This window comes from Actinomadura vinacea, assembly GCF_039532545.1.
Taxonomy (GTDB): Bacteria; Actinomycetota; Actinomycetes; order Streptosporangiales; family Streptosporangiaceae; genus Spirillospora; species Spirillospora vinacea.
This window is the reverse complement of record NZ_BAAARW010000020.1, coordinates 55,239-112,909: the sequence shown is the minus strand read 5'-3', so window position 1 is coordinate 112,909 and position 57,671 is coordinate 55,239. Positions and strand designations below refer to the sequence as shown.

Below are 57,671 nucleotides of genomic sequence, written 5' to 3'. Positions count from 1 at the left end.
CTGCCTCGTGGTCGGAGAGGGCGACGAGGCGACCGGGTCCATGGAGCGCTATGAGGACGCGCTGCGCGACGCGCCGGCGACCGCGCCCGGCGTGGCGGTCGACCTCCAGGCCCCCGCGTTCATCATGTACACGTCCGGCACCACGGGACGGCCCAAGGGCGCGGTGCTCACGCACTACAACCTCCTCGTCCAGACCATGAGCAGGATCGCCCACTTCGGCCTGCCGGCCGACTGCCGGTGCTGGCTGATCAACACCCCGCTCTTCCACATCGGCGGCCTGGCGGCGCTGCTGTCGAGCATCCTGCTCGGCGCCCGGACGGTGCTCACCAGGTCCGGCCGCTTCGACCCGGTCGAGACCCTGGACCTGCTCGAACGCGAGCGCGTCGGCTACGTCTTCCTCGTCCCCGCCCAGTGGCAGGCGATCGTGGACGTCCCGGGCATCCAGGGCAGAGACCTGTCCGCCCTCCGGATCATCTCGTGGGGCGCGGCGCCCGCGACGAAGGCCCTGCTGCACAGGATGATCGAGACGTTTCCGGGCGCGCGGCTGCTCAGCGTGTTCGGGCAGACCGAGAGCAGCGCGGTGTCGACCGTGCTGCTCGGCGAGGACGCGCTGCGCAAGATCGGGTCGGTGGGGACCCCGCTGCTCAACACCGAGGTCCGCATCGTGGACGAGCACATGGACGACGTGCCGTGCGGCGAGGTCGGCGAGATCGTCTACCGCGGGCCGTCCATCATGAGCGGCTACTGGAACAAGCCCGCCGAGACCGCCGCGGCCTTCACCGGCGGCTGGTTCCACTCCGGTGATCTCGTCCGCCAGGACGAGGACGGCTACATCTACGTCGTCGACCGGCTGAAGGACATGATCATCTCTGGCGGCGAGAACATCTATTCCGCCGAGGTGGAGGAGGCCGTCGCCGCCCACCCCAAGGTGGCCGAGGTCGCCGTGGTGGGCATGCCGCACGAGCGGTGGGGCGAGACGCCGCTGGCCGTCGTGGTCCCCGCCGCCGCGTCCGATCCGCCGACGGCCGAGGAGATGGAGCGGTGGTGCAAGTCGCGGCTGGCGTCGTACAAGGTGCCGCGGCACCTCGCCGTGGTCGCGGAACTGCCGCGCAACGTGAGCGGGAAGGTCCGCAAGAACGAGCTGCGCGAAAGCGCCCGCTCGCTTGCGGGAGACCGCTGACGAGCGTGCTCACGCGCGGGCATCGGCCCGCGCCAGGGCGATGAACGCGCGACCGGCCGGGGAGAGCGCGGCCGAGTCGTAGACCAGCCCGTGGGCCCGCTCGATCCGCGGGTCGAGGGAGCGCACCACGGCCCCCCGGGCCGCGGCGGCCTCGGCCATCGACCGCTCCAGGAACGTGGCGCCCACCCCGGCCAGGACGAACGGCAGCCGGGCCTCGCGGTGCTCCACCACGACGGACGGGCTCACGGCACGGCCCGCCGCGGCGATCGCCTGCTCGATCTCGCCGACCGCCAGGGAACTGCCCCGGGGCACGGTCACCTGCGGGATGTCCGGCAGCCTCGACAGCGGCAACGGGTCGTCCGCGGGCGCCGCCGAGCCGGGCGGAAGGACGAGCCAGTACTCCTGCACGCCCAGCTCGCAGACGTCCAGGCCCGAAGAGTCCACCGTCGGCAGATGGCAGGCCACGATCTCGCAGTGGCCCTCCCTGATCAGGGACGTCGCCATGGCCTCGTCACGCAGGTCGCCTATGCGGATGGAGACCCTCGGGAACTCCCTGCGGAAGGCGCCGACCAGTCGTGCCACCGGATCCGCCGACAACGCGGGCATGGCGAAGATGTCCAGCCGCCCGCGAGGCCGCCCGGCCGCGTCGAGGAGCGAGCCCTCCGCGGCGACGACATCGCGCAGGACGCGGCGCGCGGGCCCCACCAGGCTGTGGCCGGCCGAGGTGAGCACCATGCCGCGGCCGATGCGGTGGAACAACTGCACGCCGAGCTCACGTTCGAGCCCCTGGATCGCCTGCGACACGGTGGGCTGGGCGACGTCGAGCATGGTCGCCGCCGCGTTGATGCCGTTGTGGTCGACGACCGCGAGGAAGTACTTGAACTGGTGCAGGTCCACGAGGCCGAATGTATCCTCGGCGCCGGAACCGGCCGTCAGCGCGGTGCCATGCGGAGGGCGCCGTCGAGCCGGATCGTCTCTCCGTTGAGATAGCCGTTCTCCAGGATCTGGCACGCCAGCCTCGCGAACTCGTCGGGACGGCCGAGCCGGGCCGGGTTGGGCACGCCGGCCTCGAGCGAGGCCCGCACGTCCTCCCGCAGCCGCGCCAGCAGGGGAGTGTCCATGATCCCCGGTGCGATCGTGCACACCCGGATCGACCTGCCGGCCAGGTCACGGGCCGCCGTCAGGGTCATCCCGACGATGCCCGCCTTCGCGGCGGTGTACGGGATCTGGCCGATCTGGCCCTCATAGGCGGCGACCGACGCGGTCAGCACGATGGCGCCGCGTTCGCCGTCGATCTCGTCCCGGCGGGCGATGCGGGCGGCCCCGAGGCGTAGGGCGTTGAACGAGCCGATCAGGTTGAGCCTGATCACCCACTCGAAGTCCTCCAGGGAACCGGGGGCGCCGTCCTTGTCCAGCAGTCTGAGCCTGCGGCCGGCGCCCGCGCAGTGCACCAGGCCCCGAAGCCCCCCGAACGCGTCCGCCGCGTCGAGCGCCGCCGCGAACTGGTCGGCGTCGGTGACGTCCGCGGCGACGAACCGGGCGTCGCCGCCAAGTTCTTTGGCGGCGTCCGCGCCGGCGGAGGCGGGCAGGTCGATGAGGGTGACCCTGCCGCCCGCCTCGACCACCCGGCGGGCCGCCGCCAGCCCGAGACCGGACGCGCCTCCGGTGACGGCAATGGACGTTCCTTCCAAACGCATGTGCGCGGTTCCTCTCAGTGGTCCCGTCCCGGACAGGGCGGGGAAATGATCGTCACAGCAGTTCGAGGATGGTCGCGTTCGCCATGCCACCCGCTTCGCACATGGTCTGCAGGCCGTACCGGATGCCCTGGTCCTTCATATGGTGCACCAGCCGGGTCATCAGGACGGCGCCCGAACCGCCCAGCGGGTGCCCGACGGCGATCGCGCCGCCCAGCGGGTTGAGCCGATCGCCGGCGGCTCCGGTCTCCGCCTGCCAGGCCAGCGGGACCGGAGCGAAGGCCTCGTTCACCTCGAATGCTCCGATGTCGTCGATGCGCAGCCCGGATTTCTTGAGCACCTTGGCCGTCGCCTCGATCGGCGCGGTCAGCATGATGACGGGATCGTCGCCGGCCAGCGCGGCGGTGTGCACGCGGGCGACCGGCCGCAGGCCACGTGCGCGGGCGGTCTCGCCCGAGGTGATGAGCAGTGCGCCCGCGCCGTCGGAGATCTGCGAGGCGTTGCCGGCGGTGACGACGCCGTCCTCGCGGAAGGCGCTCTTCAGCTTGGCCAGCGTCTCCACCGACGATCCGCGGCGGATGCCCTCGTCGTTCCGCAGGCCCCCCGCCACCGGAGCGAGTTGCCCGTCGAGCGCGCCGGAGTCGACGGCCGCCGCGGCCCTGGCGTGCGACCGGGCCGAGTACTCGTCGAGCCGCCGCCGGGAAAGGCCCCACCGCTCGGCCATCATCTCCGCGCCGACACCCTGATCGAAGCCGTCCACGCCGTAGCGCTCGAGCACCTCGCCCGGGTACGGACGGCCGTCCCGCCCGGCCGATCCCATGGGCACGCGGCTCATCGACTCGACACCACCGGCGATCACGAAGTCGTAGTGTCCGGCGATCACTCCCGCGGCGGCGAAGTGCACCGCCTGCTGGCTGGAGCCGCATCGGCGGTCCACCGAGGTGCCGGGCACCGATTCGGGCCATCCCGCCGCCAGCACGGCGACCCGGCCGATGTTGCCGGACTGGTCGCCGGCCTGGCTGACGCACCCCCAGATGACGTCGTCGATCTCCGCCGGTTCCACTCCGGTGCGTTCGACCAGTGCGGTCAGGACGTGCGCTGAAAGGATCGCCGGGTGAATGGCGGCCAGGGCCCCATCGCGCTTTCCGATGGGGGTGCGAACCGCGTCGACGATGACCGCGTCCCTCACGCGCTTCTCCTCAGATGCTGGGTATGGAGCCGGATCGGCGTTCGGAAGAGGCCTGCCGAAGCCATTCGAACCAATCACGCCGCATCAGATCGAGACAAAGTCCTGATCGTGATCGGAGATATCACCCATACCTATGTGAGTGTCGGCCGCATCGTGGACCCGCCAGAACGGGCGCCGCTCAGGCGTGATCTCGTCACGCTGGCACGACAGAGGCGCCCGGCCGGCAGCCGGGCGTTCAGGCCCGGGGCGTCGGTGCGGCGAGCTCGGCCAGGTGGTGCAGCGAGTTGGTGAGATGCTCGGGGCCGAACGGCGGGAACTGGAGGTACTCCCGGATGGACTGCGGCACCGCCGACCAGTCGTAGGTGAGCGTGACCTCGGTCTCGGACGGACCGAGCGGCGCAAGGTCGTAACGCCAGATCCAGCCGCCGAACTCCAGGTGGCCGTCGTCCTTCTCCTGCCCCGTCAGCCAGCCGATGGCGCGTGGCGGGTCGAGCACCTGGACCTTGTTGGCCACCTGGTAGTCACCGTCTGGATGGTTGGGGTGATACATGTCCATCCGGAAAATCTGTCCCACTTCGGTCAGCGGCGCCTTGTCGGCAGGTTCCTGAACCCAGCCGGTGCCGTCGATCGCGGAATGGGTCGTCGGGTCCGCCAGCACCGCGAACACCCTCGCGGCGGGCACGGCGACGGTCAGGGTGGCGCTCACGTTCTCCTGGTCCACGGCGTGCACACTCCTGTCATCTCGGACCTCCCGCAGGCGCGGAAGGGGGACGTTCCCAACATGCAGACGACGCGGCGAGGCGGAACTCATCGGTAGTGAGGGCGGAAACCCGCACCCCGTGCCACCAACGGCGGCCTTGCAAGGGTCAAGTTTCGAAGACCAGGGAGGCGGTCTCACTGGCTTCCCAACGGAGCCCACCGGGTTCCGTTCACAGCATGTGGCCATCGGCTCGTCACTGATCACCCCTGGAGAACCGCGCCCAGGAGTCATGCGCCCCGGCGGGAGCCAGCCGGGGTGAAGGCGACCGGCAGGGCGGCGAGGCGGCGGATCCAGAGCGACGGGACCCATTCCAGTTCATCGGGCTTCACCGACAGTTCGACGTCGGGCAGCCGGTCGAGGAGCACCTCGACCGACGTCTTGGCGATGATCTCGGCGAGTTCGGGGACTGGGAAGGGACATCCGTGCTCGCCGTGCCCGAACGACAAATGGGCGCGGTTGTCGGCGCCATGGCCGGGTGAGATGGGCCGCACCTGAGGGTCGGCGTTGGCCGCGGAGTATCCCATCACCACCATCTCTCCGGCGCGGATGGTATGGCCACCGAGTTCACATGCGTGCGCGGCGAAGCGGCCGATGACGTTCTGTTGCGGGGTGTCCTCCCAGAGCACCTGGTTGAGCGCCTGGGCGACACTGCCGCGACCGCCCTGGAGCGTCATCGCGAACCGCTCGTCGACCAGCATCAGCCGCAGGGTGTTGCCGATCCAGTTGCTCGTGGGCAGGTGCGCGGCGGCGAGGAGGAGCACGATGTCGTGGACCACTTCGTCGACGGTCAGACCGGCGGGATGCGCCAGCATCCGGGAGGAGATGTCCGGCCCCTTGTACACCTTCTTGTGCTCCACCAGTGTCCGCAGACGTTCATTGAGCCGCTGGAACGCCGGGATCGCGTTCTCGTCGGAGCCCGCCGAATCGGCGATGTCCTTGATCAGAGCGGGCACCTCGGCCTCGGGCAGGCCGAGGAGCCGGGCGAAGACCAGCGGCGGGATGGGGTCGGCATACCGGTCCAGCAGGTCGGCCTCGCCGTCTCCGGCGAACCCGTCGATCAGCCCGTCGGTGACCTCCTCGCTGAGGATGGCCAGCTCGGTGCGGTCGATCGCGTCCAGCGCGTCGCTGACCGCACCGGCCCGCCGCTGGTGCTCGGCCCCCTCGGTCATCCACATCGCCGGCGACCAGGCGACGTACGGCATCAGCGGCCAGTCCTCGGGGACCGTGTCCCAGGCATTCCAGCGCCGGGTGTCTCGGGCGAACAGGTCGGGATTGCTCGCGACATGCTTGAGCTCCCGGTAGCCGATCACGAACCAGGCCGGGAAGTCGCCCTCGAGCAGGACGGGGACGACCGGGCCGTACTCGCGCCGCAGCCGCTGGTAGAGCTCCAACGGCCGTTCGTTGAACTCCTCCCCGTACAGGCGCACGGCGTCCTGGTCGCCCGCGGGCCGGACGTTCTCCTCGGTCACTGCGCGGCCTCCTGGAACATGGCTGGGTCGTGGAGTCTGACGAGGTGCCGGACGAGCGTGATCAGTACGTTTTTGCTGGACTCCCGGTGCCGGGCGTCGCACTCGACCAGCGGGATGTCCGGGTCCAGGGACAGCGCGTCGCGCACCTTGACGAGCGAGGGCCGCGGGCCGGGCCCCTCGAACCGGTTGACGGCCACCACGAACGGCATCTTGTGATGCTCCAGGCGGTCGAGGGGGTAGAAGGAGTCCTCCAGGCGGCGCGTGTCCACCAGGACCACCGCGCCCAGGCTCCCCGAGAACAGCTGGTCCCAGATGAACCAGAACCGCTCCTGACCGGGCGCCCCGAACAGGTAGAGCACCCTGTGGTCGTCCAGGGAGATCCGGCCGAAGTCGAACGCGACCGTCGTGGTCCGCTTCTCCATGACCCGGCTGGCGTCGTCGACCCCGACGCTCGCCTTGGTCATGACCTCCTCGGTGCTCAGCGGGCGGATCTCGCTGACCGAGCCGACCAGGGTGGTCTTCCCGACACCGAACCCCCCCACGATCACGATCTTCAGCGCGTCCCGGGCGGTGCGGCGCAACGGGACGGCGCCCGGCGGTCTGGCACCGGCGGCCTGGTCAGAGACTTTGGAGTCCAACGAGCACCTGCTTCAACGTATCCATGTCGGCCACGTGGGTCGTGGCGGCGGCCGAGGACGGATGGCGGACGGTGATGTGGCCGGTGTCGCGCAGGTCGAGCAGCAGTATCTTCACCACGCTCACCGGGAGCCCGAGATGGGAGGACAGCTCGACGACCGCCACCGGCTCGTGGCGGCACAGCCGCAGGATCGTGACGTGCTCGGACTGCATGCCAGGGCCGGGGTCGCTCTCGGCGAGGATCAGGCCGACCAGGTCGAGGCCGTCGTCGTCCACCCGGCTGCGACCGCCGGTCACGGTGTAGAGCCGGTCGGGATCCTCCCGGTCCAGGGCGCGCGGGTTCATGTCGCCGTGCCGTGGGCCGCCGTGCGCGGCGCCGCGGTCAGGTACCCGCCGATCTGCTCCACCAGCTCGTTCATGCTGTGGCCGACCAGGCCGACGTCGGCGTCCTCGGAGGCCAGGACGGCCAGGTGCGCCCCCTCCCCGGCCGGGATGATGAGCAGCACCCCGCCGGAGAACTCCACCATCGACTGGCCGGCACCGATGCCGTCGCCGAACTCGTGGGAAGCGGTCAGGGACAGGCTCTGGATTCCCGAGGCGATGGCCGCCAGCTGGTCGGCCCTGTCGTCGTCCAGCCGGCGCGTGTGGCAGATCCGCAGACCGTCCCTGGACAGCACCAGGACGTGCTGGATTCCCGGAGCCCGGTCCATCAGGGCCGTCAGAAGCCAATCGAGTCGATGGTCATCGGTGTTCATCAAGATCACGGGGCGCGACCGGCGGGCGGTGCACCCCTGCCTCCTTCACATCAGTCGTTCCTCCGGCCGGGCTCAGGCCCCGGTACGCCACCCGTCCCCGACTCGGGGGACGGCAGGGCCGCAGGCCTTACCGGTCGAGGTCAGCCGCGGACGTGCCGCCGCCGTCGTCATGGGTACCGCCCTCGGTGCCGCCGTCGCCTCCCGGCGCCGGCTCGGCACCGGCCTCACGGGCGCGGCCCGCCGCGGACTGGCGGAACGCGGCGAACCGCACCCCCGGCTCACGGGGCTTGGGGGCGGGCCCGGACGGCCGCTCGATCGTCGCGGCCAGGGTCGCGCCGCGGCGGCGTTTGGGCAGGTACGCCTCGTCCGCGCTGTCGCCCGGCGCGTCGGGCGCGCGAGCGTCCTCCGCGCCCGTACGAACGGCGCCGCCGACGGCCGTGCGGGCGCGGCTACGCGAGGAGGAGGCGAACGACGAGACGGTGCCGGCCCCGGGCGGCGTCTCCAGGGCGGTCTCGTCGGAGGCGGAGCGGGTTATGAGCCGCCGCGGAATCAGCACGACCACCCCGATGCCCCCGCGCGAGGACGGGCGGAAGCTGACCGTCAGATGGTGCTTGCCGGCCAGCCGCCCCACCACCGCCAGGCCCAGCCGGGTCCCGGGGAGCGTCGTCAGGTCCGCCGACTCGGACATCAGCCGCTCCGCCCGCTGGCGTTCGCGCTGCCGCATGCCCAGACCGCTGTCCTCGATCGTGACCACGACCCCGGCGTCCTCCTCCTCGGCGTAGACGTGCACGGCGGTCCCGTGCGGCGAGAAGTTGGCGGCGTTGTCCATCAGCTCGGCCAGCGCGTGCATCACGCCCTCGGCGGCGAACCCGGCGACGGCGGCGTTGCTCGTCGAGTGGTATTGGACGCGCTGGTAGGAGGCGATGCGCCCCATCGCGCCGCGGATGATGCTCTCCAGCACGATGGGCTTGGTCCAGCGGCGACCCGAGCGGCCCCCGCTGAGCAGCGCGATGCTGTCGGCCAAGCGGCCCATCTGCGAGACGTGGTGGTCCAGGTTCAGCAGGTCGCCGAAGAACTCGTCCTCGTGGTACTGGTTCTCGAGCTCGCGAAGCTGGGCGAGCATGCGCGTCGTCTGCGCCTGGATCCGGGCCGCGACGCTCGCCGCCGCCGTCATGGCGGCGGCCCGGTTGCGCTCGCTCGCCACCAGGGCGTCGACGGTCTTCCGCTGCAGGCGCTCCAGCGCCGCGTGCGGGAGGGTGGGCAGCTCGGCGAGCGCGGTCGAGGCCGAGGCCGAGGCGCGGTCACCGTTGATCCGTTCGACGAGGAGGGGGAGCGTCTCGTCGGCGAGCCGGGCCACCGCCCATTCCAGGGACTCCAGCTCGGCCCTCGCCTTTGCCGCGTCGCGTTCACCCGACGCCACGCCGTTGGCCACGAGCTGCACGAGACGGCCCAGCAGGTGATCGGGTGCGGCCCTCAGGTCCGCCAGGGTCTCCTCCGGCGACGCCCCCGTGCGGAGCCGTCCGATCAGATCGGGCAGCGGCCCGTCGAGCAGCTCGCGCAACCGGCTCTCCAGCCGGTCGTCGTCGTTCCTCATACGGGACAGCCAGGTGCGGACGCTGCGTGCGTACCGGGCGTGATAGGCCGCGAATGGAACCGCGAGGCTGACGATCAGCGCCGCCATGCCGCCGAGCGAGGCGCCCCAAGGATCGATGCGATCCAGGGTCAGAAGAGTGCCCAACCAGGCGCCGCCTGCGACGACGATCACGATCAGCCAAACCCGGAACGCGTGTTCCAGCGCGTCTCGTTCAACTGCCGGTCGGCCTGCTTGTGCTGCCATCGCGTCCTTCTGAGCATGGCGCGACGGGGTGCGCGCAACCTCGCCGCACTGCGAACATTACGGGAATGAATCCGATGGGAACGCACCATAACGCTCGCCAGGGCGTGCAGTCCCTCAAACTTCGATTTTTCCCTGCACCCGGGCGAATGGGACGTGGAATCACCGAACAGGGTTCGGTAGTGAGTGCATGCTCACCAATAGCGCCAGGGCACGGTCGTGACCCTGGCCAGAGGTGATGCCCGACTCACCCCCGGGTGATGGCCTCCTCGAGCACAGCCGCTCCAGCGCCCGCCTCGCGTCCGCCCGTGGACGGGCGGCAGGCCCCATCGCTCAGGCACTGCGGTGGGGGCCCCGGACCGCTGGGCCCCGCGCCCATCGTCGCCACCAACGACACCACCTCCGCCGCCAGGTCGGCCCCGCCGCCGCTGCCCGCATCGGCGATGCGCACCGACTCGGCCGCCGGCCAGGCGCACTACCGGCACCAGCCCGGCATCGGCCGCCCGGTTCGGCTCGTCGAATACGGCAGAGACCGTCGAAGCCGCGTGGGGAGATTGAGTCTCGCGGATGTTCTCAGGATCAGTGGATGCGGGACTGTAGGAAGTTCCATCATCCCGGCTCAGAGCGCATCCGCGTTCTCATGGTCCAGGTCCAGGACCAGCCGGTGGTCGGTGATCGAGGCCAAAGTGTGCGGCCAGAGGCCCGCCTGCGGTGCATGCCGTTCAGGTCGCTGGGAGGGAGCAAGCCGACAATCGATTCCACCGCTATGCCGGAATCAGGTCGAATCCCTCATACGCCTTGGCTGCGACTTGTTCGCAGTGCTCCCGATAGGTCCCGACACCGCCGGCGTACGCGAGGAAGACCCGCGGTTTGCCGGGTACGTTCGCGCCGTTGTAGTAAGTGTCGGCGGTCGGGTAGAGCGTGTAGTGCGCGACCTCGTCGACGTGGGCCACCCATGCGTCCTGGGCCTGGATGTTCGCGTCGAGGGCCGCGTAGCCGTGGTCCCTCAGATACGTGACCGCATGGGTGACGAAGTCGACGTGCTGTTCGATCGAGACGACCATGTTGGACAGCACCGACGGGCTCAGCGGCCCGGTGATCGTGAAGAGGTTCGGGAAGCCGGCGACCGCCAGGCCCAAATACGAGCGGGGGCCGTCCGACCACTTGTCGGTGAGCCGCACCCCGTCCCGGCCGCGGATGTCGATCGCGGTGAGCGCGCCTGTGATGGCGTCGAAGCCGGTGGCGAGGATGATGGCGTCGAACTCGTACTCCCGCTCCGTCGTGCGGATTCCCTTGTCGGTGAACTCGGCCAGCGGGGTCTTCCGCAGATCGACCAAGTGGACGTTGTCCTTGTTGAACGTGGCGTAGTAGTCGGTGTCCAGACACGGCCGTTTGATGCCGATCGGATGCGTGGTGGGGCAGAGCTTCTCGGCGATCTCGGGGTCCTCGACGATCTCGCGGATCTTGCCGCGGACGAACTCCGCCGCGGTGTCGTTGGCCGCCTTGGTGGTGATCGAATCGGTGTACGCGGTGAGGATGGGCATGAGCGCGCCCTGGTCCCAGGCCGCCTGGTAGGTGGCGTTGCGCTCCTCCTCGGTCACCTCGAATGCCGACTTGTCCGCCAGTGGGACCGGAACGCCGAAACCAGACCGGCGCTGCGCCTCCCGCCACTCCCGGTAGTTCGCCTTCCGATCGGCGATCTCCGCGTCGGTGAGGGGCCGGTTCCCGGCTGGGAGCGTGAAGTTCGGGGTCCGCTGGAACACGGTGGTGTCGGCGGCCTGCCCGGCCACGATCGGGATGGTCTGGATGCCGGAGCTGCCCGTCCCGATGACGCCGACTCGAAGGCCGGTGAAGTTCACGCCCTCGTGCGGCCAGTCCGCCGTGCGGTAGGTCTTCCCCTGGAAGCGCTCGATCCCGGGAACTTCTGGATCCTTCGGTACCGACAGCGACCCGGTCGCCATCACGACGTACTGAGCGGTGACGGTCTCGCCGCCGCTGGTCGTGACCGTCCACCGCTTGGTGCCGTCGTCCCAGGCCGCGCCGGTGACCTTCGTGGAGAAGGTGATGTCCTTGCGCAGCTCGAACCGGTCGGCGACATGGTTGAGGTACCGCAGGATCTCCGGTTGCGGCGGATACTTCTCCGTCCAGGTCCACTCCTGCTCCAATTCCGGGGAGAAGGAATAGGAGTAGGACATGCTCTCGACATCGCAGCGGGCGCCGGGGTAGCGGTTCCAGTACCAGGTCCCGCCGATGTCCGGCGCCGTCTCGAACACACAGGCGGTCAGGCCGAGCTCGCGGAACCGGTAGAGCTGGTAGAGCCCCGCGAATCCGGCTCCGACGATGACGGCGTCGACTGTGCGCTTCGATCCGGACATGTGGATCTGCCTTCCGGGAGGGGCGATGTTCCGTTTATCTGCTCGCTCACAAGGGACCGCCCTTCATTCGCCCTCGGAAGAACTTCGACGAAGGTGAAGAAGCCGTGCATCTGGCTTGGGAGCAATGATGCGCCACCTGGACGCTCGCGGCAGCGGCAATGAGGTGGCGTTCGACGTCGGGGCGATGCTCACCGCGCGGCGCGCGCCCGCTGAGCATCATGCTCTCCACCGTCACGGTGGATATCGTAGCGAGGCCGCGGCCCCGGCGTCCGGCACGGCGTTCAGTCGGCGCAACGAGCCGGTGCGCGCTTTGGTGTGTGGAGTCGCCGGTCTTTCCGTGAGTGCTCACGTGCACTCATCTGCACCCACTCCGCTGCGCCCTTGCCGAGACCCCTTCAAGCCGAACCACATGAGAGATGATCTAACGAGTCTCAGGGGGCCATGTGCACGAAGGAAGGAGCACGACAGTGACCGTGACCGAAGAAGCTAATGCGATCAACCTGCTGTCCGCGGCGGCATGGGCCGACGGCCAACCACTCGACCAATTCCGTTGGCTGCGCGAGAACCACCCCGTCTATTGGCACCCTCAGCCCGAGCCGAGCCGGGACCCCAGATACGGAACAGGATTCTGGGCGGTCACCAGCTACGAGGGCGTGCATACGGTTCTGCGGCACAACGACCTGTATTCGTCGCACGGCTACCTCGGGATGCTGGATCTACCCGAAGAAGTCAAGCACAACAGCTCCTTCATCATGCTCGACGATCCGCGGCACGCGCTGCTCCGGAAGATCATCAGTGGCTGGTTCACACCGCGCGTGGTCAAGCGGCGAGAGGCCCGTTTCCGCGAGATCGCCGGCGACATCATCGACGAGATGAGCGAGCGGGGCGCATGCGAGTTCGTCCAGGACGTCGCCGGGAAGATGGCCTCGTACGTGGGCGCCGACCTGCTCGGCATCCCGCGCTCCGACGCGGTGGCCCTCTACCGGTACGTCGAGACGATCCACGGGGTGTCGGACACACAGGACCCGAAGGCGGTCCGCGCCGCCCGGAAGGCCGAGGACGAATACTGTCGGCAGGTCTGGCGGGAGAAGCGCGCCAACCCTGCGGACGACATCTCGACCCGGCTCGCTTTCGGCATGATCGGCGACGAGCCGATGGACGAGGAGGCGTTCGTTCCGAACCTCGGCCTCCTCGTCCACGGGAGCAGCGACACAACCCGCAACCTCATCGCCGGCGGGATCCTGGCCCTGCTGCAGAACCCGGACCAGCGCACCCTGCTGATGGAGGATCTGGACGGCGGGATCGGCACCGCCGTCGAGGAAATGCTGCGATGGTTGAGCCCGGTCGCCCACGTATACCGGATCGCCACGCGCGACACCGTCCTCCTCGGGCGGCGGATCAAACGCGGCGACGCGGTCATCCCGTGGTACGGCGCCGCCAACTTCGACCCGGCGAAGTTCGAGACCCCCGAGCGGTTCGATGTCCGTCGTTCACCGAACCCTCACATCGCTTTCGGTTTCTCCGGGCACTACTGCCTCGGGGTGCACGTCGGAAGGCTTCAAGGACGGGTCATGATGGGCGAGGTCCTGCGGCGAATTCCGGACCTCGAACTCGCCGAGCCGGTCAGTTGGCTGGCCTCGACGCTCGTGTCCGGGCCGGCCACAATGCGGGTCCGGTATTCACCCGCGAAATGACCGAGCCGGGCAGCCAACGCCAGTGCGGGCAGCTGGCGTGCGTAGGGCTTCGAGGTCCGCATCTCTTCCGACCGGCTACGCGGCCTGCGCTGCCTCGGCGAACGAGGGTTCGCCCCGCTCAAAGGCCGCTGGCGCATCCTCCAGGGCCTTCAACTCCAGCACGGGCCCGGCGCCGCCGCCCGGCTCGTCCAGCCAGGTCCGCAGGGCCTGCCGACCCTGCGGTGTGATCTCGTACACGGTGCTCTTGCGCTGTCCGGTGCTCGACGTGGCCGCGGGCCAGGCCGCGCTCCACCGGTTTCTTCGGCTCCTCATACACATCAAGGACTTCACACAACCCAGCGCACCTCACCGCGCACCCGCTTGAACCCGACACTGTCGAGTACCTGAACGACGCCCTTCAACGGGATGAATCCGGCCTACAATCCCTGGTCGGGTCCGTTTGTGGCCGTTGTCTGCGGGGTGGTGTGAACGCCGCCAAGATGGCGGCCATGCGGGGTGGCAAGGGCTGGTGGCCGTGGGCGGTGGCCGGGGCGGGACTGGCGGGGCTGGTACTCCTGCTGGTGGTGACAGCGGTTCCGCTGGGCGGCAAGGACGGGTTGCAAACCTCGGCTGACACCGGGCAGGTGACCGGATTACTGATCGCTGCCGGCACCGCGGCGGCGATGCTGGCGGGGTGGGCCCTGCGGACCTCCCGCGCGACGCGGGCAGTGGCGGCCACCGGCGCGGTGACGCAGGCCAAGGACGTGCTGGCCGAGGTGGTGGCCGAGCAGTGGCAGCACGAGGCGCGGCTGCGGTCACTGGATGATCCCGATCCGATCCCGGTGCGCTGGCGCACCCCTGAACAGCCCCCAACGGCGGCGACCGCGCTGATGGACCACCCGGCCAATATCGAACCGGCCGGCGTATCGGCCGCGGGTGGGGTGTGGTGGACGGCCTCCAGCGCCGACATCGGCGCGCTGGCCGACCGGTTCCGCCGCACCCGACGGCGCCGCCTGGTGATTCTGGGCGGCCCGGGAACGGGCAAGACGACCCTGGCGATGCAACTGCTGCTGCACCTGCTGGCCACCCGCGCCCCCGAGGAACCGGTCCCGGTGCTGTTGCCGGTGGCCGGATGGGACACCGAAGAACACCCGCGGCTGCATGACTGGCTTTCCAACCGGCTCGCCCGCGACCATCCAGCGCTGCGCTCGGCCGACCTGGGCATCGACGCTGTACGGGCGATGACCGCGCGCGGGCACATCCTGGCGGTCCTGGACGGGCTGGACGAGCTGCCCCCACCCGCCCAATCCAAGGTGATCATCGCGCTGAACCGGTCCCTGGGCGGCGACGACCAACTCATCCTCACCAGCCGCACCACCGAATTCACCACCGCTGTCACCGCTGCCGGGAACGTGATCACCTCCGCAGCCGTACTGGAACCACGGCCGCTGGACCCCGCGGCCGCCGCCGAGTACCTCACCCGCTGCCTGCCGCCCCATCCCGGATCGGTCTGGCAGGACATCCTGGCTGCTCTTCGCATCACACTTCCGCCAGATCAGGCCCTGCCGGGCTCGGCGGCGAGCGGACCGGTAGCAGCGCTGGCCGACGTGGCCGCCACTCCGCTGGGGCTGTGGCTGCTGCGTACGGTTTACATCGCTCCCGGTGCCAACCTCTCCGAACTGGCCGATTCCGTCCGTTTCCCTGACTCTGCCGCGCTGCGGGCCCACCTGTTCGACCACCTCATCGGAGCCCTGATCGCCACCCGCGAGCCCAGTAAGAACAGTGCCGACCCCTTCCGGCCCCGCCGCCGCCACGACCCCGCCCAGGTGCAGCGCTGGCTGGGCTACCTGGCCCACCACCTCAGCGGCCGATTCGCCACCGCCGACGGCGGTCCGGGAGTCCGCGACTTCGCCTGGTGGCGCCTGGCCGCCACCACGCTCACCTCGGTCAGGATCCGCCTCACCGCCGGGATCGCGGTGGGGCTGACGGTCGGATTCACGATCTGGCTCACAGGCGTGCTCACGAATGGGCTCAAAGACAGGTTTGCGATCGGACTCAAGGACGGGTTCGCATTCGGACTAACCGACGGATTCGCGGTCGCGGCCGCCTACCAGGCGTCGTACGGGCTCACAGTCGGGCTCACGGTCGGGTTCGCGGTCATCCTCAGAGCCTCCTACTGGCCGCAGGACGCCCCCGGCTTTGTCCACCTTCGACTGCGCGGCCGAGTCATGCTGTTCGCTCGCATCATCCCCCGTAAAGGAGTGGCGACGGCCTTGGTTGTCTGGCCTGCGTTCGGGCTCACGGTCGGGCTCACGGTCGGGCGACATCACGCATGGCCCGCCTATCTCATCGCCACCTTCTGGCTGGCCCAGCGGCGACGTCTACCGCTTCGTCTAATGGTCTTCCTTGACGATGCACACCGGCTCGGCCTGCTGCGCGCGGTCGGCCCGATCTACCAATTCCGCCACGCCGAACTCCAAGACCACCTAACCGCCACCTACCAACCACCCGCCTGACCGAAACGGCACAGTCGAATACGACCTGGCGCTAATCTGCTCATCGGACCGTGCACGCCAAGCCATCTACCAGCGCATCATGATCTTGCAAGCCCGCCTCGGCCGGCCAGACGCAGTCCGCCGCACCCACCGCTGCTTGGAGGCGGCCCTGGAAGAGCTGGGAGCCGATCCCAGCCAAGAGACCCAGCGATTGCTGTGGCACCTGCTCCATCCCCACGGCCGGCCACAAGTGCAGGTTCCGAGGACGAATGGCAATTCCGCACGATCATGAGCAACGGTATCCGGTCTCAGTAGTCACCGCAGAGTCTCACCCGTGTCGCGGACGGCCGAGTGTTTCCAGGACGAGGCGCAGATCGACGTCCGGTTCGCGCGGGGCCGTCAACCGATATGGCAGCCAGAACTGGCCAGGGCAGAACTTCCCCTCATGCCGATGAGCGGATGTTGCAAGCCTCCTATATGGATACGCCGTGGCGGCCGACCCGCTGTCCTCAAACGTGGTTTCGGCCACCAGGCGCATGTGGGAGATCGGTACTCGCACAACGTACGGATTCAAAATGTAGGTGTTTTCCTCGATGGCGCCGGGACAACGGGTCGGGTAGCTGTGGAGCGGACGGACACGACAACCCGCGCGGTATCGGTTCCGGCGAACCTGCCTACGGGAAACGGGCTGAGCAAACCTGATCTTCGCGGGCGCGACCTCCCAGGGGAAGGAGTCATCGCAGGATGCGTATCGTGCGAGCCCCGGCGATGGTGATGATGGAAGTCGGGAAGGGTGATGGCGGTGACCATTGATCTGTCCGGCATGGATTTCTGGGCACAGCCGTACACGGAGCGGGACAAGGCGTTCGCGTCGTTGCGGGCGGTCGGCGAGCCGGTGTTCTGCCCGCGCCCGGACGCTCCCGGGTTCTACGCGCTGACCCGGTACGACCAGGTCGTCGAGGCCAGCCGCAACCCCCAGGTGTTCAGCTCCGAGCCCACCTCGGTCAGTCTGGACGATCCGCCACCGGCCGCACGTGAGCTCATGGGGTCCATGATCAGCTTGGACGACCCGCGGCACGCCCGGCTGCGCCGCATCGTCTCCCGGGCGTTCACCCGGCGAATGATCCGGAAAGCCGAGGACGACGTGGCCCGGCTGGCCACCGACATCGTGGACTCGCTGGTCGAGCGCGGCCCGTGTGACTTCGTCACCGAGGTGGCCATGCCGATGCCCCTGGAGATCATCTGCTCGATGATGGGCATCCCCGCGTCGGTTCACGCCGACGTCATCGAGGCCACCAACTCCCTTATCCAGGCGATCGGCGACCCGGAGTTCGTGCCGCCGGAGGGCAAGGACAGGGGCACTTTGCTGGTCGAGCAGCTCACCTACCTGCATGCGCTGATGGGAGACCTCGCGCGTCACCGGCGCGAACGGCCCGCTGACGACATGGTCACCGCCCTGGTGACGGCCAACGTCGACGGAGAGGCGCTGAACGACCGCGACCTGGGCAGATTCTTCACGCTGCTCGTCGTAGCGGGCAACGAGACCACGCGCAACGCGCTGTCCCATGCCCTCGCGCTGTTCACATCACATCCGGGGCAACGCCGGCTACTCCTCGCTGACCTGGACCAACACCTGCCCGACGCGGTCGAAGAAGTCGTCCGCCACGCCACCCCGGTCAATTGGATGCGCCGCAATGTGACCCGCGATGTCGACCTGCTCGGGCACTCCTATCGAGCCGGTGACCGGGTCGTGATGTTCTACGTCTCGGCTAACCGGGACGAGAGCGTGTTCGCCGACCCGTACAGCTTCGACATCACCCGCTCGCCCAACCCGCACGTGGGCTTTGGTGCGCCAGGCCCGCATTTCTGCCTGGGCGCCCATCTCGCCCGCCGTGAGATCACTGTGATGCTGCGGGAGTTGTTCACCCGTCTGCCCGACATCCATGCCGCCGCCGACCCCATACGGCAGGCCACCAGCTTCGTGAACGGCATCAAGAGTCTCCCCTGCGCATTCTGATCCCTGCCCCCGCCAGGCGCACCACCTCGGAGGGATCACGGCGCCTCAGATGCTCTGGCGACGAGGCACTCACCTTCCGCGAAGAACATGGAGGGATCGTCAGCGGAGCGGCAGCCCCGCCGGGCGCTGCGCTTGCCGAAAACCGATCCGTTCGCACCGGGGCACCTCCCACTCGCGTTGTGCGCACCGGTCGGTAACATGGAGCTCGTCGAGGGCAGGTCGCCGGCCGCGACCGTCGGCGAGGACGGCCCGCAGGAGCCCCGCCGGGTCGCCGAGATAGGGCTGGAACTGCTGGCGGCGCTCGCGGCCGTGCACCGCGCGGGATTGATCCATCGGGACGTGAAGCCGGGCAACGTGCTGTTGGCCGACGACGGCCGGGTCATGCTGACCGACTTCGGGGTCGCCTCGCTGGACGGCGACCCGGCGCTCACCCGGACCGGCATGCTGGTCGGCTCGCCCGGCTACATCGCCCCCGAGCGGTTGCGGGACGAGCAGGCCGGTCCGGCGTCCGACCTGTGGTCGTTGGGCGCCACGCTCTTTGCGGCCGCCGAGCGTTCGACCGCGAGAGCGCGATGGACGCGCTGAGCGCCGTGCTGACGGAGCAGGAGCCGTGCCCGGCGCGGTCGGGTGAGCTGGCGCCCGTGCTCGCCAACCTGCTGGTCAAGGACCCCTCCGCGCGGATCGGCGCGGCGGCGGCCCGGGAGGCGCTGCGGCGTCGGGTCCCGATCGCGCTGTGGCCCGGGGGCGGCGACGAGCGCCCGCCGCGCCCCCGGCTGCTGACCACGCCACCGGAACCCTGCACGCTGCTGTCCGCCAGGCAGGCGGCGAGCCTGGTCCCGGGCGCCAAGGGCCGCCCGTTCACGCCGGCCACGCTGGAGATCCGCTTGCCCCAGGTGTACGACACGGCGGACGAGGCGAGCCGGAAGATGACGGCCGTCTTCACCGAGGAGGCACAGTGGCAGCCCGCGGCGGGCACGCAGGACTGGGATTTCGCCTTCCCCGGCCTTCCGAGGAAGGCGAAGGCCGCCAAGCGGCCGCCCAGGATCCGGTCCGGTATCGGCGACCAGGCGTTCCTATCCACCATGCGCGGCGTCGGCGTCGCGTTCGACCGCCATAACGTGGGCGTTCGGGAGGGCAACGCCGTGGTGTACTCGATTACCAGGCTGGGCGAGGCGCGGCGGCCGATGGCGCCCGGCGGGCGGGGACGTTCGTCGCCGGAACCCTGGCCAGGCTTGAGGGACGCCGGTGAGTGCACCGGGGGACGGGGTGCTGGACGGGCGTTACCAGCTGGGCAGCGGCGGCATGGGCACGGTCTGGCGGGCGCGCGACGAGGAGCTCGGCGCGACGTGGCGGTCAAGGAGCTGACCCTGCCCCGCGAGGCCGGCGAGGCTCGGCGCGAGAGGGTCGTGCAGCGGGCGCTGCACGAGGCGCGGGCCGCGGCCCGGCTGCGGCATCCCGGCATCGTCACCGTCCATGACGTGATCTACGCCGACGGGCGGCCGTGGATCGTGATGGAGTTGCTGTCCGGCCGGTCGCTGGACGCGGTGCTTCAGGACGACGGGCCGCTGGAGCCGCGGCGCGCCGCCGCCCTCGCCGCCGAGGTGCTGGACGCCCTGGGCACGGCGCACGAGCAGGGCGTGCTGCACCGCGACGTGAGGCCGGCCGACATCTTCCTGCGCGATGATGACCGTGCGGTGCTCACCGACTTCGGCATCGCCACACTGGCCGGCGATGCCTCGCTCACCCGGCCGGGGGCGCTGATCGGCTCGCCTGCCTACATGGCGCCCGAACGCGTCCGCGGCGAGCCCGGCGGGCCGCCCTCCGACCTGTGGTCGCTGGCGGCCACGCTGTACGCGCTGGTGGAAGGGCACCCGCCGTTCGACCGGCCGACGCCGAGCGCCCCGCCACCAAGTGAGCAGTGAGCCTCTCCCGGTGACGGCCGGCGACGGTGTGTGATCGCCCGGAGCGACCGGGCTTGTTTTTCAGAGGCTGGTCATGCTGGTGGCCCGGCTGTCGTGTCGGGTGGGCGGCGGTCAGGTCGCCGTGCGGCCCTCGGTGAGGTGGAGCAGGTCGGTCAGGAGCTCCGAGGCACTCATCGCGTCGATGTCGGTGAAGGTCGCGAGCCGGGAGTCGGCGCGGTGGCCCGGCACGTGGCCGGAGACGATTCGGACGGACTCGATTCGCTGTTCCGGCCAGTAGCTCGGGTCGACGATCGAGATGCCCGGGTCGAGGGCCACCATGACCGTCCGCGCACCGGGCAGGCGGCGCGAGATCCAGAAGATGATGCCGTTGTCCTGGGGGTCGCCGCGGTCCCAGTCGCGCCGCTCCATGCCCAGCGCCGCGCCGGCGGCGATGGTGACGCCACGGAACCGGTCGAGCTCGGCCCCGGCCCGCTCGGCGTCCGTCAGGGCGTGGACCGGGCGGCCGAGCTGGGGGAACGGCTGGATGATCTCGTAGTCGGAGAAGACATCGGACCAGGCCGCGAGCGTGTCCGGGGTGAGGTTCAAGGGGTGGACGAGCCTGACCGAATCGGTGGCGGCAAGGTGCGACTCGGCATCGTCGAGGTCGGCGAGCGTGCGGTCCTCGGCGACCCGGAACGTGCGGCCGTCCCCGGTCGTCCACAGCAGCCGGTGAGCGAGGTGCCAGACCAGCGGATGCCCGACGATCAGCTCCCGGAACTCGTCCGCCGTCCAGCGCCGCCCGGCGACCATCGCCCGTTCCAGCCGCTCGAGCCGACCGGCCGCGACCGTCCGGACCTCCTTCTTCAGCATGGCGAACCGCTTGTGCGCCGCCGCGGCCGGCTCCGTGTCGTCTCGCGCGCCTGGCTTGGGGAGGCTCGCCCGGCGCTTCCCGTCCTGGTCGAGCACGTACGGCTTGAGCTGCTCGTCGAACCCGACCGTGAACCGTCGCGGGCCGTAGTCGAGGACGAGGGTGCCGTCGGCGTTCAGGCCCAGGTCGGGGACGAGGCGGTCGGAGAGCTGCTCGCCGGTCAGCCCGCGGTCGGCGGCGAGCGCGGCGATCCGCTCCCGCGCCTGGCCCTTGAGGCCCTTGTACTTGATCCGTTCGGCGATGCCGTTGAGCTGGGCCAGCGCGGTGTCGGTACCGATCGCGAGCAGCACGTCGAGGCCCGCGACGGCCAGGAGATGGCCGTTCATACCCGGCCAGGCGCGGACCACCGGAGCCAGCTCGCAAGCCGTCGTGTCGTTCCCGAACAGGCCGAGCGCGGTCAGCGCCCAGCCCTCGTCGCCCAGGCCGCCGCCCCGGCCGCGCATTCCGGACTGCTGGAAGATCTCCCACGCCAGCGCGGCGAGGGAGTCGGGGTCGCACGCCTCCCGCACCGTCTCGACGCCCGGGTGGACATCGTCCAGGTGGGACACGGTGAGGAGCGTGACCAGGTGCGCGACGGCCGCGCCAGGGAGCGCCCGCCCGTCCCGCAGCAGCACCTGCGGGAGCAGGTACGGGTCGAGCCACCTCGGGGGCTCGGGGATCTCGGTGGGGAGGGCGGCGACCAGGGGATCGAGTGCGACCAGCGCCTCGATCGCCTTCGCGGCCTGGCCGCCGTGCTCCTTCGCCGCCGCCAGGACCTCGGCGGAGTGCCCATGCGCGGCAAGGTGGACCAGTGCCATCTCCGCGTCGCGGCGGGCCCGGCGCTCGGCGACCTTCTTGCCCCCGGCGAGCGCGGTGGGGACCAGCGCGCGGGCCGCGGCCGCCGCGTGCCGCGCGAACCAGCGTTCCGCGATGGGGCGGAGCACCGGGCGCCGCAGCCGCCAGGCGGCCATCAGCGCGGCGACCTCGGCATCGCAGAACGGCAGCAGCAACTCCGCTGACGCTGCGGGCCGCCACGCGGCCAAGTCGAGCGCGGCCGGGACGGCGTCCTCGGAGAAGCGCGCCAGCACCGGCTTCAGCCGTGCCGGGTCGGCGAGGGTCAGGCTCGGCCGCCACCAGGTGAGCAGGGGACGAACGCGTTCCTCCGGGCCGGACAGGAACAGCGCCCACTGCCGTTCGGGAGGCAGGTCGCGGTCCTGGAAGACCTTGATCTCCTTGTCCCAGTCGACGTTCTCGTCGGCCGGGAGAACGGCCCACTGTTCGCGTTCGCTCGATTCCCACGCGACCGTGCGGTCCGCCGGGGCTCGGAGGCCCTTCACGACGACGGGCGTCCGGTCCGGGAGGTCCTTCGACCACGGCGGATCGACCAACAAGGATGGCAGGTCTCCCGGAGCGGCCTCGGGAACCCACCCGGTTTCGATCGCGGCCTCGCCACCCAGCAGGCGCGCCGCGTACCGGGAGATCGCCGCCCTGTCGGAGCTCGCGGCGTCACCGAGGATCCGGCGTGCGCGTTCCGGGAAGCGCCGCGCGGCCTCGACGACGGCCGCGTGCACGCCGTTCTTGTCGAGGCGTCCCACCAGGAACTCCATCGCCTCGTCGGACGGCAAGGTGGCCAAGATCTCCAGCGCGAGGTCCGACTCGCTCCCGAAGCCGAGGAGGTCGCCCAGGACGGGCACCAGAGCCGAGCCCAGCCCGTCGGCCGCCGTCCACAGGGTGTCGGTGCTCTCCAACCAATCCCAGCGTTGGTCACCTGAACGGAACCGCACGACCTGGTCCGCCGAGCCGAGCGAGCACAGGACCCTCCGCAGCGGCAGCGGACGCAGCTCGTCGGGCAACTCGTCGCAGAGCTCGTCCACCCAACCGGTCTCGGACGGTGCCAGGAACGCGGCGGCCATCCGGCCGGTCAGGTCCCTGCGGCACTCCGCCAGCGCCGCGACCACGTCCCGGTAGGCGGCACCGTCGGCGGCCGCGATGAGCGCACGGATCCGGGGAGCGACGGCGTCGAAGCACGGGTCCCCGGCGTCCCAGCCTACGGCGGGCTTGTCGTACCGGATCAGCGCGAGGTGCCGTCGCGCGCCGTTGCCGAAATCCATCCGGATACGGCCAGCCTCGGCGGCCGCCGCAGCCGCGAAGGCCGGCCCGTGCTCGACGACCCACGCGTCCGCGAACACCCGGGCGTCAATGCTCCGGTCGGCGGCGATGACCGCGAGGACGGCGGCGCCCCGGGGATTCTCCGAGCCGTCCAGGTGCGCGCGGGCGGCCTCGACCAGCTCAGGCACGCTCTGCTTGTGGGCGAGCAGCCGTTCGGTCCCGTCCCGCAGTCCGGCCAAGGCATTCCGCGCGGACTCGGGGGCACCCGGATCGATCGGGGCGGGCGGCACGGGCGTGCCTCCCCGCCGTGGGTGAAGGGCGTTCCGCCAGTGCTCGGGGATCACGAGCGCACTCTCAGACATGGACGAGCACGCTAGCTTCACCGTCCGACAAACGGCCCATTCCCCGGTGGGTGCGGTTCGTTTCCAGTGAACGAGTTGATCGAGCTGACCTGTGGGGCGCAGATCTGGTTGAGGCCGACCTAGACGGCGCCACCCTGGACAGGGCTGATCTTCGGGATGCCGACCTGGCCGGCGCCGACTTGCGCGGCACTCTTCTCAACCTTGCCACTCTGCAGGGCGCGGACCTGTTCCGCTGTTGTCGGTGTTGTGTCCCGCCCACCCAAACCCGACGTGCAGACCCGATTCATGGTGCTGCCGGTCGTGCTGCTTCCCCGCGATCGCGAGCCCGGCTGCATGCCAGAAGGGATTTCACCGGCCCGGCGGCTCACGAACGGGAATCCACCGTAGAAGCGGCGACGCCGGCCTGCTGTTTCCATAGCCTGTCGTGCACAGGAAGAGCCAGCTTGAGCGCAGCGAGCGCGTCTCCCTGGAACAGCAGAGTGTCGGCCAATTGAAAGCGAAGTCGTGCCAGCCCCAGCAGATCTGGTGATGGCGACGGCGAGGCCGCCCCGCTGCCGGGGGCAGGGCGCGGAAAAGGGCGGTCGCCTGATCCCCGCCCACTGCCGACGGTTCACCAATCGCGACAGCGCCCGTGAGCCAGAGCCGATCGGCGTGATCCCACCGCAGCCGCCCTTTGGCCTGGCGGCGCAGCACCTGGTTCTCGTGACGCATCCCAAGATGGCCGCAACCACGCCGCTGATCCTGCAGCGAAATCCCGGCTCACAGCACGGAACTCGGTTTCGAGCAGGACACGGCTGGCCGAACTTTCGCTGCTACGGAGAGGCCGGCTGTGGTCACGAACTGTCACATGGTCGATTTCTATGACACGTTGACGCCCAGAGCCTGAGTCAAGGGGGTTGTCATGGCGCTGGTGGTCGGTGACCCGAGTGGGACCCCGCTTCCTACGTCAGGCGCAGGGATGGGCGACGAGATCTGGTCGTATCTGATCGACGCGAGCCGGTCGGGTGAACCGCCGCCGGGTCAACGGATCGCGTTCGGCGAAGGCGAAGACCGCAGCGTGCCGACCTATGAGGACGGGCATGGCAGCTGAATTCGTCGACATGCTTCTGTTCCCGCACTGCGACATGCACGTCGCGCTCGACGGTCCGGCCCTCCGGGTAGCGGTCAATGTCCGCACATCCGACACCGCGGATCCCGGCCGCTACGGCCTGGCGGACGTCACGGACAGGTGCACGTTCGAGTTCTTCGCACCGCACAACCAGGTAGGTCATCGCTTCGACGGATTGCCCGAGATCGACCCGGCCACCGGTCGGGTCACCGCGGCGACTCCCGGCGTGTACCTGTTCCAGGCCCGCTGGGAGCACGGTTACATCGTCGGGCGGCTCCAGGTGCACAACAAGATCACGGCGTGGTGGTTCGGGATCGACTCCATCACGACGGCGCTGGACGTCGGAACGGCGGCGAGTCCCGGCATAGCGCACGCGCAGCCGTCGATCTACGCGAAGTTCAGCGACGACGCCACCGGCGCCGACCGGATCGGGGACATCACGGGCCACAGGTACGTGACGCTGACTCCCGACGAGCCGGCAAAACTCGCGATCACCCCGCAGGGCCGGCTGCGCGGGCTGGCCGAGACGGCCGATCCGGCCCAGCCCACGCACATCACGGGGTCGTTCCTCGGGCAGACGGCCAAACTGCCGGTGCGGGTGTTCGACTACGCGAAGTCCCGCCCGGACTTGTATCCAATACAGACGCCGGATGTTCCCCATGCCGACGACATGCACAACGTCGTCTTCGTCCCCGAGGGATTCCGGGATACCGATGAGGACCGCAAGCTCTTCGACCAGATCGTCACCACGACCGTGCGGGAGATGTTCGACAAGCCGAGGCATCAGCCGTACGCGATTCTGGAGGGCAGCTTCAACATTTTCAAGGCATTCGTCCCGTCGCGCGATCATTACCTCACATGCGGCTTCCGTGTTACGGACGAGGATTTCAACCAGGCGATGCCCATTCCCTTCAACGGGAAGCTGGGCAGTGACCCCGGCAGCTACACCATGCAGGAACTGGTCGCCCTGGTCGGCCTGCCGATGCACAACGAGAGCCGGTTCGATCTCGTGGCCATCTGGAGCGGCCAGAGCCTCAAGGACTTCGACCCGTCCAAGGTGGACGGCCAGCTCATCGCTCGCTGGAGGGCCCATGAGGGGGTCGGGATCCTGCACGCCCGGGACACGGTCTTCGGACTGCATCTCGGCAGACGCCCGGCCGACCGGTTTTCGGGCATCTCCAACCCGGTGGTATCTCGGCCGGCGACGGATACGGTTTCGGACCAGCTCAAGGCGTTCGTCGCCCGGGTTTACGAGTTCTACGACTTCGGCGTGACCCGGGAACTGACCCCGGACCCCCGGCGGAATCCCCCGGAATTGCACGTGCAGGGGCAGCCGAACCCGGGCAACCCGATCACGCGGTACCTCGGCGGTCTGAGGTACGCTTACGCGCCGTTCTCGGCCATCGGGCAGAATTGGGTGCCCGAGGTGACGAGGTTCAAGCCCAGCCGGGGCCTGGTGGCCATTATCGCCTACGACGATGTAATCGGCGGGACCAGCTTCGACGGGCACATCGCGACGGCGCAGACGTTGGACAAGAAGCGCACGCTGGAGATCAACTACGCCGACCTGGTCGACAAGCGGGAGATGCGCCGCCGCGACCCACTGGCCCCGGTCAAGCCGGACCTCGCCAAACTCGTCAACACGGTCGCCCACGAGTTCGGGCACAGTTTCAACCTGGGTGATGAGTACGAGTACTTCGGCGGGGACGGCGGCTCCTCCGCGCAGACCGCCGACGTCGAGTTCGACAACTTGTCGGTGCTCGGCTTTCTGCGCGCCGCGGGCGAACCGGCGACCAGCAGGCTGATCGACGCAGGAAAGATCAAGTGGCTCGAGCTGCCGCGGACGAGCCTGTCCGCGATGCTCCTCGTCCGGTCGAGGAACGTCGCGGCAGGCATCGAGGTCACGATCGACCCGCGATACATCGGCAGGTGGGTTCAGGCGAAGAAGGAGGACGCCGAGGTCCATCTGCGCAACTTCGCCATCACCCCGGACGGACGGCAGTTGCCGCTGAGCAAGGCCCCCGGCCAGCTGCTGACCGGGCTGAAGATCGGCGACATCGACGAGTCGCTCGGCACGTTCGTTCTCACCGGCGCGGCCGCGCCGCTCCCGGAATACAGACGCGGTTCCGCGGTATACGTTCCGGTCAAAGCCGGTGACGACCGGGCACAGGTGGTGCACAAGAAGGTGCGGGAGTTCCTGGCCCAGACAAAGGCACCGCTGAACCGGGATCTCGACCATGTGCATATCTCGAGGGATGACGACCAGCCGGTGGACATCGCCGGGTTCTTTCCGCCCTGCGATTCCACCAAGACCATCGGAGTCTTCGAGGGGGCCAATGAATTCGCCGGTGGTTTCTACCGGTCCGCCGGTTCCTGCAAGATGCGCAACTCCGCCGGCACGCCGAGGGTGTGGTCGGAGATCACCCAAGATGGCGGCGCGTTCTGCTACGTCTGCAAGTGGCTGATCGTCAACCGGGTCGACCCAAGCTACCACGCCATTCTCAGCGGCCGGTTCTACCCAGGAGAGCTCTAGATGGCCGGGCCAGGCACTTTCGAGAGGATTCTCGCCGAGATCGGGCAGGCGATGCTGCCCCTGCGCGAGGCACTGCGCTCGCCGGACGCCTTCATCGCGTTCATGCAGAGGATGGGGTGGCGGGTGGACGCCATTCCGCAGCCGCTGCAGGCCCTCGGCGCCGAACTCGACACCCTCACCGACGCGCTGCGCCACCTGCTCGGCGACGGCGGGCTCAACGTCGGCGGCGGGCCGGCCACCGGGGTCTCCGCCGACTTCTCCGCCGACAATGTGGCGCGGGCGCTGGGCGCGGCGCAGGCCGTCGTCACCGGAATCCGGGGGATCGCCGACGCGCCCGACTCGGCGATCCCGGAGGCGCTGCGGGCGGACGGGTTTCGCGAGAGATTCCCCGGTCAGCTCATCGACTTCCTGATCGTCACCTATCTGCAGCGCTACCACCCGGCCGTCGCGTTCGGCCTGCGCAGCCTGGGCATCGTCAAGGCGGGCTTCACGCCGTCGGCGGGCGCGCGCCCGCCGTACGTCCACCTCTCGCTGGACTTGGCCGATCTGCCCCGCCTGCTCGGCGATCCGCCGCAGGTGCTGAAGGACGCCTTCGGCTGGGGCGAGCCCGACTTCGACTTCGCTGCGCTGGCGTCCCAGGTCGACAACCTGCTGGCGAGCGTCGGCGTGGAAGTCGCCATGCAGACCTTGGCGTCCTCGGCGACGGCGGCGGTCCAGGGGATACCGGCAAGCCTGACGGCACCGCCGGTCCCGGCGATCAGAGGCGTCATCTTCGAGCGGCTGCTCGCCCAGGACCAGCGCCTGGCCGCGGAGGTGCGGCTGGTAGAGCTGCCCGGCGCCGACGGGGCACTGCCCGGGCTGGCCCTGCTGCCGTACTTCGCCGGCGGCCTGGGCGTCGAGCTCCCGCTGACGCCGGACGTCAAGCTCATCGTCCGGAGCGATCTCGACCTGCAGGGCGGGATCGCGCTGCGGGTCCGGCCCGGACGGCCGATCGAAACCGTCGTCGGCTTCGACGGCGGGACACCGAGCGGTAAGAACGGCTCGATCGAGGTGGTCGTCGAGCGCGGCGACGCCGACGCCTCGCCAAGGTTGATCGTCGGCAGCGCCGGCGGCACACGGCTGCAGTTCCGGAAGATCAGCGCGGCCGGCGGAGTGCGGCTGAACGGTGAAGGCGTGGACGTCTACGCCGAGTTCGACCTCACCGGGCTGGAGTTCGTCTTCTCCCCGGGCGGGGCCGACGGGTTCATCGCGACGATTCTGCCGGACGGCGGGTTCACCGTCGGGGCCGACCTCACGGTCGGCGTTTCGTACAGTAACGGGTTCTACTTCCGCGGTACCTCGAACCTCGAGTTGCAGGTGCCCACCCACATCGACCTGGGCCCGGTCGAGATCCAGTCACTGACGATCTCCGCCTCGCCGGACGGCGGCGGCATGCCGATCGGGCTCGGGGCCGCGTTCAAGGCCGAGCTCGGGCCGATCCAAGCCGTGGTGGAGCAGATCGGCCTGTCCGCGAACCTGGCGGCCAAGCCGGACCATGACGGCAACCTCGGCCCGCTCGACGTTTCGCTCGGGTTCATGCCGCCGAAGGGCGTGGGGTTGAAGCTCGACGCCGGGATCGTGGCCGGCGGCGGGTATCTGTACTTCGATCCGGAGCGGGGGGAGTACGCCGGGGCGCTGGAGCTGGAGTTCGCCGGGTTCATCGAGGTCAAGGCCATCGGGCTGATCACCACGCGGATGCCGGACGGCACGGAAGGGTTCTCGCTGCTGATCATCCTGACCGCCGAGTTCGGCGGAGGCGGGATCCAGCTCGGGTTCGGGTTCACCCTGCTCGGCGTCGGCGGGATCCTCGGGCTGAACCGCAGGATGGACTTCGCCGCGCTCGTCGAGGGTGTGGTCAGCGGGTCCATCGAGTCGGTGATGTTCCCGCGGGACGTGATCGCGAACGCGCCGCGGATCATCAGCGACCTGCGGAAGTTCTTCCCGCCGCAGGACGGCCGGTTCCTCGTCGGGCCGATGGCGAAGATCGGCTGGGGGACGCCGACGCTGGTCAGCGTGTCGCTCGGGGTGATCGTGGAGATCCCGCCGGGCAACATCGCCGTCCTCGGCGTGCTCAAGTGCGTCCTGCCCGGCGAGGATGTCCCGCTGCTGGTGCTGCAGGTCAACTTCATCGGCGCGTTCGAGGTCGACAAGTCGCGGCTGTGGTTCTTCGCGAAGCTGGTCGACTCCCGCGTCCTGACCATCACCATTGACGGCGGCATGGGCCTGCTCGTCTACATGGGCGACAACCCCGACTTCGTGCTCTCGGTCGGCGGGTTCCACCCGTCGTTCAAGCCGCCGCCGCTGCCGTTCCCGGTGCCGCCGCGGGTGTCGATGGACATCCTGAACGCGCCGGGGCGGCTGATCCGGGTGTCCGGCTATTTCGCGGTCACCAGCAACACGGTCCAGTTCGGCGCGAAGGCCGAGTTGCGGCTGGGCTTCGACGACTTCGGTGTCGAGGGGCACCTCGCCTTCGACGCGCTGTTCCGGTTCTCGCCGTTCGCGTTCCTCATCGAAATCTCCGCCGGCGTTTCGCTGAAGGCATTCGGGGTCGGCCTGTTCAGCATCGACCTGCGTTTCCAACTGGAGGGCCCGTCGCCGTGGCGGGCGCACGGACGCGGATCGATCTCCCTGCTGTTCTTCGAGATCTCCGCCGACTTCGACATCTCGTGGGGCGAGGAGCGCAACACCACGCTGCCTCCGGTCGAGGTGCTCGCACTGCTGGAGACCGAGGTCCGCAAGGCCGAGGGCTGGCAGACCCGGTTGCCGGCGGGCGGCACCAACCCGCTGGTCACGTTGCGGCAGCTGCCCTCGGGCGACGAGCTGGTCCTGCACCCGCTGGGCACATTGTTCATCCATCAGCGGGCCATCCCGCTCGACGTCCGGATCGACCGGGTGGGCGCGCAGCGGCCGAGCGACGGCAAGCGGTTCAGCGTCGCGCCGGTGCCGGGCAGCGGCTTGGAACGGGTGTCGGTCACCGACGACCAGTTCGCCATGGCCCAGTTCCAGGACATGGACGACGCGGCGAAGCTGTCTCGCGCGGCGTATGAGAAGCAGGACGCCGGGCTGGAGCTGAGCGCCGCCAAGGGCGCGATCGCCTCACCGAGGGTGGTCCGGCGCAGCGCGCGGTACGAGCTGCACATCATCGACAGCAAGCCGCCGAAGACGGTGCGCGAGGCCCGGCGTGCGGTGTCACTGGCGGGCGGGGCGGGCGCGCGCCGCCCCCCAAAGCTTTACAGCCCGCATCCGGCGGTGTTCGGCCAGCTGCTGGAGGGCAGCAGCACCGCTCGTTCGCCGCTCTCGCAGCGGGAGGCCCGGTTGCGGCAGCCGTTCGCACCGGACGAGACCGTGCAGGTCACCGGCGACCGCTTTGTCGTCGCTTACCGGCGCAACAACCTTCAGGCGTTCCCGCCCGCGACGGCGGGCTCCACCACGTCGAGTTTCCGCAGCGAGGCGACCGCGGCCGACGCCATGGCGGACTGGATTCGCGCGGACCCGGGCCTGGCCGGGCGGCTGCATATCCTGCGCCAAGCCGAGGCCGGCGGTGGCGTGGTGGCCCAGCCGGGGACCTGGTCGGTCGTGAGCCCGCCGCCGTCCGCCGTTTCGGGTACCGACGCGGTACGCCTGACCGGCGGCAAGGTACTCATCGCGGGCGGCGCGGACGCCGCCGGGAAGCCCGTGGCCACCACCGCCGTGTACGACCCGGTCGCGGCGACCTGGGCCGACGCGACGCAGTCCCTCATGACGGCCCGGTGGGGCCACACGACGACGAAGCTCGGAGACGGCCGGGTCGTGGCCACCGGCGGGCTCGGTGCCGACGGCGCGCCGCTGGCCTCGGCCGAGGTGTTCGAGCCGGTCGCCGGCGCCTGGAAAACCCCGCAGGGGGCCTTGAAGACCGCCAGGGCAGGGCATTCCGCCACAGCGGTCGGCGGGCGGCTGCTGGTCGCGGGCGGCACCGGGGCGCGGGGTGCCGCGCTGGCGTCGGCCGAGCTGCTCGACCCCGGCACGCTGACGTGGACCGAGACCGCGCCGATGGCCTGCGCTCGTACGGGCCATCAGGCCGTGCTGATCAAAGTTGATGAGACGGACAAGGTGCTCGTCATCGGCGGCGCGCTGCCGACCGGCGAAAGCGAGCGCGAGCGCGCGCTCGCGTTCTGTGAGATCTATGATCCCGCGACGAAGACCTGGACGCCGACCGGCAGCCTGCGCACGCCGCGGAAGGGCCACCAGGCGACGGTGCTGGGCGACGGGCGGGTGCTGGTCACCGGCGGCGACGCCGTCCCGGCAATGCCTTACCGCGTGGACAGCCTGTCCACGGCCGAGCTGTACGACCCGCACACCGGGACCTGGACGCCCGCGGCGGACCTGCCCGGCGGCGGCCGGAGCGGGCACCGGAGCGTACGGACGCCCACCGGTGTACTGGTGATCGGCGGGACGGGACGGCCGCGGGCCACCGCCGGCTACCGCGACGTCGTGGTCTTCGACCCCGGCTCCGGCACCTGGACGACCACCGGCGCGCTGGGCACCGGCCGGTGGGCCTTCCCTGCCGTCGACCTGGCCGACGGCCGCGTGCTCGCGGTGGGCGGCCTGGCACAGGCCGGGGCGGCCGCGCCCGGCCCCGTTCCGGCGGAGCTCGCCGCGACCGCGGAGATCTACCTGCCATGAATCTGAAGGGTTCAACGGAGGGTTCGACACGATGACCACTGCCACTCTCGCGGCCGCCGACGCCTGGTCGTCCGCCCCCGACTATGCCGCCGCGGTGAGCTGGTACGGCCAGCACGACGCCGCCGTGGTACTCAAGGACGGTACGAAGGTACTGCTCGCCGGCGGCGCCGACGCCGCGTCGGCCAGCGTGAAGCAGAGCGCGGTCTACGACCTGGGGCAAGGAACCTGGTCGGCCCCCGCCCTGCTCGGCACCGCCAGGCAGTTGCACGCCCTGACCCTGCTGCCGAGCGGGAAGGTGCTGGTCACCGGGGGAGTCGGCGGGCCGGGCGCGCCCGCGCTGGCCACCGCCGAGCTGTACGACCCCGCGCAGGCCACCTGGACCGCGACCAAGAACCCGATGGCCGTCGGCCGCTGGGGGCACAGCGCGGTGCTGCTGTCGAACGGCCAGGTCCTGGTCGCCGGGGGCAGCGCGCCCCGGTCCGGCGGCAAGGTCATGGCGCTGCGTTCGGCGGAGCTGTTCAACCCCGCCGACGAGACATGGACCAAGGCGGCGGACATGACCGACGCCCGCAGCGGGCACACCGCCGTCGAACTGGAGGCCGGTAAGAAGGTGCTGGTCTGCGGCGGCAGCGTACCGGTCGGCACGGCCGATGATCCGGCGCTGGCCTTCTGCGAACTGTACGACACGGAGGCGAAGACCTGGACGCCGACCGGAAGCCTGCGCCACCCGCGGAGCGCGCACACGGCGACGGCGTTGTCCGCCACCACCGTGCTGGTCACCGGCGGCCGCGCACCCGGGGCACCCGGCGACGGCAGCTTCGACCCGTTCGCCCGCGCGACCGCCGAGGTGTTCACCTTGACCGCGGCGGGCGGGAGCTGGCAGGAGACCGCACCGATGCCCGGAGGGCGGGCGTTCCACCGCGCGGTCCCGCTGGGCTCAGGGAAGGTCCTGGTGGTCGGCGGCACCGACGACGTTGGCAACGAAGCCGGATACCGCAGTGCCCTGGAGTACGCGGCCGGCGCCTGGACGAAGGTGGCGGGCCTGGCCGAGGGGCGGTGGGGCTTCGCCGCCGCGGCCTCCGGGACCAAGGTGCTCGTCGCCGGCGGCGTGGCCCGCACCGGGCTGGCCGCGGCGGCGCAGGCCACCGAGCTGACCAAGACCGCCGAGCGCCGCGGGAGCGGTTCGTGACCGCCAACGCGTACTCCTTCCTGCCCTGGTTGCGGACCGGCCTGTCGACCCGGATCGCCGGCGACCCGGGGGCCGCGCCGCGGGCCGCCATCAAGGTCCAGTTGAAGCTGACCGGGGACGCGCTCAAGGCGGGCGACCCGCCCCCCAGCCGCCTGGTTGAACAGCAGCTGCAGATCTACGGCCCCGGCGACGTGATCGGCGTGGATCCGCGGGCGATCTCGCGGGCCGAACCACGGCCGTCCATCAGCAACTTCGAGCCCAACTACCTGGCGCACATCGAGTTCTACGACGAGGACTTCCCCTGGCGATACAGCCCGGCTCCGCCGGACGGCGGCACGAAACGGCTGGCGCCCTGGCTCGCATTGGTCGTGCTCACCGCGGCGGAGTTCGAGGACGGTGCGCTGCCGGACCGGCCGCTGCCGTTCATCACGGTCACCGAACCGCGAGCGCTGCAGCCGTCCCATGAGCTCGGGGCGTGGGCGCACGTCCACGTCAACGGCGAGCTCGACATGCCGCTGGCGATCGACAATCCCGAGGACATGGGAGCGGCGCTGGCCAACCTCGGCCGGGTGCTGCGCGAGACACCCGACAGCGCGTGTTCCCGGGTGATCTGCCCGCGGCACCTGTCGCCCAGCACGACCTACCACGCGTTCCTGGTCCCGGCGTTCGAGACGGGGCGGCGCGCCGGGCTCGGCATCGAACCGGGACAGATCCCGGCGCTGACGCCGAGCTGGGGTGTTCCGCAGGACACGGCCACGGGCTCGCTGCCCTACTACCACCGCTGGTCGTTCACCACGAGCACGGTCGGCGACTTCGAGTACCTCGTCCGGCTGCTGCGGCCGATCCAGGCCGAAGAACCGGTCGGCCGCCGGGACATGGACGCGCACCGCTCGCCGGGCTTCGGCCTGCCAGGCGTCACCACCTCGACCCAGCCCGACGGCGTGCTGCGGCTCGGCGGCGCCCTGCAACTGCCCGACTCCGACAAGCCCATCGACGCGTGGGAGAACTGGGACAACTACTACAAGCTGAACCCCCCGCCGGCGCCGCGGTACCCGAACCAGTGGCAGCGGGCGATGGCCGGGCTGATCAACCTGGCCGAGGCCTACCAGCGGCGGCCGCCGGCGGCGGCGAACACCGAGCTGTCGGCGAGGATCTCCGGTCTCGCCGACGAGACCGACCCGGTGATCACGCCCCCGCTGTACGGGCGGTGGCACGCGCTCGCGCCGCGGCTGCTCACCGACTCCAGTGGCGACCCGGTCAGTGACACCGTGCTGCACAACTGGGTGCACCGGCTCAACCTGGACCCCCGCTTCCGAGTCGCCGCGCACTTCGGCACCAAGGTCGTCCAGGCGCGGCAGGAGGAGCTCATGGCCGCTGCCTGGGATCAGCTCGGCGACGTCCAGCGGGCGAACGCCCGGATCCGTGCCGCGCAACTGGCCCGCGAGGTCGGAACCTCCTTGCACGGAAAGCACATCGACCTGCCCGTCGTGCCCACGCCGCCCGCCGGTGCCGCCGAGCTCGCCGAAGCCGAGCCGCCGCTCCCCTCGGCCAAGGCGCTGACGCTGACCGCACCGGCCCATGCGCGGGTGGTCGAACGCCCACCCGATGCGGCCGCGCCGTCCGGTCTGGTGGAGCTCGGCGAGCAACTCGCGGTCGGGTTCAAGGTGGCGCGCAGCCGGGTCGCGGCGGCCCCGATGTCCCCGGCGATGCGCCGGATCACCCGGCCGGGGTCGCGGCTGATGAAGGTGCTCGAATTCCCGGAGGCCAGGCCGGCCGAGACGCTGGTGTCCCGCATCGACGAGCAACAGGTCACCGCCGCGCCGCCCAAGGGCACCCCGCCCGCCGTCGTCACCCCCGCGGAGCTGGACGACGAGCTCCCGCCGAAACCGTCCGGCGACCCGGTCGAGATCCTGGCGCGCAACCCCCTCTTCGAGCTGCGGAACTACCGCGACACCATCACCACGCCGGTCGGGGACCACGACAGCGACGAGGCCAAGGTGTTCAAGGGCGCGCTGCGGGAGCTCCACGACGGCTGGGGCACGGCCGCCACGGGCGGCCAGGTCGAGGATCCGCCGAAGCTGGGCGTGATCGACGCGACCACCGACGTCAAGACCGGCCTGCGCTCGGACAAGACCGTCGTGGACAACCTGATCGGCTCGCTGAACCTGCCGGAGCGGCTGAAGCCCGACGGCGAGCTGACCGAGGTGATGGCCTACCCGGTGTTCGACATGCCGATGTACGAAGAGCTGCTGAAGATGTCGGTGGACACGTTCGTGCCCAACCTCGGGCTGCTCCCGGCGAACTCGATCACCCTGCTGGAGAACAACCGCCGGTTCATCGAGTCCTACTTGGTCGGGCTCAACCACGAGATGGCACGGGAGATGCTCTGGCGGGAGTATCCGACCGACCAGCGCGGGACGCCCTTCCGGCAGTTCTGGGACCCGCGGGCGGTGCTGCCGGAGCCGGGGGAGACCGACGCGGAACGACGCGAGCGGCTGTACGACATCCCGCCGATCCACACGTGGGGCACCGCCGCGCTGCTGGGCGAGAACGCCAACCGGCCACGGCAGAAGAACGGCCTCGTCCTGGTGATCCGTGGCGAGCTGCTCAAGAAGTACCCGACCGCGGCGGTCTACGCGCACAAAGCCGCCTGGCCTGTGGTGAACGGCCAGGCCGACACCAGCGGCGAGCGCGAACCCGCGAAGCTCCCGGAGAACCTGCCACCGCCGCTGGAGCTGGTCAAGCTGCCGATCTACGAGGCCAAGGTCGAGCCGGACATCTACCTGCTCGGCTTCGACCTGGATGTGGACGAGGCGCGCGGCAAGGGAGGCGGCCTCGGCTGGTTCTTCGTGCTCAAGGAGCGTCCGGGTGATCCGCGGTTCGGCGTCGACGAGGACCCGCCGGGCCCGCAGATCCCGGTCGAGGTGTGGAACGACCTGACCTGGGGCCGTGTGGATCCGCAGGCCCGGCACCGCTTCATCCGGTTCGACGCGGACATCCGCGTCGAGCTCGACCCGTTCAACGGCGACGAGGACGACCAGGAGAAGCTGAAGCAGCGCGCGGACGACGAAAAGGTCAAGGCCTGGCAGTCGGACATCAGCTCCGCTGACGTCGCCTACATCCTCTTCCAGGCACCGGTTCTGGTGGCTGTACACGCACAGGAGATGCTGCCGGATGCCCGACCTCAGTCTTGACTTCCCGGTGCTTCTCGGCCCGGTCCGGGTGGAGACTCGGTTCACCGCGACCGAGCTGCTGGTGCGGGTGTTCCCCGACGAGTGGTCGATCGACAAGTTCGAGCCCCGCCCCACCCAGGCCGAGCTCGCCGCGCTGGACGCCTACTGGACCGCGCTCTGGGCGTCCGGCGGGTCGGCGGTGGGTGAGCAGGCCGCCTGGCACGAGCTGGTCGCGCGGGTCCCGGCCGGCCGCGCGGGTTGGCTGCTGCAGGCCCACAAGCCGGCCAACCCCGCAGAACGCCCGATCGGGGTGCCGTCCGGGACGACCGTGCTGGTGGTCGTCAGCGCCGCACCGCCGGCGGCGAACGACCGGCAGCCCGCCGTCACCTACTGGACCTCCGTCTGGCGCGCGCACGGGGACCGCGCGAAACTGCGGGACGCCGACATCGCGCTGCTCGCGTCGGTCGGGGCGAGCCGGGCCGCCGCCATTCGCGCCCGGCGTCCGTTCGGTGTGGACGATGCGCCGGTCGGCCGCGGCGACGACGTCGTGGTGGCGTTCCTGGTGCTGCCCCCGCCGCCCGCGGACCAGATCGCGCCGCGGTCGTGGACCGTGGCCGCGAAGGCGTCGCTGCTGCCCGACCGGTTCACCGTCTTCGGGTACGTGAACGACAGGCTGGTGTTCTCCAAGACGGGGGGCCCGGTGCGGGCCGAGCTGGCGGTGAGCCCGGACCCGGGCGAGACAAAGGAGAACCAGCTCAAGATCGACGAGGCCACCGGGGTGTTGTCCGTGCCGCCGGCGCTGCGCTGGCTGACCGACTTCGACGAGGCGGTCGCGGCCGGGATGGGGCTGCGGATCCCCCTCGAGGACTCCTTTCGGCACCGGATCGACCGGCTCGTCGTGCTCGGGCTGCGGCAGCAGGCCACGCCGGAGCAGTCCGCGTCGGCGCTCGGCGGGCTGCTCGCCGACCAGTTGCACAGCCCGGCCGGGTTCAGCCTGCTGCCCCAGGGCACCCCGTCGAACAACACCGAGCAGGCCCCGGCCGGCCAGGACACGCGGGCCGAGGCCGAGGCGGGGCTGGCCACGGCGGCCGGATTCGCCGCCGCCGCCACGGACTGGACCGCCAAGACCGACGGGCAGTGGTTCGCCGACCTGCTCGGCCTCGACCCGGCGGTACTGGCCGGGGTGCCGAACGCCGAGGGCACCGACCGGCGCGACGCGCGGGCCGCGCACACCGCGTTGTGGCCGGCGACCTGGGGCTACTATCTGCATTCGCTGTTGCACGGAGTACTCGGCGACGAGCAGATCGCGCAGACCAGGCGGTTCTTCCTCGACCACGTGTCCGGACGAGGCCCGCTGCCCGCGGTGAAGATCGGTCGGCAGCCGTACGGGATTCTGCCGACGACGGTGTTCTCCCGGCTGGCCTGGCCCGACACGGCGAAACACCGCAAGGCGCTGAACGTGGTGCTGACGGCGGCCGCGAAAGACTGGCGGGACGCGCTCGTGCATGTCACGCACCTTGACGGGCCGGACGACGACCCGCACCAGAAGCTGCTGGACATCTTGGCGCTGCACCCGACGTCGGCCGAGTACCACCAGCGTTACGCCCAGAGCGTCGAGGACATTTTCAACCGGGAGAACCTGCGGGCGCTCGGCCCCAAGGTGCCCGACGCGCTGGAGCAGCAGCTGGACATGCCGCAGCCGATCCGCGCGCTGCTCGCTCGGTTCGGCCGCCCGACGAGCGACCCCGCGGCCGACCCCGACCTGCTGCGCCGGCTGTTCACCGACGTCCACCATCCGCTGCTGGCCCCGTTGGTCGACGACCGGCCGCTGTCCGAGCTGGACCCGATCCGCGCCTACACCGCCGACGGCCGCAACTACCTGCGCTGGCTCGCCGACCATGCCCGCACCGACCTGGACAAGGTGCGCGAGGAGGAAGGCTTTCTCGACGACCGGCCACCGGCGGCGCTGCTGTACCTGCTGGCGCGGCACGCGGTGCTGCTCGGCTGGGCCGAGGCGGCGCGGCGGCTCGCCCTCGGTACACCGGGTGCCGACGTGCCCGACCCGCGGGACGCGCCATTCGTCCACGTCAAGATCTCGAAGCCGGCGAATCCGATCCCGAGCGAGAGCCGGTACCGCAAGCTGTACTCGAAGGATCCCGCGATGACCGGCGGCCAGGACCTGCTGGTGCACGAGTACATCCGTACGGTATTGGGAACGGGCCCGGCCACCGCGGACCTCGAGGAGCAGATCGAGGCGCTCGCCCTGCTGGCCGAACTTCCCACCGCGCGGCTCGAACGGGTGCTCGCCGAGCACATCGACTGCGCCACCTACCGGCTGGACGCGTGGCGGCTGGGGCTGGCCAACGAGCGGCTGGCCGAACTGCGGTTCGGCCCGGACGGCACCGCCCCGCCGAAACCCGGCCTCCATCTCGGCGCGTACGGCTGGCTGGAGAACATCGTCCGAAAGACCGGCGAGCCCGACCACGTTCCGGTGCCCGCCGACCTCACCACCGTTTTCGGGACCGCCCCGATCCCGCACGACCCCCTGAACGGCGGGTACATTCACGCGCCGTCGCCCGCCCACGCGCGTACGGCCGCAGTGCTGCGCGCGGGCTATCTCGCCAACGGCACGCCGCAAGACCCCGGCGTTTTCGCGGTGAACCTGAGCTCCGAACGCGTTCGGCTCGCGCTCGCGATCCTGGACGGCATGCGTCAAGGCCAGTCGCTGGGCGCCCTGCTGGGCTACCGCTTCGAGCGCGGCCTGCACGACCGCAACGCCGGCCTGGACAAGTTCATCGCAGGGCTGCGCCTGAAGTTTCCGTTGCGGGCCAACAAGATCGACGAGACCGCTCCGGCGCCGGACGATCCCGCGCGGCCAGACAGCATCGAACAGGTCGAGGCCCGCAACGTGATCGACGGACTGTCGCTGCTCCGGCACGTGAACGCGTTGCAGGCGGCGGGGCTCTCGGACGACTACCCGTTCGGCTTCACGGACCTGGAGCCCCCCGACCCCCCGACCGTGGTCGACGACATCGGCAAGGAGATCACCGCGCTGCGCAACGTGCACGACGCGCTGGCCGACCTCGCCGTGGCCGAAGGCACCCATCAGGCGTTGCAGGGCAACACCGAACGCGCGTCGGCGACGCTGGACGCCTACGCGAAGGAGGGACTCCCGCCCGAACCGGCCGTGGTCGACACCCCGCGCAGCGGGATCACCCTGACCCACCGGCTCGGCCTGCAGCTCACGCCGGGACTCGTCCCGGACCACGGCGCGCCGCTGCTCGGCCGCAACAACCCGCGGGCCAGGGCCGAACCGTCGGTCAACGCCTGGCTGCCCGCGGTGCTGCCGAGACCCTCGGGCGTGGCCGCGCGGGTGACGTGGAAGGACCCGGTCGACGGCACGGCCCGCCAGCGGGTGGTGACCCAGGAGGAGGCCGGGTTGCAGCCGATCGACCTGCTCTGGGCGCTGCGCCCGGCGGACGAGGCTGCGATGACCGACCTGGACGACCGGATCCTCGGCGTCGTGATCGAGAAGGAGGGCCCGCGCCCGGATGCCGAACTGACGATCCAGTACACCCAGCGCGTCTCCGGAAAGGTCGGCTTCTTCGAGCTGTCACCGCTGATCGCCGCGGTGCGGACGCTGCTGACGACGTCACGGCCGCTGCGCCCGAGCGACCTGACTCCGGCCGCCGGGAGCGCACCGGCCGCCCGCGCCGCGGACGACGCGGTGTCGCTGCCCCGGGCCCGCCCGGTCGCGGTCCTGGAGTCCCTGACCGACCTGGCAGACGACGTCGCCGGCTTCGTCGCCGACCTTGGCGCGCTCTATCCCGCCGATGGGGACCCGGTCATGGCGGCCGTGGTCAGCAAGATCGACACCTTCCTCAGCCGATACGCGAAGCTGACCGTGGCCGCCGGCGGGTTCGGCCTGGTGCGCAGCAGCTGGGGCGAGCTGGCGCTGTGGCGGCGTGGCGAGTTCGCCGCCGTCCTGGCCGCCGTCGCCGAGGTCGCCGCCCGGATGGGGCGGGCGCTGGCCGCCGCCGACGTGTTGATCGGCCGGTACGACGCGCTGCCGTCGTCAACGTCGATCGAGGAGCGGTTCCGGATCCTGCAGCAGGCCGAGCGGCTGTTGACCACCAAGCCAGGCCCGCGCCCGTCGACCCCGGCCCAGTTGCGTAGGCGGGTGGGCAGTCTGCGTCAGGACTTCAACACCCGCGTCCAAGGGTTGAAGCAGGAGGCCAAGACCACGAAGACGGCGCTGAGCGGGCTGCTCGCCGAAGTCGCCGCGAAGCTGCCGCTGACGGAGTACGACCCGGCCGGGCTGGACCTGACACCGTTCCTGGACCGGGTCGTCGCATACGGCCGGGAGCTGCTCACGCGGGCGCGGAAGCTCAAGGACGAGCTCGACGCCCGGGGCGAGGCCGCGACGAAGGCGCTGGAGATATACGACAAGGCGGTCACCGGGCCGGATCGGGTGCGCGCCGGAACCGACGCGCTCAAGGCCATGCTCGGCGAGGACGTGTTGGCCGTGCCGGAGTTCACCCCGCCGGACCCGGTCATCCAGCAATGGCGCAAGGCCCGCAACGACAGCGACAAGCTCGTCGCGCACCTCAAGGCGGCCCGGGACTTCCCGGTCGACGACTGGCTGCACGGGATGGCTCGGGTGCGGGAGAAGCCGCGGCTGTGGGAGAAGACCGTGCTGCTCGCCGACGCGCTGCTCGGCCCGGGCGGGCTGCTCGGCACCGGCATCCTCGGCTGGCGGGAACCGGCGCTCACACCGATCCAGTTGCCGTACGTCACGGGCGACCACTGGCTGGCCATGGAGTTCGCGAAGGACCCGGAGCCGCCCGACCAGTTCAGCGAGGACCGGCTGCTGCTCACCATGCACTACGCCGCCGGGTTGGCCGGCGAGCGGCAGTGCGGAATGGTGTTCGACGAATGGACCGAGGTGATCCCGGCCGAGCGCGAGACCACCGGCATCGCGGTGCACTTCGACCGCCCGGACGCCGAATCGCCGCAGGCGATGCTGCTCGTCGTCCCGCCGGTGGCCGACCCGGACGGGCACTGGACGCCCGGCGACCTGGTCGACGCGATCACCGAGACGTTCGACATGGCCAAGACCCGCGCGGTCGAACCGGAGCATCTCCACGGCACGGCGTACGCGCACCTGCTCCCGGCCACCGTCATGTCGGCGACCCGGCGGCAGATCACCATCAGCACCGATCTCGCGCTCGCCAACCTGCGCTGGAAGGCCGCCCATGACTGAGCCAGCCCCGCCCACGTTCGCCGATGATCTAGCCGCGCGCAGGCACCCGACGGTCGGCGTATGGAACCGGCTGGAGGGCCGCCCGCGGACCACCGACTTCAACCGCGCGCTGCGGGCGGAGGTGCGCGATCCCCTGTGGCTGCTGACCAGGCAGTGGCAACTCGGCGAGTTCCACGGCACGGACGCCGGTTCACCGGTCACCGCGACCTATTCGGTCACGCCGTCGCGGCCGACCAGGTTCCGGCCGGACGGCGGGCCGCCCGAGGACCTGCCCGACGACCGGCCGCTGGAGACCATGGCCGAACGGCGACGGCTGCCGTTCGCGTTCGGCCCCGAGGAGATCGCCTTCGACCTGCGCCTGATGATCGGCTACCGTTGGCTGAAGCTGCTCGGCCAGCACAAGCTGCTGGGCCTGACCCTCAACTTCGAGAAGCAGTACATCGACCGGTACCCATTCGCGCTGCCCGACCCGCTCCATCCCGAGGACGAGGACGTCGCCCGGCTGGCGCACCCGCAGGTATGGGCGATGCTGCAGACGATCGCCGGGCGCCGGATGGACGGCTACCGCCTCTACCTGCACGTCAAGGGAGGCGGGGACGCCGACGACGGCATCAACACGATCCCGCTGCTGCACCACGCCCTGCTGGTGAACCTCGGCAAACGGCTGGTCGCGTGGTTCGACGCGCTGATCGACCAGCCCACCGGCCCCACCGCCGGCCGGCCTGACGGGGACGCCACCTGGGCTCCGCGCAGACTCGAGCACTGTTTCTCCGTGTCCGCCTCGGTGCCCGGTGGGGGCGAGAAGGTCCTCACCGCGCAGGAATATCCCGGAGGCGACCTGGAGTGGCACGCCTTCTCCGTCGACCCTGGGCCGAAACTGGGCGGGCCGAAGCCACCGGAGAAGACGCTCAACCGGACGGTGTTCCCTGCCCCGGTCCGCTATTCAGGGATGCCGCTGCCGCGCTGGTGGGCCCTGGAGGACGGGCGCACCAACTTCGCCGCCGTACGGCCGGACAGCACCGACCTCGCGCGGCTGATCTTCCTCGAGTTCGCGCTGGTCTTCAGCAACGACTGGTATCAGATTCCCTGCGACCTCCCCGCGGGCACGGTGGCCACGATCCGCGGCCTGGTCGTCACCGACGTCTTCGGGCAGAAGCTGTGGATCACCCCCGCCGGCGCCGGTGACGACGAGGACTGGCAGCGCTGGTCCATGTTCACCCTGGACACCATCGGCGACGACCACGTACCCGCCGACACCGACCTGCTCCTGCCACCGAGTGTGCCGAAGGTCGCCGACGGACCGGCACTGGAGGAGGTCCTGCTGATCCGCGACGAGAACGCCAACCTGGTCTGGGGAATCGAGCAAACCGTCCGGTTGCCGACCGGCGAGCCGCGGCGGGGCGGCGAAGCCGCCGCCGAGGTCGTCGCGTTCCGGAAGCGGCTGGCGGAGCACGCAACTGCAGAGGAGGATCCGCCGCGCGCGCCGATCTCCTATGTGGCGATGAACACCATCCCCGAGCAGTGGATCCCGTTCATCCCGGTGCACGTCGCAGGCGACAACCGGGAGATCCAGCTCCAGCGAGCGGCCATGCCGAGTGCCGTCGACGGCCGCCCGGTCCGGCCGCGCACCACACTGCTGCGCCAAGGCTTCGACGATGGTAAGCGGTACTTCATCAACGAGGAGGAAGTGCCGCAGGCGGGCACCCGGCTGGCCGTCTCCTACAACCGCACCCGCTGGCGAGACGGCCGCGTCGTAGTGTGGCTCAGCGCACGACGCGGTGCCGGACGCGGCGAGGGCTCCAGCGGCCTCGCCTTCGACCTCCTGGCCGACACGCCACCGGTGACTTCCCCGGCACTGCCCGGCGTGCTCTGAGCGATTCACACCAGCGCGCCGCCTCGAACAGGCCCGGCGAATTCGTGCGCTTGCCGGAAAGCTCATCCGTGCAGGTGAGAGCCATGAGGACCGGTGACCTGTGTGCCGAGTCGGTCGTGCCGGCGGAACGACGGCGTCCGCCCATTCCTGCTGGACTTCATCCGAGGCAACACCGAGCGCGGCGAAATGACCGCGGTGTCATTCGGCCTGTCGGCCGGGTTCGTCTTCGGGCTCGGCGCCCCGATGGCCGGCCCCGATCTTCGGCGGGGCCTGCGGCGCGATCGTCGTGTTCGAACTGTCGGGGGCCGACAACGCGGCGCATGATCTGCCGGTGGACGCCGTTCGTCACTGCCTGACCGGCTGCTGCCCCACGGCCCAGGCCGCGATCTGGGCCCGGGAGGTAAAGCCGAGCTTGGTCAGGATGTGCTCGACATGGCCTTCCGCCGTGCGCGGGGCGATCACCAGCCGGGCGGCGATCTGCTTGTTGCTCAGGCCCTGGGTGATGAGCTCGGCGATCTGCCATTCCCGGGGGGTCAGGACCGCCGCGGACTCCTCGGTCGCGGCCGGTGCGGGCGGAGCCTCCTCGCCCAGGACCAGGGCCAGCAGCCGGTCGTCCGGCAGCTGCACCCCCCGCTCGTACGCGGTGCGGTAGCCGGCCGGGCCGAGGGCCTCATGCACCCGGGCCTCGCATGCCTCGTGGTAGCGGCGCAGGTAGAGGAAGAGGGCGCCGCCGAAGGAGCGCCACAGCCGGTCCAGGGCGCCGAGCAGCGTGGCGGCCTGCTCGGGGTGCTCGTCCGCGGCGATCCAGGCGAGGACCTCAACGGCGCGGGCGAGGGCGATGGGGTCGTCGAAGGGCAGCGCGAGGCGAATGCTGTCGGTCGCCGCGGCGCGGGCACCGGGGGTATCGCCCTGTCGCCAGTACAGCAGGCTGAGCACCCACAGCATGACCGCCCGGTTGAACCGTTCACCGCGGGCCTCGCACAGGGCCAGCGCCTCCTCGCAGTAGGGCACGCCTGCCGCGGTGTTGCCAGTGAGGGCGGCCAGCACCGCCATCCGGTCCAGGGTGCAGAGGATGCCCAGGTCGTCGCCGGCCGCCCGGTGCAGGGGCAGCGCTTCGCGGTAGCGGGAGTCGGCCTCGGCCAGCTCCCCCGCGCCCATCGCGGCGTAGCCGGTCAGCTGGGCCGCCCAGGCGCCGGCGACCTTGTCGCGGAGCTGACGGGCCAGTTCTTCGCTCTCCTTCAGCAGCGGCCGCGCGGTGTCCAGGTCGCCCTGCATCAGCGCGAGCCAGGCGTCGACCCACAGCGCCATGGCCCGCGTCCGGGTCGGGCGGGTGTCGACCGCGAGGGCCTGGTCCAGCCAGCGGCGCCCCTCGGAGAGGTACCCGGTCACCAGCCAGTAGGAGCGTAGACCCGCGGCCACCCGCAGCACCGTGTCGGCCTGTGCGGGGTCGGCGAGGCAGGACTCCATCGCGACCCGGAGGTTGGCGTGGTCCAGGCGCAGGCGGGTGAACCAGGTCAGCTGGTCCGGTCCGAAGATCGCCTCGCTCACCTGCTGGGCCAGCTGCTGGTAGTAGTCGCGGTGCCGCCGCAGGACGGCGTCCGTCTCACCGGATTCGGCGAGTACGGCCGCGCCGTACTCGCGCAGCGTCTCCAGCATCCGGTAGCGGGTCCACCCCCGGTGCTCCTCGCGGAGCAGAACCGACTTGTCGATCAAGGAGCTGACCAGGTCGAGCACATCCTCGACCGGCACCCCCCGGCCGGAGCACACGGCCGCCGCCGCGTCCAGGTCGAAGCCTCCGCGGAAGACGGACACCCGTGCCCACATCGTCCGCTCCGATGCGGAGCACAGCTGAAAGCTCCAGTCGATGAGCGCCCGCAGCGTCCGCTGCCGCGGCGGCATGTCATGCCATCCCGCGGTCAGCAGGCGATAGCGGTCTCGTAGCCCTTCCCGTAGCTGCCCGAGGGAGAGCACCCGCAGCCGCACCGCGGCCAGCTCGATCGCGAGGGGGATCCCCTCCAACTGCCAGCAGACGTCGCTGACCGTCGCGCAGTTGTCCCGGTCCACTGCGAACCCCGGCTGCACCTGTGCCGCCCGCTCCGTGAAGAGCCGCACGCTGTCGTACCTGGCCACCTGATCGGGCGGCGGGGGACCGTCCCGGTCCGGCAGGGACAGGGGCGGGACCTGCACGATGTGCTCCCCGGTGACCGACAGGGGCTGGCGGCTTGTGGCCAGGATCCGCACGTCATACGTGCCGCGCAGCAGGGTGCCGACCACCTGGGCGCAGGCGTCGAGCAGGTGTTCGCAGTTGTCCAGCACGATCAGCAACTGCTGGCCTTCCAGATGATCCACGAGCGTGAGCGGGTCCCACCGGCCGACCTCGTCCCGCAGCCCCAGCGCCCTGGTGATCGCCTGGACGACCAGCCCGGGTTCCTGCAGCCCGGTCAGGTTGACCAGCCAGACCCCGTCGGCGAAGCCCCTGCGCAGATCCTCGGCCACCTTCAGGGCAAGGCGAGTCTTGCCCACGCCGCCGACCCCTGTCAGGGTCACCAGCCGGTTTGCCGCAAGCAGGTCCTTGACCTGCTTCACCTCCTGCTGACGACCGATGAATGTGGTCCAATGCGCGGGAAGGTTAGTCGGATAGCGCCCCATGCGTGCTGGAGCCATAGCCCCAGCTTACGACCCTGCAGGAGATGGGCAGCGGGCCCGCCGCGCCGCGGCGACAGTACGGCCGGCGCCGCGGGCGGCCATCTGGGGTGGCGAAGATCAGGATCCTCGGCCGGCGCGGTGCGGGGGACTGCCCCCGGACGCCCTGGCGGGCGTCAGGGTCGAGCACCACGGTCACTCGGCGTTATCGTGGACGTGATCGGTGCGGCGCTGTCCGGGCGCGCCGGTCCCGCCGCGGCGGAAGTGCGCGCCACGCACCCCTGTCCGCCGCAGACGAGTCGCCATGGGCCATGACGCAGACCAAGCAGCCTTTCCCACCAACTCCCATACCACCGGTTGCACGGACTGGGAGGTGCTATGTCACCAGCCATCGGTGCCGAGGACTACGCACTCGCGCGCGTCCCGCACGGCGTCCGCTACTCCTGGTGGTCGGTCGCCCTGCAGCGCTTCGGGCAACTGTCCGCGCTCAGCCAGTTCCTTCTGGGGGCCACCCTGGGCTTCGGGATGGGGTTCTGGGGCGCTTTCTGGGCCATCACCCTCGGTGCCGTCATCCTCGAGGTCGTCTCGATCTTCGTCGGGGTGATCGGGGTCCGCGAGGGGATATCCACGTCCATGCTGGCCCGCTGGACCGGTTTCGGCCGCGGTGGCTCGGCCCTGATCGGGCTGGCGATCGGGATCAGCTTGATCGGCTGGTTCGGCGTCCAGACGGCGGTGTCCGCCGAGGGCATGGCCGCCTTGGTCGGCGCCGACTCCGCTGCCGTTCCGATGCTGGCCCTGTTCATGGGCCTGGCCGTGACCGCGATCGTGGTCTTCGGCTTTCACGGAATGGCATGGACCGCCTATCTGACCGTCCCGGCATTCATGATCCTGGTGGCCTGGTCGATCAGCTCCGCGCTGGTCGGGCACTCCCTGGGCGAGCTGGTGTCCTCCGTGCCGCCTGGGCCGCACCTCACCTTCCTGGAAGGGACGACGCTGGTCGCCGGTGGGTTCATCGTCGGCGCCGTGATCACGCCGGACATGACCCGCTATAACCGCGGCCCGGCCGACGTGGTGAAGCAGACGGTGCTGGGCATCACGCTCGGCGAGTACATCTTCGGCCTGTCCGGGGTCCTGCTGGCGCACGCGTTCCGTACCGACAACGTCATCTCGATCGTGACCTCGTCGGTGGGGTGGGTCGGGGTCCTGATCATCATCCTGGGCACGCTCAAGATCAACGACTGGAACCTGTACTCGTCCGGGCTCGGCCTGGTGAACATCGTCGGCCTGGTCTTCGGCCGCCGCGTTCCGCGGGTACCGGCCACGCTCGTCGTCGGTATCGCCGGCTCGACGCTGGCCGCGGGCGGCATCCTCGAGCGTTTCACCGACTTCCTGATCCTGCTCGGCGTGGCCTTCCCGCCGATCCCCGGGATAATGATCGCCGAGTACTTCATCGTGCGTCGCTGGCGAGGCCAGCTGGAGACCAGCCGGGCCGCCGGAAGGCCGCCGTCGACGGTGCCCACCTGGGTGCCGGTGACCCTGGTGATCTGGGCCGTCTCCACGGTCACCGCCAAATACGTCACCCTCGGGATAAGCAGCGTCAACGCCCTGCTGCTCGCGTTCGTCCTCTACCTCGTCGCCGGCCGGCTGGGCCTGGTACAGGGCATCGGGACGAGCGTCACCGAGACCGCGCGGGAGCCGGCGTCCGAGCCGGGCCGGCTGACCGAGCCGGGTGACGGGTGAGGAGTGATGGAGTGAGGAGTAGGGCCGAGCGATCCGCTGAGGGGGCGACCTGACCGCCGAGGGATCCAGCTTCATCGGGCGCAGGCGCGAGGTGTCCGAGGTCAGGAGGATGCTCTCCAGGGGCCGACTGCTGACCTTGACCGGCGCGGGCGGGGTCGGCAAGTCCCGGCTGGCGCTGCGGGTGGTCGAGACCGTGCGGGGCAGGTTCGCGGACGGCGTGCGGCTGGTCGAGCTGGCCACCTTGGCGGACGGCGAACTGCTGGAGCCGACGGTGGCCGCGTCGCTGGGGCTGCACGACGCGGGACCGCGCCCGATGGCCCTGCTGCTGGACTACCTGGCGGACAAGCGGATGCTGCTGGTGCTGGACAACTGCGAGCACCTGCTCGAGGCGTGCGCGGCCCTGGCGGAGGGGCTGCTGCGCGGCGCCCCGCGGCTGCGGATCTTGGCCACCAGCCAGCAGACCCTGGGGGTGTACGGGGAACAGGTACTGTCCGTGCCGCCGCTGTCGGTCCCCGACCCCGACCGGGGGGTGCGTCCCATCGCCCGCCACGAGGCGGTGCGGCTGCTGGTGGAGCGGGCCGCCCGGGTCAGGCCCGGCTTCACCGTGGACGCCGGCAACGCCTCGAGCCTGGCCCGGCTGACCCAGCGCCTGGACGGCATCCCGCTGGCCCTGGAGCTGGCCGCGGTACGGATGGGGACCACCCCCGAGGATCAGCTCCTGCAGGATCTCGACGAGCGGTTCGAGGCGCTGACCGGTGGCGGCCCCGCGGCCCTGCCCCGCCACCAGACGCTCCGGGCGACCATGGACTGGAGCTTTGGCCTGTGCTCACCGGCGGAGCAGCGGATGTGGGGCCGGCTGTCGATATTCGCCGGCGGCATAGACCTGGAAGCCGCCGAGGCGGTCTGCTCCGGGGAGGGCATCGCGGCCGCGGACATCCTCGACCTGATGGCCGGTCTGGTGGACAAGTCGGTTCTGTTCGGCGAGCGACGGGCAGAGGCCATGCGGTACCGCATGCTGGGCACCATCCGGGCGTACGGCCGCGAGCGGTTGACCCCTGGCGACGAGCGGGCGTTGGGCCGGCGGTACTGGGACTACTACCGGGTCCTGGTCGAGCGGAACCAGCCGGACCAGATCGTTGCGGACCAGCTCGAGCGGTACCGGACGCTGCAGCGGGAACTTCCCAACATCCGGGTGGCCCTCGACCTGGGCCTGCACGGGCCGGGTACCGCGGCTCAGGCGCTGGAGCTGGCGTCCTCGCTGCGGGGCTACTGGATCCTCGCCGGCTCCCTCACCGAGGGGCGGCACTGGCTGGAGCGCGGCCTCGAGCTGGCCCGGCAACCGAGCACCGCGCGCGCGGCGGGCCTGTGGGTCGACAGCCTGCTCGCCCTCCTGCAGGGCGATCTCGCGGCGGCGACGCCACGACTGGAGGAGTGCCGCGACCTCGCCCGGCGGCTGGGGGACGAGTCGGCTCTGGCGTATGCGATCGAGACCTCGGGGATCGCGGCCTGGTCCGCCGGTGACGGCCGGCGCGGGCTCGCCCTGCTGGAGGATTCCCTCGCCCGGCACCGGGCCCTGGGCGACGTCGATGCCGCGGCCATCAACTGCTACTACCTCGCCGCGTACGGCTCGATCGAGGACGTAGGCCGCGCCGCCGCCTACGGCGAGGAGTTCCTGGCCCTGTGCGAGACCCGCCATGCGCGGGTATCCCGCGGTTACGGCCTGTTCGCGCTGGGCATCGCCGCATGGCATCGCGGCGACTGGCGACGAGCCGAGAGCCTGGTCCGCGAAGCCGCCCGGCTGCGCGTCGCGTTCGACGACAGGTGGGGTCTCACCCAGTGCCTGGAGGTTCTGGCCTGGACCGCCGGAGCGCGCGGGCGGCACGAGCGGGCGGCCCGGATCCTCGGCGCGGCCAACGCGCTCTGGCTGGTGAGCGACGCCTCGCCGACCCGGCTGCGGCACCACCGGCAGTCGCACGAGCACTGCGAGGCCCAGGCCCGCCAGGCGCTGGGCGACCGCGCCTTCGCGGCCGTCTTCCGCTCCGGCGCCAGGCTGGAACTCGGCCGTGCGGTCACGTACGCGGTGCAGGACGACGGGGAGGCTGGCGCAACCCCGTGACCAAAGGCCGCGCCAGTCGAGGGAACCTCGCCGGGGAACGGCGGTGTGCTTGCCGAAAAGTGCGTCCGTACAGGTGAGAGGTATAGAACCTGATGAGTCCCGGCGCTGGGCTTGGGCAGTCGCGGGACAGGCCACGACACCGCCGTCGGTGCGGGATGATGGGCCGCCGTGCTGCTGCGACTGGCCTATTTGACCGTCGTTCGCGGTGCTGCGTCTACTTCCGATGACCGATCGGGAGAAGGACGCCGAGATTTCGGTGTTGCGGCATCAGATCACCGTGCTGGAGCGCCGACTGGGCGGCGAACGGGTGCGGTGCACTGCTCCGGATCGAGCACTGCTCGCGGCGCTGCCGCACCGGTTATCTCCTGGCGCACTGAGGCGGATGTGGCTCCTGGTACGACCGGGCACCCGCAGCTCAAGACTAGGGGCGCCAGATTCATTACGCAGGGTCTGGACGGGGCAGACTCGGGCGGTCTGAGGTCTGGTCGATCAGGGGCGTGGTTGCTTGATGTCAAGGGTCTGTTGGATCGCCACCCAGTCGATCACATTTCCCTGGAAACTCATCGACCCGGCGATCGCCAGAACGATTCGCAGCCCGCGGCGGGCGGTGAAACTGCGATGGGTGAGCAGCCGATGTAACCCGACCGTGACGCCCAGGGCTGTGAGGGTGTAGAAGGTCAGGGTCAGCAAGAGATCGGTGAGAGTGACCGCGCGCTCCCAGCCCACCCACACCGCGGCGGCCAGTCCGATCAGCAGCGTCACCACAATGACGCCGGTCAGCACGACCTGGATTCGTCGTAAGCGCGTTCCGACACACAGCGAGGCGCCGGCGGCGCTGGGGAAGGCACCGCCGTCGTAGCGGCGAGCGGGTGCTCTGGGGCGGGGGAGGGCGATCTGGTCGATGCTCATGTGCCCTCGTTGATGACTGGCCCGGGGTCTTGCCCCCAGGACCCACCGGCGCGGGCACCTCAGAGGCAGTCCGGCCATCACTTACCGGGGAAACCGGCGAACCACGCAAGACCCATCATCCGCGCAGATGACCAGGTACGCCAACACCAGCAAGAGCCGGATCCCCAAAGCCGACCATCGGTGGTCCCAGGGCGGCAGGCCATCTGCTCTGGTGATGGGTCTTGCTCAGGTCGCCTGTTTCCCGACCAGGCGGCACGGGCTTGACTGCAAGACGCAGGGAGGCCGCGGGCACCTCGACGTGGCCGGCCGAAAGATCGGTACTCCGGGAGGACGCGCTCATGTACTTCGGAATCGGAACGATTGCTGTCGTCATCATCATCGTCGTGGTCGTTCTGATGCTCCGCCGTCGCTGAGCTGCGATCCAGAGCCCGCGAGCCCGGCGGGCAACCTCCTGCATCGACACCGGATCAGGGCAAGTCATGGGCGCCTTTAGTGACCAGCCGGGTTCGGTCGGGGTCCACGCCGCACGCGCCCATCTGACGCCTCTCTACGCCACCGGGTGTGGAGGCGTTCTTGTGGGAGGCCAGGCAGCGTGGCGATGCCCCAGGGGGCGGCGATGCGTCCGAGGTCGCGAGCTCTGACCGTGGCCTTGAGTCCCAGGTCGCCGAGCTCGTAGTGCGCCTCGATCTCGAACGGGTAGCCGGTCAGTGACGACAGCGCGGACGGGCCATCCGCCAGAAGGTGCTCATCACCCCCGAGGCTCACCGGTCCCTCCCCGCACCACGTGACGGTCGGGCGACACGGAACGCGGGCTTGGCGAACCCGCGTCGCCGGAACGAGTCCTCCACGGCGGCCTCGACGGATCTCCGGTCGGCCTTCTCGACCAGTGCGATCACCGACCCACCGAAGCCGCCGCCGATCATCCGGGCGCCCAGCGCACCGGCGGCGAGAGCGGCCTCGACGGCCACGTCGAGCTCGGCGACGGTGACTTCGTAGTCGTCGCGGAGCGAGGCGTGCGAGGTGGTGAGCAACGGGCCGATCTCCCGCACCCGTCCCTCGCGGAGCAGCTCGACGGCGTCGAGGACCCTTGCGTTCTCGCGCACGACGTGTCGGACCCGTCGTACGGCCACCGGGTCGGTGAGGCGGGCGAGGGCGTCGTCGAGGTCGGCCACGTCGCGGAGGTCCTTGGTCCCGAGGGCTGCTGACGCCTCGCGGCAGGTCCTGCGGCGGGCGCCGTACTCGCCGTCGGCGTGCCGGTGCCGTGACCGGGTGTCGACAACGATGAGATCGAGCCCGCTGGACGCGAACTCGCACGGCACCGGCTCGGCGGTCAGGTGACGCGCGTCGACGAGGATCGCCCGGTCGGCCTCGCCGTAGAGGGAGGCCATCTGGTCCAGGACCCCGGTGGGGGCGCCGACGTACTCGTTCTCCGCGTGCTGCACGAGACGGACCAGCTGGGCGCGGCCCAGGTTGAGGTCGTGCAGGCCGACCAGGGCCAGCGCGACGGCGCACTCGAGCGAGTGCGACGAGGACAGGCCCGCACCGTGCGGCACGGCGCTGTGGATACGAAGGTCGGCTCCGGCCAGAGCGGCCCCCGATCGGGCCAGCGCCCACGCCACGCCGGCGACATGGGCGCCCCAGCCGGTGACCTCGCCGGGGGTGGTTGCGACGGGGAACTCCACCTTGCCGTGCCCGTCGGACGCCGCCGTGATGCGGCCGTCGTCGCGGAGCCGGGCGTGCACGACGGTGCGCTGGGCGAGAGCGAAGGGCAGGGCGAAGCCACCGCTGTAGTCGGTGTGCTCGCCGATGATGTTCACCCGCCCGGGCGCGGACCACGTTCCCGTGCGCACGGCTCAGAGCTCGCGCAGGCGGCGGGCTACCTGCTCGGGGAGGGCGTCGGTGACGAAGGCGCCCATCCCCGCCTCGGAGCCGGCGAGGTATTTCAGCTTGTCCGCAGAGCGCCGTATCGAGAAGAGCTGCGCGTGCAGGTAACCGAGGTCGTCATGGTCGTCGACCGGCCCCTGGTGCCATGCCGCGATGTAGGGCAACGCCATGTCGAACATCCGGTCGAGGCGCGCGAGCAGATCCAGGTAGATCACTACCAGTGCGTCGCGCTCCGCGTCGTCGAGGTCGGGGATGGACTTCACCCTGCGGCGGGGGTAGAGGTGGACCTCCAGCGGCCAGCGGGCCGCCGCCGGCACGAACGCCACCCAGTGCTCGTTCTCGGCGACGACCCGGATGCCCGACCGGCATTCGGCGTCGAGCACGTCGGTGTGCAGGTCTCCGCCGGTACGCCGGCGATGGTGCGCGGCCGCCTGGAGCATGCGTGAGGTCCGCGGCGTCGTGAACGGGTAGGCGTAGATCTGGCCGTGCGGGTGGGACAGGGTCACGCCGATCTCCTCTCCGCGGCTCTCGAAGCAGAACACCTGCTCGACGCCCTCGACGCGGGACAGCGTCACCGTGCGGTCCGCCCACACGTCGACCACCAGCCGTGCGTGGCCGGGCGTGAGGTCGGCGAACCTCCGGGAGTGATCACTGGAGAAGCAGACCACCTCGCAGCGCCCCACGGCCGGGCGGACCTCGACCAGTGGGTGGTCGCCACCGGCGCCGTCCAGTGCCGCGCCGGTCGAGAGGCTCGGGAAGCGGTTCTCGAAGACCACGACGTCGTAGTCGTCCGCGGGGATCTCCGTCCGGCGCCCGTTCACCGAAGGGCACAACGGACACTCATCGGTCGGAGGGAGGAACGTGCGGTCCTGCCGGTGCGACGCCATCATGACCCACTCCTCGAGCAACGGGTCCCAGCGCATCTGTGCGGTCGTGCTCACCGGCGGCAGCGACCGCGTGTCGATCTTTCGCTGCCCTGCGTCGGCGCCGAGGTCGAAGTAGATCAGCTCTCGTCCGTCGGCAAGCGTCGTGGCGGTCTTGTTCGGCGTCATGGCTCCTCGCGATGCGTTGTAGTAACTGGGGCTCACGGTCACCGGCCCATAACCTCGGCTGCGCGGCCGATCCACGAGTCTCATGGGGTTCGGCCGAGGTCGCCGGGCAGCGCACCGGTGAGAAGCAGGGCGAGGGCCACGACGAGCAGCGCGGCGAGGGCGCCGCCGATCCCCAGTCCCGGTAGCGCCGAACCGAGCCGCAGGGCCCGCTCACCTGGTCGCCCACGCGAACCAGGCCGCGCCGCCAGCGTGAAGACGGCCGCCGCGGCCGGCCGCGAGCCTCCGTGCAGTACGACCGTTGCCGGAAACCTCGTTCGCATCAGCGGACGTCACGGACGTCGCGCCCCCGCGATCGTGCGGAATCCGGCGTTCCCCATGGACGAGTCCGGTGTGTTCGAGGAGCGGGCGGCGTTGCGGTATCGGTTGCAGTAGGAGTCATGGCAGAGGTAGGAGCCGCCACGGAGCACCCTCGTCGTGCCTCGGCCAGGGCCCGGCGGGTTATCGCTCGGCGCGGTTCGGTAGTAGGCCGGGTCGAACCAGTCGGCGCACCACTCCCAGACGTTCCCGGCCGTCTGCCAGAGCCCGTAGTGGTTGGGCGCGAAGGACCGCACCGGCGCGGTGGTCACCCAGCCGTCCTCGGCGCTGTTGCGCACCGGGAAGTCGCCCTGCCAGATGTTGGCGCGCCACGCGCCGTCCGACGTCAGCTCGTCCCCCCAGGGGAATCGAGCACCGGTGAGGCCGCCCCGGGAGGCGAACTCCCACTCGGCCTCGGTGGGCAGTCGCCGCCCGCTCCACGTGCAGTAGGCGACCGCGTCGTTCCAACTCACGTGCACCACGGGGTGGTCGTCCAGCCCCTCGAGGTCGCTGAACCGCCCGCCCGGGTTCCGCCAGGACGCGCCGCGCACGCCGAGCCACCAAGGCGCGCCGGCGGCCGGCCCCAGCACGTCCGAGGCGGGAGCCGCGAGCGCCAGGTGGAACACCGCGGAGAAGCCGTGCGACTCCGCGTCGGTGACGTAGCCGGTGGTATCGACGAACGCGGCGAAAGCGGTGTTCGTCACCGTGGTGGCGTCGATGGTGAACGGGTCGACGTGGACCTCGTGCACCGGGACCTCGCCGTCGGCCGGGTTGCCGTCACCGAGGTGGTCACCCATGAGGAACCGGCCGCCCGGAACAGGGCATTGCTCGGCGGGCGGGGACGTGGGGCCCGACCCCGGATCGATCGGCCGGGGCCCGTGGGGGCCGGCGTGCTGGAGGGTCGGCGAGCAGCACGACGGCCCCTGGCGGGGGCGGTCGACCACGCCGTCCGGGCGCTCAGTCTGCGGCGACATGGTGAGGGTGCTCGGTGCCTGCGGCAGCCGGCCGAGGGACCGAGGCGACGCGGCGCAGGTAGTCCTGCATGTAGCGCTGGTACTTCCACGGCGCCTCCTCCTCGTGGCTCAGTCCTTCCGGGGGCGACTCCTTCAGGTCTTCCTCGTTGAGGTGCTCGGCGATCCGCATCGCGGCGCGCCGGGCGGACGTCGTCCGTGTCGCGTCGTCGTCGTGGAACGTCGCGGGCCGCGCGCCGCGCGCACCGATCTCGTCGATGCGCGGCGTACGGTCGACGACCGAGCCGTACGCGCTGATCGCGTGGGCGGTGTGGTCGTCGTTGACAATCATGACGATGGTCGGCCGACGTTCGGAAGCTGCAACCGGTGGTGCCGAGGCAGCGGCCGTGGTGCCCCCGGTCATGAGCCGATCCCCTGATAGGTGGTCTCGTCCAGACCGCTCAGCGTGGGGTCATACGCCACCTCGCCGACGTCGTACATGGAAGTCATCCAGTGAAAGAAGTTGTCACCTCGCTCACGCAGCACGGTGTAGAGGCGGCGCATCATGTACGTGCGGATGTCCCGCATCTCAGGCAGCTCGTAGCGGTTCAGCAGCTCGTCCGGGTCTGTCTCCAGGTCGTAGAGCTCGTTGACCGAGTCGGGGTTCACCACCAGCTTGTACCGGTCCGTGCGGAGCATCCGCTGGGGATAGGGGAAGTGGTGGCCGTGGAACTCGCACACGATGTCGTCGTCCCATTCGGCCTCCTCACCGCCGAGAAGGGGCAGCAGACTGCGCGAGTCGACAGCCAGCTTGGGGTCGAGGCCGGCGAGTTCGAGGATCGTCGCGGTGCAGTCGAGCAGACTCACGAACTCGTCGCGGATCACACCGCCGGGCCGGCCCGGCACGCGTAGCAGCCCCGGCGTGCGGTAGATGTCCTCGTACATCGCCGGCCCCTTGTCGTGCAACCGGTGCGCACCGGTGAACTCGCCGTGGTCGCAGGTGAAGAAGACCGCGGTGTCGTCGACGAGCCCGAGCCGCTCCATAGCGTCCACGACCCGGCCGATCTGCTGGTCGATGAGCGCGACGTATCCCCAGTAGACGGCGATCAGCTTGCGCGTGGTCTCGATCGGCATGGTGTCGAAAGTCCAGTGGGCGCTGTAGTTCTTCTGTACCGGAGGCTTTCCTTGGAAGGTCTCCGCGACCGACCGTGGCAGTTCGATGTCGGCCGGGTCGAAGAGGTCGAAGAACTCGTCCGGCAGGATGTACGGCAGGTGGGGTCCGAAGAAGTGCAGGGCCAGGAAGAACGGCTTTTCCTGGTTCCGCACGTCGGCGGCGTACCGCTCGAGCATCTCGATCGCCCGGGTGGCGAGGTAGTGCTCGAACGTCGCCTCCACGGGCTGGTGCAGCCGGGCGGCGAGCAGGTTGCCGGGGCCGCCGTTGGGCAGCGTGCCGCGGATCCGGCCGGAGATCTCGTACGCGGGCAGGTCGTGTTCGGCGAGGTAGGCCAGATAGCCGGGGTCGTCGACGGGATTGTGCCAGCCGGGCAGCTCCGGCCCGTCGAAGCCGAAGTCGCCGGCGGACTTCTCGGTGCCGACGTGCCACTTTCCGATCAGGCCGCAGTTGTAGCCCTTCTCCCGCAGCGCCTGCGAGAACGTGAACTGTCCCTCGGCGAGGTCCTCGATGTAGCCGACGTTGCGCTCGTGGTTGGCGAGCAGCTTGTGCCGGAACGGCGACTGCCCGGTCAGCAGGCTGGCACGCGCCGGTGTGCAGATCGCGGTCGGCGTGTACCACCGCTCGAAGCGGGTGCCGGTTCTCGCCAGCTCGTCGAGGACGGGCGTCGCCGCCAGCCGGTTGCCATACGCACCGAGGGTGTCCGCCCGGTGCTGGTCGGTCATGAGGAAGAGGATGTTTCTCGGGTTCGTCACTTGGTGGCCGCCGTGAACAGGTCGCCCGTGTAGTAGGTCTTCGGGGCGGCCGACGACTTGAGCTTGCCTGCGTCGACGAAGTAGCCGGTCATCCCCGTGAGCCATTTGTCGATGGTGCCGTCCTTGGTCATCTGGTCGAGTTCTTCGACGGAGAGCACCTTGACGTTGGCAGCGTCGGCCTTCACCTGCCCGACCGGCACGTTGAGCATCTCGGCGGTGAGCTTGATCGACTTGTCCATGTTGGCGGAGCGGTACTTCATCGCCTCGCGCAGCGCTGCGATCGTCTTCGCGGTCTTCCCCTTCTCGCCGGAGACGACCTTGTTGCCTGCGACGAACGCGGTCGGGAAGGCCACCTGCGACTCGAAGTCGGAGTTCTTGGCCAACTCGGCCAGGCCAGGGACCTGCTTCTTGATCGTCGCGATGGCCGGGTACCAGAAACCCGCGGCCTCGATCTTCTTGGAGGAGAAGGCCGACACGATCGTCGAGGGGTCCATGTTGACGACCTTGATGTCCTTCCTCGTGAGGCCTGCCTTTTTGAGGGCGAGGGTGAGGATCATGTCGCCCGAGGTTCCCTCGGGAACCCCGACGGTCTTGCCTCTGAGCTGCTCCAGCGAGGTGGTGCCGCCCTGCGCGATGACCCGGTCGGCGTTGCCGAGGGTGTTGATCGCGATGACCTTCGCCTGGCCCGAGGCCGGAAGCCAGAACGCGCCAGGGCCGATGTACCCGAAGTCGAGATCGCCGGTGCCGAGCGCCTGGATCTGCAGCGGACCGTTGGTGAACACCTTGGCGTTGACCTTGAGGCCGTGCTTCTCCCAGATCTTCTGGTCCTCGGCGATGGCGAGCAGGCTGGTGCCGTTGTAGTCGCCGATGTAGCCGAAGTCGACCTCCTGCGACTCGCCCC

Annotated in this window: 38 protein-coding genes (2 of these 38 cut by a window edge); 17 read left to right on the top strand and 21 right to left on the bottom strand. The window is 70.4% G+C overall.

The window, feature by feature from the left end:
• A protein-coding gene (locus ABD340_RS24950; RefSeq protein WP_344592045.1) for a long-chain-fatty-acid--CoA ligase crosses the window boundary here: on the top strand, nucleotides 1-1,180 show its 3' portion. The gene continues 407 nt to the left of window position 1, outside the view; only the last 1,180 of its 1,587 coding nucleotides appear in the window; its start codon lies beyond the left edge, outside the window; it ends in the stop codon at nucleotides 1,178-1,180.
• A 9-nt stretch (nucleotides 1,181-1,189) separates the two neighbouring features.
• Here ABD340_RS24950 and ABD340_RS24945 read toward each other — a convergent pair whose 3' ends face one another.
• The 10 genes from ABD340_RS24945 to ABD340_RS24900 all read right to left on the bottom strand — a co-directional run bounded on the left by ABD340_RS24945 (nucleotide 1,190) and on the right by ABD340_RS24900 (nucleotide 11,892).
• Complete coding sequence (locus ABD340_RS24945) at nucleotides 1,190-2,077, bottom strand: LysR family transcriptional regulator (protein WP_344592044.1); 888 nt, start codon at nucleotides 2,075-2,077, stop codon at nucleotides 1,190-1,192.
• A 35-nt stretch (nucleotides 2,078-2,112) separates the two neighbouring features.
• On the bottom strand, nucleotides 2,113-2,877 hold the full coding sequence (locus ABD340_RS24940; RefSeq protein ID WP_344592042.1) for an SDR family NAD(P)-dependent oxidoreductase: 765 nt from the start codon (nucleotides 2,875-2,877) through the stop codon (nucleotides 2,113-2,115).
• Between the two features lie 52 nt (nucleotides 2,878-2,929).
• Nucleotides 2,930-4,063 (bottom strand): thiolase family protein, encoded by a 1,134-nt coding sequence (locus tag ABD340_RS24935; RefSeq protein ID WP_344592040.1) that lies wholly within the window; start codon nucleotides 4,061-4,063, stop codon nucleotides 2,930-2,932.
• Nucleotides 4,064-4,298: 235 nt separating this feature from the next.
• Complete coding sequence (locus tag ABD340_RS24930) at nucleotides 4,299-4,784, bottom strand: SRPBCC family protein (protein ID WP_344592038.1); 486 nt, start codon at nucleotides 4,782-4,784, stop codon at nucleotides 4,299-4,301.
• A gap of 266 nt (nucleotides 4,785-5,050) precedes the next feature.
• Entirely contained in the window at nucleotides 5,051-6,292 is a 1,242-nt protein-coding gene (locus ABD340_RS24925; protein WP_344592037.1) for a cytochrome P450, read from the bottom strand.
• Complete coding sequence (locus ABD340_RS24920) at nucleotides 6,289-6,930, bottom strand: GTP-binding protein (RefSeq protein WP_425547435.1); 642 nt, start codon at nucleotides 6,928-6,930, stop codon at nucleotides 6,289-6,291. Before ABD340_RS24920 ends, ABD340_RS24925 begins: the two co-directional genes overlap by 4 nt.
• Entirely contained in the window at nucleotides 6,911-7,273 is a 363-nt protein-coding gene (locus ABD340_RS24915; protein WP_344592036.1) for a DUF742 domain-containing protein, read from the bottom strand. Before ABD340_RS24915 ends, ABD340_RS24920 begins: the two co-directional genes overlap by 20 nt.
• On the bottom strand, nucleotides 7,270-7,683 hold the full coding sequence (locus ABD340_RS24910; RefSeq protein WP_344592035.1) for a roadblock/LC7 domain-containing protein: 414 nt from the start codon (nucleotides 7,681-7,683) through the stop codon (nucleotides 7,270-7,272). The genes ABD340_RS24915 and ABD340_RS24910 overlap by 4 nt, the downstream gene beginning before the upstream one ends.
• 127 nt (nucleotides 7,684-7,810) lie before the next feature.
• Nucleotides 7,811-9,520 (bottom strand): sensor histidine kinase, encoded by a 1,710-nt coding sequence (locus ABD340_RS24905; protein WP_344592034.1) that lies wholly within the window; start codon nucleotides 9,518-9,520, stop codon nucleotides 7,811-7,813.
• Between the two features lie 761 nt (nucleotides 9,521-10,281).
• On the bottom strand, nucleotides 10,282-11,892 hold the full coding sequence (locus tag ABD340_RS24900; protein WP_344592033.1) for a flavin-containing monooxygenase: 1,611 nt from the start codon (nucleotides 11,890-11,892) through the stop codon (nucleotides 10,282-10,284).
• A 467-nt stretch (nucleotides 11,893-12,359) separates the two neighbouring features.
• Here ABD340_RS24900 and ABD340_RS24895 point away from each other — a divergent pair, with 467 nt between their 5' ends.
• Nucleotides 12,360-13,586, top strand: a complete 1,227-nt coding sequence (locus ABD340_RS24895; protein WP_344592031.1) for a cytochrome P450 — start codon at nucleotides 12,360-12,362, stop codon at nucleotides 13,584-13,586.
• 75 nt (nucleotides 13,587-13,661) lie between these two features.
• On the opposite strand, the gene ABD340_RS24890 is transcribed toward ABD340_RS24895, so the two are convergent.
• On the bottom strand, nucleotides 13,662-13,898 hold the full coding sequence (locus tag ABD340_RS24890; protein WP_344592029.1) for a hypothetical protein: 237 nt from the start codon (nucleotides 13,896-13,898) through the stop codon (nucleotides 13,662-13,664).
• A gap of 176 nt (nucleotides 13,899-14,074) precedes the next feature.
• Here ABD340_RS24890 and ABD340_RS24885 point away from each other — a divergent pair, with 176 nt between their 5' ends.
• The 4 genes from ABD340_RS24885 (at nucleotide 14,075) to ABD340_RS24870 (ending at nucleotide 19,999) form a co-directional block, all read left to right on the top strand.
• Nucleotides 14,075-16,081 carry an NACHT domain-containing protein gene (locus ABD340_RS24885; protein ID WP_344592027.1) on the top strand — a complete coding sequence of 669 codons (2,007 nt, stop codon included), beginning with the start codon at nucleotides 14,075-14,077 and terminating at the stop codon, nucleotides 16,079-16,081.
• 775 nt (nucleotides 16,082-16,856) lie between these two features.
• Nucleotides 16,857-18,077, top strand: a complete 1,221-nt coding sequence (locus tag ABD340_RS24880; RefSeq protein WP_344592026.1) for a cytochrome P450 — start codon at nucleotides 16,857-16,859, stop codon at nucleotides 18,075-18,077.
• 198 nt (nucleotides 18,078-18,275) lie between these two features.
• Complete coding sequence (locus ABD340_RS24875) at nucleotides 18,276-18,662, top strand: serine/threonine-protein kinase (RefSeq protein ID WP_344592025.1); 387 nt, start codon at nucleotides 18,276-18,278, stop codon at nucleotides 18,660-18,662.
• Nucleotides 18,650-19,999, top strand: a complete 1,350-nt coding sequence (locus ABD340_RS24870; RefSeq protein WP_344592023.1) for a protein kinase domain-containing protein — start codon at nucleotides 18,650-18,652, stop codon at nucleotides 19,997-19,999. Before ABD340_RS24875 ends, ABD340_RS24870 begins: the two co-directional genes overlap by 13 nt.
• A 111-nt stretch (nucleotides 20,000-20,110) precedes the next feature.
• Here the strand turns inward: ABD340_RS24870 and ABD340_RS24865 are convergent, their stop codons facing one another.
• Entirely contained in the window at nucleotides 20,111-23,356 is a 3,246-nt protein-coding gene (locus ABD340_RS24865) for a DUF4132 domain-containing protein (protein ID WP_344592021.1), read from the bottom strand.
• On the opposite strand from ABD340_RS24865, the gene ABD340_RS24860 reads away from it, so the two are divergent.
• The 9 genes from ABD340_RS24860 (at nucleotide 23,302) to ABD340_RS48070 (ending at nucleotide 43,520) form a co-directional block, all read left to right on the top strand.
• Entirely contained in the window at nucleotides 23,302-23,850 is a 549-nt protein-coding gene (locus tag ABD340_RS24860) for a pentapeptide repeat-containing protein (RefSeq protein WP_344592019.1), read from the top strand. The two genes, ABD340_RS24865 and ABD340_RS24860, sit on opposite strands and share 55 nt — an antisense overlap.
• A 464-nt stretch (nucleotides 23,851-24,314) precedes the next feature.
• Nucleotides 24,315-24,446: a hypothetical protein gene (locus ABD340_RS24855; RefSeq protein ID WP_344592017.1), complete on the top strand. Its 132-nt coding sequence runs from the start codon at nucleotides 24,315-24,317 to the stop codon at nucleotides 24,444-24,446.
• Entirely contained in the window at nucleotides 24,436-26,997 is a 2,562-nt protein-coding gene (locus ABD340_RS24850) for a hypothetical protein (RefSeq protein ID WP_344592016.1), read from the top strand. Before ABD340_RS24855 ends, ABD340_RS24850 begins: the two co-directional genes overlap by 11 nt.
• Entirely contained in the window at nucleotides 26,998-31,698 is a 4,701-nt protein-coding gene (locus ABD340_RS24845; RefSeq protein ID WP_344592014.1) for a DUF6603 domain-containing protein, read from the top strand.
• Between the two features lie 31 nt (nucleotides 31,699-31,729).
• Nucleotides 31,730-32,887: a Kelch repeat-containing protein gene (locus ABD340_RS24840; RefSeq protein ID WP_344592012.1), complete on the top strand. Its 1,158-nt coding sequence runs from the start codon at nucleotides 31,730-31,732 to the stop codon at nucleotides 32,885-32,887.
• Nucleotides 32,884-36,081: a hypothetical protein gene (locus ABD340_RS24835; RefSeq protein WP_344592010.1), complete on the top strand. Its 3,198-nt coding sequence runs from the start codon at nucleotides 32,884-32,886 to the stop codon at nucleotides 36,079-36,081. The genes ABD340_RS24840 and ABD340_RS24835 overlap by 4 nt, the downstream gene beginning before the upstream one ends.
• Entirely contained in the window at nucleotides 36,062-41,323 is a 5,262-nt protein-coding gene (locus ABD340_RS24830) for a hypothetical protein (RefSeq protein WP_344592009.1), read from the top strand. The genes ABD340_RS24835 and ABD340_RS24830 overlap by 20 nt, the downstream gene beginning before the upstream one ends.
• Nucleotides 41,316-43,196: a hypothetical protein gene (locus ABD340_RS24825; RefSeq protein ID WP_344592008.1), complete on the top strand. Its 1,881-nt coding sequence runs from the start codon at nucleotides 41,316-41,318 to the stop codon at nucleotides 43,194-43,196. The genes ABD340_RS24830 and ABD340_RS24825 overlap by 8 nt, the downstream gene beginning before the upstream one ends.
• A gap of 93 nt (nucleotides 43,197-43,289) precedes the next feature.
• Entirely contained in the window at nucleotides 43,290-43,520 is a 231-nt protein-coding gene (locus tag ABD340_RS48070; RefSeq protein WP_425547434.1) for a YhfT family protein, read from the top strand.
• A 21-nt stretch (nucleotides 43,521-43,541) separates the two neighbouring features.
• Here the strand turns inward: ABD340_RS48070 and ABD340_RS24820 are convergent, their stop codons facing one another.
• Nucleotides 43,542-45,782, bottom strand: a complete 2,241-nt coding sequence (locus ABD340_RS24820; protein ID WP_344592007.1) for an ATP-binding protein — start codon at nucleotides 45,780-45,782, stop codon at nucleotides 43,542-43,544.
• Between the two features lie 435 nt (nucleotides 45,783-46,217).
• Here ABD340_RS24820 and ABD340_RS24815 point away from each other — a divergent pair, with 435 nt between their 5' ends.
• Together ABD340_RS24815 and ABD340_RS24810 are read left to right on the top strand one after the other, a co-directional pair.
• Nucleotides 46,218-47,579, top strand: a complete 1,362-nt coding sequence (locus tag ABD340_RS24815) for a purine-cytosine permease family protein (RefSeq protein ID WP_344592005.1) — start codon at nucleotides 46,218-46,220, stop codon at nucleotides 47,577-47,579.
• Between the two features lie 109 nt (nucleotides 47,580-47,688).
• Nucleotides 47,689-49,695 (top strand): ATP-binding protein, encoded by a 2,007-nt coding sequence (locus ABD340_RS24810; RefSeq protein WP_344592003.1) that lies wholly within the window; start codon nucleotides 47,689-47,691, stop codon nucleotides 49,693-49,695.
• 489 nt (nucleotides 49,696-50,184) lie between these two features.
• On the opposite strand, the gene ABD340_RS24805 is transcribed toward ABD340_RS24810, so the two are convergent.
• The 8 genes from ABD340_RS24805 to ABD340_RS24770 all read right to left on the bottom strand — a co-directional run.
• Complete coding sequence (locus tag ABD340_RS24805) at nucleotides 50,185-50,604, bottom strand: hypothetical protein (protein ID WP_344592001.1); 420 nt, start codon at nucleotides 50,602-50,604, stop codon at nucleotides 50,185-50,187.
• 761 nt (nucleotides 50,605-51,365) lie between these two features.
• Complete coding sequence (gene galK, locus ABD340_RS24800; protein ID WP_344591999.1) at nucleotides 51,366-52,454, bottom strand: galactokinase; 1,089 nt, start codon at nucleotides 52,452-52,454, stop codon at nucleotides 51,366-51,368.
• Nucleotides 52,455-52,457: 3 nt separating this feature from the next.
• Nucleotides 52,458-53,540 (bottom strand): galactose-1-phosphate uridylyltransferase, encoded by a 1,083-nt coding sequence (gene galT, locus ABD340_RS24795; RefSeq protein WP_344591997.1) that lies wholly within the window; start codon nucleotides 53,538-53,540, stop codon nucleotides 52,458-52,460.
• Between the two features lie 80 nt (nucleotides 53,541-53,620).
• Nucleotides 53,621-53,860, bottom strand: coding sequence for a hypothetical protein (locus tag ABD340_RS24790; protein ID WP_344591996.1), 240 nt, complete (start codon nucleotides 53,858-53,860; stop codon nucleotides 53,621-53,623).
• A gap of 9 nt (nucleotides 53,861-53,869) precedes the next feature.
• A complete protein-coding gene (locus ABD340_RS24785) occupies nucleotides 53,870-54,868 on the bottom strand; it encodes a formylglycine-generating enzyme family protein (RefSeq protein ID WP_344591995.1) in 999 nt (332 codons plus the stop codon).
• On the bottom strand, nucleotides 54,852-55,268 hold the full coding sequence (locus ABD340_RS24780; RefSeq protein WP_344591993.1) for a hypothetical protein: 417 nt from the start codon (nucleotides 55,266-55,268) through the stop codon (nucleotides 54,852-54,854). Before ABD340_RS24780 ends, ABD340_RS24785 begins: the two co-directional genes overlap by 17 nt.
• Entirely contained in the window at nucleotides 55,265-56,770 is a 1,506-nt protein-coding gene (locus tag ABD340_RS24775; RefSeq protein WP_344591991.1) for a sulfatase family protein, read from the bottom strand. The genes ABD340_RS24780 and ABD340_RS24775 overlap by 4 nt, the downstream gene beginning before the upstream one ends.
• Nucleotides 56,767-57,671: the 3' portion of an aliphatic sulfonate ABC transporter substrate-binding protein gene (locus ABD340_RS24770; RefSeq protein WP_344591989.1), read on the bottom strand. It continues 88 nt past the right edge of the window; 905 of the gene's 993 nt are visible here — the last part of the coding sequence; its start codon lies off the right edge, out of view; its stop codon occupies nucleotides 56,767-56,769. The genes ABD340_RS24775 and ABD340_RS24770 overlap by 4 nt, the downstream gene beginning before the upstream one ends.

Excerpts from the sequence above, each read along its gene's own strand:
- ABD340_RS24810 (WP_344592003.1), top strand. The coding sequence starts at position 47,689 with ATGCTCTCCAGGGGCCGACTGCTGACCTTGACCGGCGCGGGCGGGGTC.
- ABD340_RS24890 (WP_344592029.1), bottom strand. The coding sequence starts at position 13,898 with ATGAGGAGCCGAAGAAACCGGTGGAGCGCGGCCTGGCCCGCGGCCACG.
- galT (WP_344591997.1), bottom strand. The coding sequence starts at position 53,540 with ATGACGCCGAACAAGACCGCCACGACGCTTGCCGACGGACGAGAGCTG.
- ABD340_RS24875 (WP_344592025.1), top strand. The coding sequence starts at position 18,276 with ATGGAGCTCGTCGAGGGCAGGTCGCCGGCCGCGACCGTCGGCGAGGAC.
- ABD340_RS24855 (WP_344592017.1), top strand. The coding sequence starts at position 24,315 with ATGGGCGACGAGATCTGGTCGTATCTGATCGACGCGAGCCGGTCGGGT.
- ABD340_RS24840 (WP_344592012.1), top strand. The coding sequence starts at position 31,730 with ATGACCACTGCCACTCTCGCGGCCGCCGACGCCTGGTCGTCCGCCCCC.
- ABD340_RS24940 (WP_344592042.1), bottom strand. The coding sequence starts at position 2,877 with ATGCGTTTGGAAGGAACGTCCATTGCCGTCACCGGAGGCGCGTCCGGT.
- ABD340_RS24910 (WP_344592035.1), bottom strand. The coding sequence starts at position 7,683 with ATGAACACCGATGACCATCGACTCGATTGGCTTCTGACGGCCCTGATG.
- ABD340_RS24905 (WP_344592034.1), bottom strand. The coding sequence starts at position 9,520 with ATGGCAGCACAAGCAGGCCGACCGGCAGTTGAACGAGACGCGCTGGAA.
- ABD340_RS24790 (WP_344591996.1), bottom strand. The coding sequence starts at position 53,860 with ATGCGAACGAGGTTTCCGGCAACGGTCGTACTGCACGGAGGCTCGCGG.
- ABD340_RS24845 (WP_344592014.1), top strand. The coding sequence starts at position 26,998 with ATGGCCGGGCCAGGCACTTTCGAGAGGATTCTCGCCGAGATCGGGCAG.
- ABD340_RS24870 (WP_344592023.1), top strand. The coding sequence starts at position 18,650 with ATGGACGCGCTGAGCGCCGTGCTGACGGAGCAGGAGCCGTGCCCGGCG.
- ABD340_RS24785 (WP_344591995.1), bottom strand. The coding sequence starts at position 54,868 with ATGTCGCCGCAGACTGAGCGCCCGGACGGCGTGGTCGACCGCCCCCGC.
- ABD340_RS24805 (WP_344592001.1), bottom strand. The coding sequence starts at position 50,604 with ATGAGCATCGACCAGATCGCCCTCCCCCGCCCCAGAGCACCCGCTCGC.
- ABD340_RS24915 (WP_344592036.1), bottom strand. The coding sequence starts at position 7,273 with ATGAACCCGCGCGCCCTGGACCGGGAGGATCCCGACCGGCTCTACACC.
- ABD340_RS24880 (WP_344592026.1), top strand. The coding sequence starts at position 16,857 with ATGGCGGTGACCATTGATCTGTCCGGCATGGATTTCTGGGCACAGCCG.
- ABD340_RS24865 (WP_344592021.1), bottom strand. The coding sequence starts at position 23,356 with ATGTCTGAGAGTGCGCTCGTGATCCCCGAGCACTGGCGGAACGCCCTT.
- ABD340_RS24780 (WP_344591993.1), bottom strand. The coding sequence starts at position 55,268 with ATGACCGGGGGCACCACGGCCGCTGCCTCGGCACCACCGGTTGCAGCT.
- ABD340_RS24815 (WP_344592005.1), top strand. The coding sequence starts at position 46,218 with ATGTCACCAGCCATCGGTGCCGAGGACTACGCACTCGCGCGCGTCCCG.
- ABD340_RS24885 (WP_344592027.1), top strand. The coding sequence starts at position 14,075 with ATGCGGGGTGGCAAGGGCTGGTGGCCGTGGGCGGTGGCCGGGGCGGGA.
- ABD340_RS24900 (WP_344592033.1), bottom strand. The coding sequence starts at position 11,892 with ATGTCCGGATCGAAGCGCACAGTCGACGCCGTCATCGTCGGAGCCGGA.
- ABD340_RS24830 (WP_344592009.1), top strand. The coding sequence starts at position 36,062 with ATGCCCGACCTCAGTCTTGACTTCCCGGTGCTTCTCGGCCCGGTCCGG.
- ABD340_RS24825 (WP_344592008.1), top strand. The coding sequence starts at position 41,316 with ATGACTGAGCCAGCCCCGCCCACGTTCGCCGATGATCTAGCCGCGCGC.
- ABD340_RS24850 (WP_344592016.1), top strand. The coding sequence starts at position 24,436 with ATGGCAGCTGAATTCGTCGACATGCTTCTGTTCCCGCACTGCGACATG.